The sequence below is a fragment of the Rhodococcus sp. 14-2470-1a genome (genome assembly GCF_002259425.1).
GTDB lineage: Bacteria > Actinomycetota > Actinomycetes > Mycobacteriales > Mycobacteriaceae > Rhodococcoides > Rhodococcoides fascians_E.
In genome coordinates, this window is record NZ_NPFZ01000041.1 from 1 (window position 1) to 44,251 (window position 44,251).

Genomic DNA, 44,251 nt, shown 5'->3' on the forward strand with positions numbered 1-44,251 from the left:
ACCGCCCGCTCACGAGTCTCGGCATCGAACTTCCTTGGTGCACCCATACCTGCATTCTCCTGGTGAGATCACAGTCTCCACCAGTCCCAGGACAGTTCACACCGCGTCGCCTGGGATCTGGATCCGAGTTTCCGCAGGGTCCGCTGAGCTCCCTGTGTTCCCAACCGCGAGTGTCGCGAGGGCGTGCCCGTCTGAAAGATGCTCATCCAGCATTGCTGTCCACGGGTGAACTTCGTCGTCTTCTACAGGTGACGCGGGCCCCAAACTGAGATTGAAGAACTCGTATCGGCGTTCGGACAACACATTCTGGATTCGTCCCAGGACATCATAGAGCTCAAAAGGGTCACTGCCTGCCTTGTCATCCAGAACCCGAAAGTGATCAACGACCCCGTACGGTGTGGGCGCGGCCTCACCCGGCACCAGAGATCCGAAAAGGAGCGCCGAAGTGACATCATGGCCGTGGTCCAACTGACCTGGAACTGCGGCCGACACACCGGGAGGCTCAACCGAAGTTGTCCATTTTGCTAGAAGGGTCCCCGGTGCTAGACCCCCGTCGAAGACTGCGATTCGTAGGTCAGGATCCACAGGATCGTCCGAGGGTAGCTGCGCTGGGGCGAATGTGGAGGGCGTCGACCGTTCGATCGGCGCGATTTCCCTCATCCTGGGAATTGGTCGGGCAGTACGAAGGAACGAAAATCTCGACAGTTCGGCCATGCTCGTGAGATCTGCTTCGATGGGCAAGAAGCACAACCCACCTGCATACAGCCGCTTGTCAAGCGAAGCCTGTACTCCGATTTCCTGTGTATATTCTGCGAACGCCTCGATGATGTAAGCATTGCTAGCCGAATTTCGCGCGTGCAGAACTACTTCGAGAGTTAGGTGGCTGTCCGGTTCGTTGGTCCCCAATCTCAGCACATCTCGCCCGGATGGCGCGCGCACATCTTCGAGCCTACGAATCGAATCATTGACGGTGGGTGAATCGGACGTCAGATCACTGGCCCAGTCCGCGAAGGCACCTCGGTCGCCCGCCACGAATAGCTCAGTTGATGGTGAGGGCGTCGGCGCACCTTTTTTCGTCCAGACCTGTGGCTCGATCGTGGTTGGGCGACTTCCCACCTGCCGTAATCCGTATTGACTGAGCAACAGCCTCGGGTGATATGACTTCGCAACAGACTGAGGATGCAACGTCAAGATGCTGACAGCCTCATTGTTTGGGCATGCAGACGGTGGAAGTTCACCGAGAATATTTACGGCGCTGGCCAATCGCGGTGCGAGCCTTGTGACCGCGTCCTCGAACGAGTACGCAGGATCTGGACCACCACCACCGGGGGGTGGCGGGACCCGTTCCGATAGCCGCTCGCCGAACCCGAGAAGAAACCGTGCGTCTGCCATGTCTATCTCTCCTCTGCTGACGGGCTTTTCGACGAGTGTCTCCGCAACGTGTCACGGCTAACGCCACTCAGATCGTGAATCTGCCGTTGTGAGAACAGGTTTGTCTGCATCAGATCGGTGGCGATCGCTCGTCGTTCTTGCGCTGCTAACCCTCGGAACCTCTCTCGTGTACCGGAAAGCACCGCATCAGTAAGAGGTACGCCATGTACGACCGCGTTTCGACGTGATCGCAGAAGCTCGCGCTCGACGTCACTCAGCGAGCTGCCGACGAACAACCTCGCCAAGCCATCAAGCAGGTCCGTCGGCAACGCCTCATCAGCCAACTTGCCGTCGATCATCGCGCGGATTTCCTTCACGCCAGGCAGCGGGTAATTGACCGTCACTTCGAACCGTCGCCAGATCGCGGGATCTAGCAACTCCGGGTGGTTCGTTGCTGCCAGCAGTAGTGAACCTTTTGGCCAGAGATCGATCTCCTGTAGCAGAACAGTCACGAGTCGTTTGAGTTCACCAATTTCAGATGTGTCATCACGCCTCTTCGCGACCGCATCAAGCTCATCGAGTAGGAGTACGCCCGGACCTGTTTTAGCAAATCCAAGTACCCGGCTCAGGTTTCCACCCGTTCGGCCCAGGAAGCTACTCATTACAGCCGACAGATCAAGCGTAAGGAGCGGCAGGTTGAGCAAGCTAGCGATCCATCGGGCGGACATGGTTTTTCCTACCCCGGGTGGACCGACCAACAAAGCGGTCCGGGTCGGGTAAAGGCCAGCGACGGATAGCGAGTCCAGCTGCAAATGCTCAGCGACGATCTGCTCAAGCTTGTCCGACACATCCCGTTCCAACACCGGAGACTCATCCAGGATGACCGGAAATTCTCTCCTCAGCAAAGGGATTCTTGTGTCCAGATCCACCGGTGTCGCCGCGGTAGACGCCGCTCCGTCTGCACTGCGGGTCGGACTCGTCCTGAGGACATCGATCAGAGCCTGAGCAAGATCGGGATGCGCCTTTCGTGCTCGCTTGGCGACCCTACGAACGAGACCCTGCACCCCCGGCTGGGCACCTGCCATCGCCAGCGTAGCTAGCTGGACCAGTTCGTCGTCAAAGATCGGGGAACCTTCCAGTTCCGACGTGGATACTGCCATTAACGTGCGGTTTCATGTTCGAACGACATGGCCTATTTGTACCACCGATGAGAAAACTAGTCCACGTGGGATATGCTGTTGCTAAGAGTGTCTACCGACGCTCCACCGGAGGTTGCATAAGGCGGCTGCGAGTAGAACGCCGGAACCGCCGCTCTTCACCCCGTTACGCCCAGAGAGAGGCACCAATGAGCAAAGGCGACATCGAGACCTACTACGAGGGCGGGGTATGGAAAAACCGTGTTCACGGCAATAGCAAGGCCTCGAACACAGGTGACCGTAAATCAGATGTCCAGGCGCGGGGACGCGAGATGGCCGTCGACCGCAAAGTGGAGCACGTCATCAAGAAACAGGACGGCACCATCGGAGCGAAGAACACCTACCCCCGATCTCGCGACCAACATCCGCCGAAGGGATGAGCATGAGCAACCGTCAAGATCGCAACCCCGACGAAGCAGTCAGGGGCTCAGGGTACTTCGACAAGTCGACAGACTCTTTGCAAGCACCACCGCCTCGAATAGTCGAACAACCCCAAACGGACGAGCCCGCGGGCACGTCTGCCAGCGGTCAATCCGCGTCGTCACTTCTCGACGACTTTCCGGAATGACGCGTGGTCCCGACAAGCTGGTTTGCGATACTTGGCTTCTTCGCTTTCATCGCACCAGGAGTCCTGTTCGACCTGCTGTATGCGCGAAAACAAGCCGAACGGCGCGAGACTGCCTTTCGTGAGGTAGGACGGATAGCGCTTGTCTCCACCTGGTGTACTGTTTGGGCCATCGCCATAATCCTCGCGCTTGGTGCCGCAGTTCGCGGAATCTTCAAGAGCTCACGTGACTACATTGTCGAGCCGAGAGACTTGATCCTTGGAGACCGAACCTTCATTGCTGATCACCTGGGAGGGTTTGCCACGGCTGGAGTCGTTTTCATCGCGGTGTCTCTCCTCGTTTCACGACTGACGTTCTGGAAACTCCATGGAAAGGACCCCGGCAGGGTCACCCATGTGTCTAACTGGCGGAAGTTGTTCCGAGACGATGCCCCATCCGGTACATATCCTCTGGCAAGAGTTCGAATGCAAAATGGCACGAGTTGGGTGGGACGCATCGTCCACTACTCGCCAGATCTTGAGGTCGCTGACCGTGAACTAGTCCTCGGTCCCCCACTTGCGGTCAAGGCGGCGGCAGGTCCGGCGTGCGATCTGTCGAGCGACTGGGGTCGGGTAGTCCTGTCCGGAGCCCAGATCGAGTCAATTACCGTTCGTTACCTACGTGCAGGTGCCTGTGACCCTGCAGCCGGCACCAATGGTGCGGGTTGAGGGTTTAGTCGCCGTCAGGCGCACCAGAACCGCATCACGAGGTGCTATGGACAAATCAAACTGGTGTCAGGTTTCCTTGACGGTGCGGTAGCTGTCGACACGCCCTGGCGAGATCGCCGACCGACGGTCCGTCACCGTCGAGCAGTAGTTGCCGGGAGTACGCCTAGCGAGTTCGGGCTGTTCGGTCCATCACGACCAGCCCGTTGCGTCGACATCGGCGACTACACGCATGTGCGGACACTACGTTCGTGGGCCGGCTACGACTTGCGGTGTGTAGGCGACCCCGGGGCGGACGTCCATCGGGGGAGTGGTGCCGCCCCGGAGTCGTGGGGCATATCGACGGCACGGAGGAGCTGTTACACCACTGCCGACCCAACGCAGCGCATCGGCCGGCAGGGGTCTCACCGGGTTGCATTGAGTGCCGAGCACCCCGCACGGCGCCGTGTCTCGGATGTAGGTTTGCGGACGGCCTGAGTAGTGCGAACTAAGGCGTGACGATGGTCCTCAGTGGACTATTTGCGCAGCCAAGGGCCGATTCTCGGTCGAACCTATATGGTCGATCCTCGCCGCCGCATTCTTCTGTCGTTGCTCGTCGTCCTGTTCACCGTGTATCTCGCTGCGGTATCGATAGAAGCATGGAACGGCGGTCTCGGCTGGGTTCACGGCGAAATCGGTGCTGCTGTCATTTCGGCGATCGGGACTGCCCCGAGTTCAGTTGACTGTCGGGGTTGAGTGATTCAGGCCGCGTGTGCGGTCCGGTTGATTGTCTCAAACTCGATGGGGGTGAGCTTTCCGAGGCGTCGTTGACGGCGTTTGCGGTGATAGGTCTTCTCGATCCAGGTCACGATCGCCAGCCGTAGTTGCTCGCGGGTCGACCACCGCTGGCGATCGAGGACGTTCTTCTGCACGAGTGCAAAGAACGACTCCATCGCGGCGTTGTCACCGCACGCCCCGACTCGCCCCATAGAACCTCGTAACCCGTTGCACGACAGTGCATGTACGAACCTCCTGGATCGGAACTGGCTACCGCGATCCGAGTGAATAATCGTCCCCACCGAGTCTCTCTGCGCCACAGCATTATCCAATGCGGATACCGCCAACGAGGCCTTCATCCTGGAGTCGATCGAGTAGCCGACGATCCTGTTCGACCACACGTCCTTGATCGCGCAGAGATATAGTTTGCCCTCGTCGGTGCGGTGTTCGGTGATGTCGGTCAGCCACAGCTCGTCCGCGGCCTGTGCGGTGAACTGACGGTCGACGAGGTCATCGTGGACCGGCGGGCCGGCCTTCCTGTTCAGGCCTCGCTTCTTCGAGAACACCGACCAGATGCGTTCTTGTGAGCACAACCGCGCGACCCGGTTCTCGCTGGCGGTGATGCCGCGGTCGGGTAGTTCGTCTGCGATGAAGCGGTGGCCGAATGCGGGGTCGTCGGCGTGGATCTCACGAGCAATGTTGATCAGATGCGCATCATCCCAATCTCGTTGCGTGACTGGCTGTTTCTTCCATTTGTAGAACGCTTGGGTGGAGAATCCGAGAACCCGGCAGGTCACTGTGACGGGGACTCCGTCGCCAGCAAAGTCGAGGACCAGCGGTGGGGGCACCTCCCGCTTGCGGGGGAAGATCATTTTGGGTTGACGTCCCGGGACAAGTAGGCAACCGCGCGACGCATGACCTCGGCTTCTTGCTCGAGCAGCTTGATCCGTTTGCGGGCTTCTCGCAGCTCGGCGGACTCGTCGAGGCCTGTCTTCGTGGCAGTGCCGCGTTCGATTCCGTCGTCGCGGTCGGCAATTTTGAGCCAGCGGTGCAGGCAACCTTCGGAGATTCCGAAGTCCTTCGCGATCTGACGCAGCGGGGCCTCGCCTTTGCGTGCGACGGCGATGACGTCGCGGCGGAACTCCTCGGGAAATGCTTTCGGCATGGTGAACATCCTTCCACCGTGAGGAGCGATCCTCACAGATCAGATGTCAACCAAAGCCGGGGCAGTCCCGTTCTGCGTGGACCGGCGTCGCCCTTGTAATCGCCGCAACGGCCGCGTGCAGCCAAGGAGGCGGCCGGTCCGTACTTGACCAGAGGCCAGCGGCGAGCGCAATGTCCTGGAGCGCCGATCAAGGGACCTACATTCAGTTCGAATCAGGCTGGACTGGGACGAAGCATCTACCGGCCGGGTCCGCGACGGAATGCACTACGAACACGGAGGGATCTCGCGCGTTCCGTGCATCCACGGCCGAGTTCGATCTGTTCGATCAAGGCAGTGCACGACCTGGCGAAGACTTCTCGATCGAACTTCTGATCAATCCGACTTACCTGAGTAATTCGGCGGGAGAGGCAACTGACTACATGTCGTTGAAGTACGTCGACTACGACGGTGTCCATCACGACTTGATCGCCCTCGACCAACTCGACATCGAAGTGGTGGACACCGCAATTGCTGGCGCGGGCTTCACGGCTACGACACGCGAAGTCGAGCCAGCAGCATCGACGACCGTGACCGTCACCGGCTTCATCGAATGTTCATCCGTTATCGAGATAGCCGGCCCGATCTGACCTACAGCCCAGACCGAACCTGTAAGAGCATTGATATCGTGCCGTCAAGGGGCATAGAAGGGCCGTTTCAGTTCGAGGCGGCACGGCGGTTGATGGCGATGTTGTGCTGTGCAGCGACGGCGAGCCGAGGCACTATCACCGCAGCCGCCGCGGCTGCACCGGCTATCAACGCTCCGTATCCCAGCGGGCCGTTCCAGAGCGCCTGCACCACGTTGGCCGCTCCGAGCATTGCGGCTGCTGCGCCGACCGCCCGAAATGACGTGACACGCAGTGTGGGCTTGGTGGAATATTTACCGGTCAGAAGCGGCAGGGGCTGTCCGGCATTCACGTTGCGCACCTTGACCGCAAAAATCACGTTCAGAACGATTGCGGCTGACATGAGTGCGAATCCGAGCCCGGCCATGGATCAAGCATACCGACGGGTTTGGTGTACAGCTGAGATCGACGCCCAGACACCCCAGGTATCGATGCGTCTGCGTTTGTCCGCGCAGTATGTCACGCGCGGAGGAGTACTCCTGGCCGTGCCGATCCGGAGAGCCTGTCATAGGGCCATCGAAGCGCAGCCAACCTGTAGTCAGTTCACACAGCCACTATAAACTAGGCAGAATTTGGGCTTGTATTATTTCACTCTCTGGTAGAGAGTGTAGCTATGGACGAGTTGAGACGCAGCATGCGGACTATTTCCAATAGTGATTCTTCATGGGTTTCGCTGGTCACGCTATCTTTGGCGGTTGCCGCTGTAGCCATTAGCACCGCACGCCAAGGGTCGGCCACTCCACAGTCTCTTGGGACTTCACTTTTCATCGCCGGCACCTTCGTTGCACTTTGGGGTGCGCGGGCCTGCGTCTCCCAACGCCGCGGCGTCCGCGACAGAAATGTTGGATATGGGGTCGCCGCCCTTATTGCGATACTTGCTGCCCCCAGCCTGCTACCCGTAGCCGCTTATCATTTCGGATTTCTGACATTTGTCGGAGCGACGTATATCGTGCTCGGTTGGCGGTCACGGCAACAGGTGACCTGGCTGGCCGGTGTAGCTGTGCTGCTGCTAGGAGCCCTGACGGGGTCTGCGGTGATACGGTCATCCGCGCTCTCGATCCGTGAGTCTGTGCAATCCTCGACGGTGTCGGCGTCCATTCAAGGGGGGCTTGCTGCCGCACTGTTGGCTATTGCAGCATTCACTGCCTTAAACCGAAGAATCCGCCAACATGAAGGTTTGCGCATCCATGGAGGCTAGTGACTTCAGGCTTTTTGACAACGTGGTACATCAGCCAGCGCGGCTGCTCATTCTGGCGCATCTTGCGTCGGGTTCAGAAGTCGATTTCAAATTTTTGAAATCGACACTGAAGCTGACCGACGGCAATCTGGGCAGACATCTGACCACGTTGCATGATGCGGGCATGATTCGCTATCAAAGCGGATACAATGGTAAAAGCACTCGGACGTGGATCTCCATTACAAATCGTGGTCAAACAGCATTCAAACACGAGGCGCAGCTGCTGAAAATGATCATCGCCGCTGCCGAAAACGGCAATTAGGAATCAGTGCAATAGAGAGCGGTCCCGTACTACGTTTCAAAACCTATCGACGGCACGCGCGACGTAATGCACTCGCAGTTAGTACGCCGCGCGTGGCCGACTGAGCCTCACAAGGCTAGAAGATGCAGTCCCGTGCTGTCAACGCACCAAAGTCACGAGTCAGTAGATTGCTTCGCATGCGGTCGCCAGCTGGTGGCCACCCTCCCAGAGGGTAGTACATACACTGCCGGCCGGCCGGGGGATATGGTGATTGAGGGAGACTGACTCCTGGTGCCGGCGATTACCCCAATACCTGTTCTGCTCTTCGATGAAACCGCCATTGTGGTCCAAGATCCGCACCTGGAGTCGCGGATTCTGCACCCCGAAAACGGACCCGAAGCTGCTGACCGTCCCAAAGGAGCGATTCGTGGAATACCACCCACGCGCCGCGGTCAGATACCCACCGTTGATACCTGTTGTACCTTGCGTCTGCATATCACCGTCTGGGACCGTCGGTGCTGGCAACGGAACCGTCGCTGGCGGAAGCGGTGCGGCGGTCGCGATTCCCGCACCCGCGCCGGCAGGAATCGCGATAGCCAACGCAACGATGCCAATAACTCTACGCAACAAAGGAACTCCGATCTACTGGGGCCGCACCCGACGTGCAACCCCTGGATATATTACGACAAACCGGACATATAAGACCGCGCAGTTTGCCATGACCTTGATCACTCGACCGTCGGTTTTCGTGTTTCGCTCCGTGGAGTTTTCAGCCTTCCGTCGAGCACCGACAATTGTTGCGCTACAGCACTTCCAAGCATGTACCTGACTTAATTACTGCTAGCGGCTGCTCGAAGTTGGGGCCGACGCATTTGATGGCGCTGTCAATACAGGCTGACGGTGCGGTAACTATGCAGGGCACCGACCATTCCCACCCGGCCGCTGACAACCCCGTATTCACAGTGCTATGCCCCTCAGGTCTTTGCGAAAAGTGCATTCGCTTGTACGGGCACATGGGGAGTCCTGTCCGATACCGCCTAGGACGTTATCGGTCCGTGCACGCCTAGGGTGCACTCGCTGCTCGACGAGTTCGGCCTGCGGTGGCGCACCTGTGTGCCGTCGTCGGGAGAGGCGTTCGAGCACCATGGCCATGCCTTGGCCGCCCCCGACACACATGGTTTCGAGGCCGAACTGCATGTCGTGTGTGGTCAGGTTGTTAAGCAGGGTCGCGGTAATTCGGGCACCGGTCATTGAACGGGTGACCGAGGGCGATCGCACCGCCGAGACGTTCAGGGTGTCCTCGTCGATGCCAAGCTCACGCGCTGCGCCAATCACCTGCACGGCGAACGCCTCGTTGATTTCGACGAGGCGCGGCACGCTGAACGACTTTCGTTGGTCACTAACGGCAATGTCGGGCTGACCTGCAAGAACACGTTGGTAGTGGTCGAGCAGGAACGGTCCCGGCTGGGCGTCCTGCCACATTTTTGCCACACCTTGAACGTCTGCCCCTGTAGCGCTCTGCACCCATGATGCCACTGTCGCAGGTCCCTAACGCGACGCACGTTGCCCCAGGTGGCCGAGGCGCCGGCGCCGAGGTCGAGGTCGAAGGTAGCTCAGACATGAGATCTGCCGGCAAACTGGTCGCCCCAGCGGACTCAGCGCACGCCGGCGCTTCACCCGATGTTGTAGAGCGATGACTTAGTCGGCATTGCGCGCCATTCGTGGCGTCATTCGGCATTTTGATCATCGGATGGCGTGGTCAGTATCACGATTCCATCCATGAGGACGTCCAGGCTCGCCGGCTACCTCTCTACGATCCACATCGTATGGATATGTCTTCACACTGGGTCAGTGGTCGGTCACGTCGATACCAAGTCCTCCATGTTCAGAACGTATGGCCGTAGGCCCTGACCGACGAACGACGGTCTTAGCTTGTCCGTCGACGACTTGGAAACTGAGCTGGCCTTCCATCGGCAAAGGCGCGAATACCTTCTTTGGCGTCAGGAGACGCAAAGGCTTTACGCGCATACAGGTCCTCGGCGTGAAAGGCAGCATCCAAGGGCATATCGGCGAGATGGTGAACAGACTCCTTGATCACTTCGAGCGCATCTCCGGAGAACGCCGCCAACTGCCGTGCCCACGCTAAGGCAGTATTGAGCACCTCGTCCTGTGGCACCACCGCATTGATGAGACCGAAGTCCATCGCAGTTTGTGCGTCCACCTGTTGAGCCATCAACAGGAGTTCCATGGCTCGGGCATACGAGATCTGCCGGGCGAGGCGGGCCAGCGTTCCGCCCGCGGGCACAACCCCAACGCGAGACTCTGGGAGCCCAAAGCGTGCCTGATCACCAGCGATTCGGAGATCGGTGGAAAGCATGATCTCGAAGCCACCGCCAAGCGCCAAGCCATTGATGGCGCAGATGACCGGCTTGTATAGCCGTGTGTGCTTCTGGTGGGCGCCATCCCAATTTGAAATGCTGAGTTCCCCGCTCGCCAAGGCTGGGATCGACTCCGTCAAGTCGGCCCCCACACAGAACGCACGCCCGGCACCGGTGAGGACCACGGCCGCGATCGCATCATCGTCACGAGCGGCGTCGAACGCGACGCCGAGTTCCCTGTACATCTCGAGCGTTAGGGCGTTCAGCTTGTCTGGCCGATCGATCGTGATGAGTGCCGTTGCCTCAATCTGCTCATATCGGATCGCCATCAGATTGCGCCGCTCCTTCGAAGTTCCGTGATTTCCTCCTCGGAGTAGCCTAGGAGCCTCTGCAGCACGGCATCGGTGTGCTCTCCGACAAGATTGGCGCGCCTTCCGGGATTGGCTGGCGTCTCACTGAGCTTGATCGGCTGGCCAAACATTTCAAGAGTTCCCAAGTCACCATAGTCGGCGGACACCACCATCTCCCGCGCTTTGGTCTGCTCGGCCTCGACGACCTCCGCGATGTTCTTGACTGGGGTCAGGGGCACGTGCTCACCGGCCAAGTCGTCGAGTTCCGCCTTGGTGTAGTCGGCGAACCACTTGAGCAGGCGCGGCCGCACCTTGGTCTCGTAGGTTTCACGCTCGAAACGCTGATTCATCGTCGCGATAGAGGGATCGTTGGCAGCCTCTGCATCGTTGAAGAGCTCGCACGTGATCCGCCAGAACTTGTCGGTATATCCGCCGAAGAAGACGTAGCCGTCCTTGCAGGGATACAAGTCGTACGGCTTGACAAAGGAATGCTCATTGCCGAGTCGTTCCGCGATCTGTCCATCGACCGTGTAGTTGATGACAGCCGCCTCCGTCAACGCCATCACCGAGTCGGTTTGTGCAACGTCGACCAACTGTCCCTGTCCCGTCCGCTCAGCGTGGCGTAGAGCAGCCAGCGTGCCGGCCGATGCGAACAGAGTTGCCGAGAGGTCACCGATGATGGTCCCCACGCGCACCGCGGGACGATCTGGGAACCCGTTCATCGACCACAACCCGCCCGAGGCTTGGGCCGTGTTGTCGTAAGCGGGACGCCGGCTGAGGGGACCTGTCTGTCCGTAGCCCGAAATCGCGGTGTAGACGAGGCGAGGGTTGACCTTCCGGAGGACCTCCCAGCCCACACCGAGTTTGTCCATGGTGCCTGGTCGAAAGTTTTCAACGAGCACGTCAGCCTTTTTCACCAGATCCGACAGGACCCTCTTGCCATCCTCCTTGCTCAGATCGATCGTGAAACCGAGTTTCCCACGGTTGAACTGGCCGTAGAAGGCGCTGAACTTGTCGCCATCATCCTGACCGAGGAACGGGGGGAACCCCCTCGTGTAATCGGGGTCGTGGGGACTTTCCACCTTGATCACCGTTGCGCCCAAATCCGCCAGGATTTGCGAACAGTAGGGGCCGGCCACGACTCGCGTGAGGTCGATGACCACCACGCCAGCGAGTGCTCCGACCATGCCTTCCCCAGGACCTCCAAGCCCAATCACTTCGCCGACTCCTTCCCTGACGCAGTCATTGGGGACGCTTCTACGCGCACCCGCGCTTCCAGCTGAGTTCCGCAATGCGGGCAGAAGTACTGATCGAGGTACACCTGTCCGTCCGCCTCACGTGACTTGATGCGCACCTTCAGGGAGGCGAGGACATCAGCAGCCACGTCAGTGGTGCCGTGACAACGATCAATCCAGTTGCCCTCGCCGAGGGAACCCTCGCACGCGGGACATGACCAGTCGCTCCCCTGCCGCCGCATCGGCGAAAGGAATACGGAGGAATCCGAGGTGACCGGCCGCGTCGGCTGCCCACCAAGCCTTGCTTCGCGGAGGCGACCACGCAACTCTTCGGTTTCCGCTTCGTCCACATGGTTGCGGTCGTCAAGAACGACGCCGTAGACAAGCTCGGCGGTTGCGGCTGTGATGTACGCGTCGCGGACGTCGTCAGCAACAGTCACAGCCGAGCGCAGCAACGGGTCTCCGTAGCCGCCGCCCCCCGCGCACCACTGGACGAATACGTCGCGTGCGGCAATCGTCAGTCCGGTGTCATTGCCGGCGAGCTGCTGTAGTTCGTCTGCTTGGATGAGCTGCTCCGAGGGAGTCTCTCCTTCCTCGAGCAGCGCGGCCGCCGTGGCGTTGCGCCAGATCTGCTGGCCGCTACCGCCACCGGGTAGACCACCGCCGAAGCCATCTGCCGGAACTTGACCACTTGGCGAAAAGACCGTCTGGACAAGAGACTGCGCGCCATGCGGCTTCCAAGCGAACTCCAGACCCAAGCCTCCGCGGGTCCTCCCATGGCCAGCGCTCTGCAGCGATAGGCGCTTCCACAGGTAGAGCACTGGATAGAACATTTCGTTCATCTCGACATCCGGCAACAGATTGTTGACCTGGGGGATCATGCCACCGCAGTCAAGCCCGTCGCCGTCCGGTTGAGCGCCGGTCCCCATGCCGCCACCGTCCATGTTGAACATGACGGTGTAGTCGCCCTCGTCGGTAAGCCCCGCGGAGATGCCGCCGGTCCACGACTCCGCCCAAACTCCCTGGGTACGCTGCTGGAGCTGTTCGTCGGTGCTTTCCCGGCACAGCTCATTGAGTAGCTTCATCACCACTCGACCGACCCGTGCCCCAGTGGTCAGGTGTCCATTGCTGATCGGTGCCGGCGGCACCGGGTCGACGATGCTTCCCTTGCGCGTGCGAACCTCGAACGCTGCCACCACGCCTTCGTTGAACGGCACGTCCCACGCCAGGGTTGGCACGACAACGCTTGCAACGAAGCCCATGGCAGCGCCGTACGAGCAGTTGACGAAGCCACCGGTTTGGTCGCTCGACTCGGTGAAGTCGAACGTGATGTCGGAATCGGCCTTGGTCATCTTGCAATGCACGCGGTAGAGACCGTCCTCGTGCCCATTGTGCTCGACCCACTCCTCTGCTTCCCAGACACCGTCGGGCAGAAGTCGGATGCGCTCACGAACGACTTGCTCGGACAGTCGGAAGCTAAGCTCAGAGTAGTTGCGGAAGGTTTCGAGTCCGAACTCCTCGACGGCCTCGACCAACCTGGCTCCACCGGTGTTGTTGCTCGCCGCGAGGCTGCGAACGTCATTCCAGTAGAGAACGGGCAGGCGCACATTATTCAAGAGGAGTCGCTTCGTCGATTCGACTGGCTTGCCTTGGTCGAAGACCTGGACGCCCGGTGGAATCCGGAGCCCCTCGCTGTAGCAGTCCGTCGCAGCTGGCGCGAACCCGCCTGGCGCCATGCCTCCCACATCAACCAGATGGGCCTGCGACTGGGCCCAGGCGATCAATTCACCTTTGTAGAAGATCGGCGAGATGACCGTGGTATCCGGCGGGTGGCTCGAGCCGGCCGTGTGGGGATCGCTACTGATGAACGCGTCACCGGGATGCAACTCATCGAGGTTGATCGTCTCAATCAGCTTGCGAACGGCAATGCTTCCCGAGCCGATGTGGATTTGGACGTAATCCGAGTAACCAAAGATTCGTCCGTCCGGTGTGAAGAGCGCAGTGTTGAAGTCTCCGGCCTCAGTGATCACCGGCGAACCACTCGAGCGGATCATCGCGATGCTCATTTCCTCAACAATGGAATCCAGTCGCATCCGCACGACCTCGAGCGTAACCGGATCGTAAGTTTCGTTAATGGCGTTCATGACTCTGCTTTCGTTGACAAGATCGACGGCGAATACGCGTCGCCAGACGCAAGGACAATCGAGAGGTGGTCTACATTGACGTGCAGCTTCGACCCCGGCGGAACATAAATTGTTGTGTCCGGCTCCTCGACGATGCAGGGCCCGAGGATCGGCTCTTTCGCGTCATAAATGTGCCGGTACACGTCCACTTCAAGAGACTCCGCCGTCTTGGGGTCGACAATCGTTCGTTGCGTGACCTCGAGCGGCACGTCCTCACCTTTGCGGTGTGTCACCTCCTGGACTTTGCTGGCACCAATGGCACGGACGCGTGCATTGATGAGAAGAATTTCGGCCTCGGCCCAAGCGGTACCGGCACCGTACTCTGACTCGTAGTCCTCAATGAACCTCTGACGCAAAGCCTCCTTGTCGTCTTCAGTGAAAGGCGTGTCGGGTAGGCGCGTGGTCACCTCGAAGATCTGACCGGCGAATTTCATGTCGGCCTCGCGCACCAACTCGCGTTGCCCCTGTGGAATGCCCTCGTTCTCGAACCATTTCTCCGCCTGCCCCTGGAGTTTGTCGAACGCCCGCTCCAGCTCGTCGGCTGAGGCGTCGAAAGTCCACGGACTCGTCTGGACAATTGAATAGATGCTGTCGGCATGCATCAGGCCGTACGCGGAAAATACGGCGGACGTACGGGGGATCACCACGCGCTGGACTCCCGCCTGCTCGGCGATCGCTGCAGCGAACATGCCGCAGGCGCCACCGAACGCGACCATGGTGAAATCGCGCGGATCAAGACCGCGGTTCACCGTGAGCTTGCGCAGCGCGTTGGACATCTGGGCGACGGTCAGACGATAAATCCCTTGCGCAGCACGATCGGTGGCAAGGCCAAGAGGCTTTCCGATGTAGTGCGCGACCGAGCTTCTTGCCCGCTCGGCGTCAAGGTCGATCGTGCCACCAAGGTAGTAGTTGGGATTGATTAGCCCCATGGTCAGGGCCGCATCCGTCACAGTCGGCTGCTCTCCGCCCCGGCCGTAGCAGGCGGGGCCCGGGACCGAGCCAGCGCTGTGCGGACCGACGCGCAGCAGGCCCCGACCATCGACCCAGGCGATCGACCCGCCCCCTGATCCGATGGTCTCGATGTCGACAGCCGTTAAACTGGTGGGCCACTCTCCCACGGTTGCACGCGAGGAGACGCGGAACTCCCCATCGACGATTGCCGCGGCGTCGAGACTCGTTCCCCCCATGTCGGCCGTGAGAATTTTGCTGATTCCCAGCGCTGTGCCCAGCAACCGTGCGCCGGTGACGCCGCCAACGGGGCCCGAGTTGAACATGGCGATGGGTGCCTCGCTGGTTGCCTGGACCGACAAGAAGCCGCCGTGAACCTGCATAATTTGCACCGGACACTTCAGGCCACGGTTCTTCATCTCAGCGGCCAGATTGCTGAAGTGGCTACTCACAAGAGGCTTGACCGCAGCGTCCAGAGCAGTGGTCACCATGCGCTCGTACTCGCGGTAGACCGGAGAAAGTCGAGATGAGATCGAGTACGGGACGTCTGGGTAGTTCCCTTCGAGGAATCTGGCGACTGATTCTTCATGCGCAGGGTTGAGAAAGCTCCACAGGAAGCACACTGCGATTGCTTCAGCGCCGTTCTCAAGAAGTGACTCGACGGCGGCGCGAATATCGCTCTCGGCGACGGGGACGAGTACTTCGCCATTGGCGTCGACACGTTCGGATATCTCTCGAATGGCCTCCCGCGGAAGGATGTCGGCGCGTGGGCCCAAGTCGTGCGGGTCGCGTGCATCACCGCGGGCGGAACGACTGATGCGCAGTAAGTCGCGGAACCCTGCGGTGGTCAGCAGCCCAATCGGAGCGAACTTCAACTCATCGACAGCATTAGTCACGATCGTGTTGCCCAACGCGAACCGGCTGATCTGCTCGAAGAAGCTCTCGCTGTCGAGGTCAAGTTGTCCACGTAGAACCTCGAGGGAATCGAGGATGCCAGTCGTGACATCTTTGGTGGACAACGCCTTCCCTCTGACCTCACGACCGTCTGCGATGGCGACTGCATCGGTGAAGGTCCCCCCGACGTCGATGCCGACGTGAATAGACATGTGATCTCCTTCTGATCTCCGACTGAGTTGTGGTGCAAAGCCCCCGTGGCTAGGGCGCTGTCGCATGTGCCGATGCCGCAGCGATGTGCGAGGTCAGGCGACACGCCCCGTTAGATCGGTCACGACGACTGCGGTGCGGCGCACGGTCGATCCTCGAAATGGAGGTTCCTGCTGCTGCTCCGACCTACAGAGCGTGAGACTTCGTGTCTCACGTGCTCCCCTTCCCCTCTGAGTCAGCTGGGGAGGGGCTCTGGCGGTCCGATCCAATCTTGACCAGTTGCGAGGTAATCGTATCGACGACCAAGAGACGAAGGACACGTAGATGAACCACAGTTTCAGGTACGATATTGTGAGCCTTACACATAGGAGGCCGCGGGGCTCCGAAGGAGGACTGGCCATGGCGACAAGGCCAACATCCGATTCGATCTTCAAGAGTCTGTATGACCTGGAGCAACAGTGCGTTGACCTCTCCCGTCCTCTCGGTGAAGCTCGCCCGCAGATGCTGGCCAGCGTGAGCCAGCTTCGAGAAGTACTGGCTACCTATGAGGCCCGCGAAGCTCAGTTGTCTGCCCTCATCGACGCGGCCAAGGACCTGACCGAGATCCGGGACGCGGACCGGGTGCTCGACGCCGTTACCCAGCGCACCCAGCGTCTGCTGCGGTGCGATCTCGCCTATTTGTCGGCGAGGACCGACCAGTCTGGCGAGCACTTCGCGGTCCGTGCCTTTTCCGGGCATGCGTCGCCGGCATTTATTGATTCCGCGGTCAGGGTCGACGAAGGGGTCGGCGGCCACGTGGTCCGAACGGGCCGACCGGTTCAGGTGGCGGACTACGCGACATCTCCTGACTTCATCCACACGCCGTACCTCGACGACAGGGTCACTCACGAAGGGATCGTGACCTTGCTCGGCGTTCCGGTCGAGGCGAATGGCCGGCTGTTCGGGATCCTCTTCGCGGCGCGCCGAACCACAGCCACATTCTCCGAGGACCAGATCGCGCTTGTCTCCTCGCTAGCCGCCTACGCCGCCATCGCACTCGACAACGCTGACTTGTTCCGCGCGCAACAGTCGGCGGTTGAGAAGGTCGAAAGGGCCAACGCTCTGTTGCAAGCCCAAGCTGCTGCGGTGGAAAAAGGGGCAGACGTTCACTCCCGCCTGACGGAGATCGTCCTGCATGGCGGAAGCGTCCGCCAGATCCTCGAGATCATCGCGGATGCTCTCCAGGGTTCGGTCACCATGGTCGACCCCGAAGGCTGCGAGGTGGTCAGCCACGGTCCTGCCGCGCCGCATCCCCCTTTTGACACTGAATTGATCGAAGCCTTGGCACAAAGCGGGGTTACCCGGCACGCCGTGAGTGCTGGCACCCGCGCTGACCACGACCTCTACGTCACCTCGCCCATCGGAGGAGAGCGCAAGTTCGGCTCCATCGTTCTCGCAGCCGAGCAACCTCTGTCGGACCTCGACATCCGTACCCTGGAGCGCGCAACGCAGGCAGTCACCCTGCACTTGCTGTCGGAAGCAGCCGCCGCAGAAGCCGATATGCGCGGCTCTGGGGAGGTGGTGGGATGGCTGATCAGCCAGCAGAACGCTGACCACGCAGCAACTGAACGCATAGCTCAAAGGCACCGACTGCTCGGCTCAGCCTTCAGTGTCTTGGTAAGCGAGATCTCCGAGGGTCACCGCGATGCGCAGCTGCTCGCCGGACGCAATTTCTGCGCCGCCCACGGTGGGCTGGTCGCGGTGTACAACGGAAACCTCGTCGCTGTGGTTTCAGAGGCACCGGAGCAGGTGCGTGCTGGCATGTGGACTGCCCTGTTGAAGGCTACGCCGGACACAAACACGACCGCTTCCGTGTGCGGGGCCACCACGTTGTTCGAGCTCCCAGGAAAGTACAAGGAGGCGGCCGCGTGCCTGAAACTCATGCAGGCTCTCGGCCGCTCTGGAACATGTGCCGACACCGCGGAGTTCGGTCTCTACTCACTTCTTCTTTCGCCGAATGGCGCATCTGCCCTAAATGCTGTGGTTGCCCCGGCTATCGGGCCCCTGCTTGAGCATGATCGACGGCACGGGACCAGTCTCGAGGCTACGCTCCTCACCTACCTCGACGCATCGTGCAACGCCGTCAGAACTTCTTCGGAGCTAGGGGTACACGTCAACACGATGACGCAGCGTCTGGCAAGAATCGACCGAATTCTCGGGAGCACCTGGCGCGCCAATCCTCGCCAACTGGACGTTCACAACGCCCTCAGGCTCCGTAGTCTGCAGGCCGACCTGCTTCCGCATCCCTAGGAGTGGCTGCATCTAGCAGGCGACGTGGGAGGTCGATGTGGCGTGCCCGGACGAACTCGCCCAGCCCCTTCGCCTGCGTGTCGAGCAGAATGTTCGTAGCGGTCCCTTCGCCCAGCCACCCGACGACGGTCACGCCGACCGCGCGCAGATTCGGCAGGTACCAGAGTCGGAGAGTTGTTTCGGGCGGAGCCACCAACAAGTCGGCGACGTGTTCCGGAGTCCACCAGGCGCACAGGAAAGCTGTAGGCGGCTTCCGTGCGCGCCCAGACGCCCAACGTGGCGTTCCCGCCCTTGTCTCCGGAGCGGCTGCCAGCAATGCTCCCCAGCGGGGCGCGCACCATATCCTCTTCACCGACCGGCTCGGTCGTCCGATGCGGCTCTGCTACTGTGATGTCGCGAATCACCTGTGTCCGGCCCGGCTCAACCTGCCAAGTTCTTCCGCCGAGGGTGACGCGTTCACAGATCCAATCGGCAGGCAGCAGAGTGGGCCAGAAGAGCTGGCACTGCTCAGGCCTGGCAGGGGTGAGGTCAGAGCCATCCCCGGTAGCCTCCCAGGACCAATTCCACAACCACGCGGGAAAAGCGTCCGACCAGCGACTTGTCCTTATCGGCGACGGCAATCCGCAACAGGGTGGTCGCCTCATCGAGGGAGCCCGGGTTGTCGATCTGCCGGCCAATGGTGTTGACCACGACGTCGTCAAAGGTGTCACGCCCACGAGGGAACTCGGCCCACAGCTGTTTCAGGGCGTAGTCAATTTTGCGGCCGCAATCCATGCCCGTGACGAGCATCGTCATCACATTGCCCCAGCCGTAATCAGCCACGACTCCGGCCTTGAGGGCGCGCGGGATCTGCTCGCCCGCAACTCCGCTAACGCGGACGCGGTCCACACCCGCCTGTTCCACCACAAGTTGGTCAAGGCGCACGAAGGTTCACCTCCAAGATGGCTTGGAGCGCGTCGAGGTCGCGTTCCGAAGTCAGATGGCTATCTACGTCCTCGAAACCGCACTGGATGCGGAGATGACCGAGCACCTCGGTTACGAGAGACACGACGCTGCCGGCCGCGGCAGCGGCAATTCTCGAAACGGTACCCGTTCGAAGACGGTGCTCACCGAGATCGGGCCGGTGCAGATCGACGTGCCGCGCGACATCGACTCCTCGTTCGCGCCGCAGATTGTCAAGAAACGTCAACGCCGTTTGACGGGCATCGACGCGATCGTATTGTCGCTCACCGCAAAGGGATTGACGACCGGTGAATTGTCCGCCGACTTCCAGGACATGTACGGTGCGACGGTCTCGAAGGGCACGATCTCCCGCATCACCGACAAAGTCGTCGGGGAGATGACCGAGTGGCAGAACCGGCCACTGGAACGGGTGTACCCGGTGATGTTCATCGACGCGGTGCACGTCAAGGTCCGTGATGGGCAGGTCACGCGATCAGGCCGATGTATGTGACAATCGGTGTCACCGTCAACGGTGAGCGCGACATCTTGGGGATCTGGGCCGGCGACGGCGGTGAGGGCGCGAAGTTCTTCGCTTTCGGTGCTCACCGAGATCAAGAACCGAGGCGTTGCCGATGTCTGCATCGTGGTGTGCGACGGACTGAAGGGATTGCCGGATGCGATCAACACGGCCTGGGAGCTGGCGGTGGTGCAGACCTCCATTATTCATCTGATACGCAACACCTTTCGCTTCGCGGCCCGGCAGTACTGGGACAAGATGGCGCGTGATCTGCGGCCGGTCTACACCGCTCCGTCGGAAGCTGCGGCGAAGGACAGTTCACCGAGTTCACGAAGAAATGGGGTGAGCAGTATCCGGCGATCATCAGGATGTGGGACAAGTGCATGTCCCACCCTCGGCTACTGTGCCAGAATTCGGGGCGATCGGTTGGTCGCGCGAGGGGTAGTTCATGCATTCGATACGCGGTGGTTGTTCTGCCGGGGGGATGGGCGAGAGAGAGGCAGTCGATCGTCGGCGCGGCGATCGGTGGTCAACGTATCGGTCCGGTCGCCATCGCCGCGGCCTATGGGGGCGGATGATGGCCGCTCTGTCGGATTGGTATCGGCAGCCCCATGATTTCGAGTGGGTCCTGACCCACCGCTCCACCCGTCCGTTGCACTCGGTCGTTCGTGCGGTGTTCGCAGCCGGAACGCTGTTGTTCGCGCTGTGCTCGGTGGTGATGCTGTTCAGTAGTCACGGCCCGTCCGGAACGATCTCGACCACGTGGGTGTGGGTGTTGCTGGTCGTGCAGATCATGGTGGCGGTGCGGTGGTGTATCGGTCCGATGCCTGGGCGGCGGGGATTCATTGCTTTTGCGCTTTTCGGGGATGTTGGTCTGGCGTCGATGTTGGTGCTCTACGATCCGGTCGGGGCGTTGATCGGGTCTGTTTTGTTTGCTGTCACCGGCGCTTTTTGCACGTATTTTCTCAGCCCGCGTTGGCTGGTGGCGCACGTGTCGTTTTCCACTGCGGTGATCATCGGTTTCGCGGTCTACGCGCACCGGGGCGCAGTCGAAGACCCGGCGACTATTGTCGCTGGGGTTCTGGTGGTCCTGGCCGGGGTCAACGGGGTGCCGTTGTTTGCGCATGTGGCGTGGACGGCGATCTCGCGCGATGCCCGCCGTGCGGCGTTGGATTCATTGACCGGGCTGTACAACCGCCGCGGGATGGACAGCGCTCTGACCGATCTGTGGGAGCACGCGCAGCAGCGGCGGTGGGATGTTGCGGCGGTGGTGATCGACATCGACAAGTTCAAGCGGGTCAACGACCAGTATGGGCACGCGGCCGGTGACCGGGTGATCGTCTCGGTCGCCGACGGTCTCACCGAATACGTACTGGCCACACTTCCTGTCGAGACGGACCGTCGGGGTAGGCGCCGCACCGACACCGCGGCTGCGTCCGTGACGAGCGTGCTCGCGCGGACCGGTGGTGAGGAGTTCCTCGCGGTGCTCGCCGCACCACCGGGGGACATTCAGGATCGCATAGACGGGTTGGGTCCGGCTCTCGGTGCTGACGATGCTCGTCCGGTACCGGTCACCGTCAGTATCGGCGCAGCGATACTGACACCCGAATCGGCGTTACGAGAGATGGGCCTGCCTGCGCTCGAACGTCTCATCCGCAGCGCGGACACCATGATGTATCGCGCCAAGAAGCAAGGGGGAGACCGCGTCTTGTGTACAGCCCTGTAAACCCTTCTGCGCGGGCTGTTTCACGCCGTGCGTTATGGGAGCTGCGGTACGCTTACGCACCCGATTCTCGGTCGCAGCATTGCGTCCTGGCGCTACAGATCGTCGATTGGTGTTTCGGTTCGATCCCTCACGTGGCAGGTGGTACCTACCGTGTCGTAGTGATCCCCGCGTCTGCTCGCGCCGTGTCGGATCAGGGCGTATCACCGACTGCGCTGCAGAGCCTGGCCAACGCGGTACCTCCGCAACCGGTAGAATGAGCGTACGCCGCGGCTTTTGAGCCCATCGTCCTGCCGGTGCTTGCTGAGCACCAGCAACTCGTGAGCACCGGTGGCGAGATGATGCATCGAGCGAAGTCACGCGACCGAGACCAAACTCAACTAATTGCGCCGTGTGACATCATTGCCGAAAACTGTTGGTGCTGGCTCATAACGAGCTGGCATTCGAGAGTCGGTCGGTTCGCGCCAGTCAGGTGAGCACGACTGGACCGGTTGCCGAGTGTGGTTACAGTCTGGGGATGCGTGCGCCTTCCGGACCGGGGTGGAACAGGTGCACGTGGGCATCGGCGAGGCGCACACGCACTACGTCGCCCTTTGCCGGGGGGTTGCGCCAATCGACCCGTGCCACCAGCGGTATCGACTGTGTGTCGAACATGATGCGGCCGAAAACGTATGCTTCTGCGCCCAGCTCTTCGACGACATCGATTTCAAGTTCTACACCGGAGTCCGTGAGGTCGACGTGTTCGGGACGGATGCCGACTGTCACCTCCGAGCGTCCGATTTCAGCGCGGGTTTCACGCGGGATCGCGATTGTCTGGTCACCGAATCGGATCCCGTTCTCGTCCAGGGGCAGCAAGAACTGATTCATCGACGGGGATCCCATAAAGCCTGCGACGAAGGCGTTGACCGGGTTCCGATAGAGCTCGCGGGGCGGGGCGCATTGCTGCAAAATCCCCGCTTTCAGTACGGCAACACGGTCACCCATGGTCATCGCTTCGACTTGATCGTGTGTGACGTAGACCGTCGTTGTTCCCAGCCGTCGTTGCAATTGCGTTATCTGACTGCGTGTTTGGACCCTCAATTTGGCGTCCAGATTCGAGAGCGGTTCATCCATGAGAAACACCCGGGGCGACCGAACGAGTGCCCGCCCCATTGCCACCCGCTGCCGTTGGCCGCCGGACAGTGCGCTCGGTCTGCGGTCGAGATAGTCGTGGAGGTCGAGCAGTTTCGCGGCTTCTTCGACGCGTTGTCGAATTTCAGGCTTGGGTACCTTGGCGAGGCCGAGTGCGAAACCCATGTTCGCTGCGACCGTCATGTGTGGATAGAGCGCATAGTTCTGGAATACCATTGCGATGTCGCGTTCGCGTGGACCAGCGTGTGTGATGTCCTGGCCGTCGATGAGTATCCGGCCGCTGTCGACCTCCTCGAGTCCGGCGAGCATGCGTAGGGATGTCGACTTTCCGCAGCCTGACGGCCCGACCAAGACGAGCAGTTCCCCATCCTCGACCTCGAGATCGAGTGTGTCTACCGCTGGCCGGTCCGACCGTGCGTACAGTCTCGTGGCTTTGTCGAAAGTGATTGTTGCCATCGCGTTCGATCCTTAATCGTTCTTGTCGGTGTGGCGAAAGAAGTTCGATACGTGCACTATTCGTCCCTGGGACCGGTTCGCAGCCATGCGGTGACGTCGGGTGCGATCGTGGCCGAGGGTGTTCCCGTGCTGGAGATCAGATGCTCACCGTCAGGTGCGCTTATGTCGGTGGTACCGAAGTTGGTGATCGATACCCATCCTCCGGGGCGACGAAAAGCGATGACGTCAGGTCCGAGGTCGAGCCAGTGCAGTTCTTCGGTGTTCTGGAGCGACGAACGCAGCCGAAGTGCCTGACGGTAGAACCGTAACGTCGATTCTGATGTACGTTCCTGTACTTCGACTGCATAGTCGGCGAACCATGACGGTTGCGGCAAATGGGCGGCCCCGGTGCCGAAACCGAATGATGCGCCGGAGGACGTCCACGGCAGCGGAACACGGCATCCATCTCGACCGACGTCGGTTCCGTTCGACCGGTGGAAGGTCGGGTCCTGTCGTGCAGTAAGCGGCATTTCAGCGACCTCGGGCAGCCCGAGTTCTTCACCTTGGTAGATGTATGCACTTCCGGGCAACGCAAGGACGAGCAGGGTAACGGCACGAGCTCGACGAATACCGAGTGACCTATCCTCGGGTGGGGTGGTTCCGCCGGTGAGCAGCCAGTCTCGCCCGCGGCTGCGGTCGTCTTCGAGGCCGTATCGTGTTGCATGTCGAACCACGTCGTGGTTCGACAACACCCAGGTGCTTGATGCACCCGATTGCCGCGCCAGTTCGAGGTTGTCGGCGATGATGGTCGCGAACTGGTTGCGATCCCAGACGGCTTCGAGCAAGTCGAAATTGAACGCCTGTCCAAGGCTTTCGCTTCTGGCGTAGTGCACGCGCCGATGCGGGGGGACCCACGCTTCCGCGACGGCAGCCAAGGGCGGGTCGTACGTGTCGAACAGAGCTCGCCATTCGGCGTAGATCTCGTGAACGTCGTCTCGGTCGACAGTCGGATGGAGGCCGTCGGGGTACGCGCCAGGTGTGTTCAATTGCTGGTGATCCGGCAAGACCTCGGGAAGATCCTTCGAGAGGTAGTGTGCGACATCGATACGAAAGCCATCGACGCCGCGGTCTCCCCAGAATCGCAGGGTCTCGAGGAAATCCGCTCGTACGGCGGGGTTGCTCCAATTCCAGTCGGGTTGTTCTCGCGCAAAGGTGTGGAGGTACCACTGGCCAGGTTTCCCATCGGGTTCGTTCACTCTCGTCCATGCTGGACCGCCGAACATCGACTGCCAATCGGAGGGAGGTAACGATCCATCGCCGAGTCCGTCACGGAAGATGTACATGTCGCGTTCGGCCGACCCGCGACCTCCCGCGATTGCTTGCCTGAAGCGAATGTGCCGGTCGGAACTATGATTCGGGACGATGTCGACGACAATTTTCATTCCTGCGGTGTGTACGGCGGTCACCAACTCGTCGAAGTCGGACAGTGTCCCTATCGCCGGATCCACATCACGGTAATCATCGACGTCGTAGCCGCCGTCCGCCAGAGCAGATGGGTAGAAGGGACTGAGCCAGATCGCATCTACCCCGAGAGCGCGTAGATAGGGTATACGCGAGGTAATGCCGACCAGGTCACCTGTTCCATCGCCGTTGGAGTCGGCGAAACTGCGGGGGTAGATTTGGTAGACGACAGCTTGCCTCCACCAATCTTTACCCATTGAATCCAGGTTCCGAGCAGGTTCGCTCGCCAACGAATTGATCGATTGTTCAGCGGCCACATTCATGATCTACCTCTTAAGTGTGAGTTCTATTACTTGATCGCGCCGCGCATGACACCGGAAAGCACCCAACGTTGCGCGAAGATGTACACGATCAAGGTGGGTGCCATGGCCATCAGATACGAGGCGAACGCCAGGTTGTATTCGGTGTTGAATTCGCCTTGGAACAGGCTTTGGACCACTGGCAAGGTTTGCAGTGACGGGTCTGCAATGATCATCTGCGGCAGCAGAAAATCGTTCCATGACCCAAGGAACGCAAAAATTCCGACGGTGGCATTCATGGGGCCCAGCAGCGGAAAGACGACCTTCCAGAAAGTCTGCCACGTGGAGGCTCCATCCATGCGTGCGGACTCCTCGAGTTCTACAGGAAGGGACCTAAGGAAGGCAATGTACAGCAACGAGTTGAACGCTATTCCGCCGACGATATGCATAACGGCAACCCCTGCTGGGTTATCCAAGCCGAGTACGGCAGTCTGCTTGATGAGCGGCAAAATGAGCACAGGAAATGGAATGAAGAGCCCTGCGAGCAAATAAATGTAGGAAAACTTGAACAGCGGATGTTGCCAGTTTCGAGTGATCGCGTACGCAACGAGTGAGCTTGCAAGGATTGTTCCGACCACACTGACCACGGTCACAGTGGCGGTCACCATGAGTGACTTTCCGAAGTCAACCATAACCCAGGCCCGCGAAAAATTGTCGAGAGCAATCGTCGTCGGCCATTTTAGTCCTGACCCTACTCCCACCTGGTCCGGGGTTTTCAGGGCCATGACAATGGTGAAGTAAAGCGGAATCAGGATGGTGGCTGATGCTCCCACCATCAGAATCGTTGCAGGCCAATTGACACTGCCCGCCAAGAAAGACCGAGGCTTCCTGGATTTGAACCAGCGTTGCGGTGCAGGTGGGCGGTTCTGCCTAACAGGGGTGGTGCGGGCAGTAATCACAATGTCATCCCCCTACGTTGGAGAAAGCGCAATTGCAGCAGTGATATCACGACGGTAATCGCGAAGAAGACGATGGAGTTTGCCATCTGGTAGGCGTAGTCACCGCCGTTGAAGCCGCTGAATATCCTCATTGCAACTGTTGTGGTAGCGGTACCCGGCCCGCCGTCGGTCAATGCGAGAATAATTTCGTATGCCCCCAGGAATCCTTTGAACCCTAGGATGACGTTGATCACCACGTAGCCGATGACGAGAGGAAACGTGATACTTAGGAATCGTCGCCACATGCCGGCTCCATCAAGATACGCAGCTTCGTACACTTCACCCGGGATGGATTGCAGACCCGCGAGGTAGATGATCGTCGCTCCAGGGATGGCCTGCCATGCGGTGACGAAGAGGACTGCGACCCAGGCCCACTGTTCGTTGGCGAGAATGCTCGAGGCGAGCGGAGTGAGGCCGACCGACTCTGCAAGCGTGGGCAGGGAGGTGGAAAACAAGTAGTTGAACACATAGGCGATGACAATGGCCGAGAGGACCATGGGTATGAAGAAGACGGTCCTCAGTCCACTGCGCCATTTTATCTTTGCGTTCAAGCCGAGAGCTATCAAGATGGCTGAGACGTTGACAACGATCACGGCAGTTACCGCGAGGAAGAACGTGAACGCATAAGACTCGACTATGGCGGGATCGTCGAGCATTGCGGTGTAGTTGCCGACGCCGATGAATTCCCAATCGCCGTACCCTGCGTAATTCGTAACACTGAAGAACGCGCCCATCAAGGCTGGAGCCACGAGAAAGAAGGTGAACAGTGCCACTGCTGGAACTACCATCACCAAGTAGGCCGGATCCAGCTTTCGACGCCGGGAACGAGGCCTCGGCGTTGGTGGGAGTTGTCCAGTGCCCGTGATGCCCTGGTCGGATCCTGTATGGGATGGGTCGACTTCGGGGGTCGACTGAGATGATGTCCATTTCGATGTCATGATTGTGTGCTCACTTTTCGGCCCCGCGTTCGGCGTTACGGACGGCTACCCGGCGCCAGTCCTCGTCGAGAGTGCGTAGGAGGTCAGTACCGCTTCCGCCGAATGCGTACGACTGGATATAATTGTTGATGGGTACGGCCGGCGAGGGGTAACCGGATGCGCCCTGGTAATACGCGTCGGCGTCGATATAAGGCTGTAGGTACGCAATCCGTTCGTCGGGCTGATCCGACGCATCACGCAACGGCGAAAACGCCGCATTCTGGGCGTTGTAGGTGGTGATGACGTCTGGTTGGAACAGGAATTCGACGAACCGGCGCGCCTGCTCGGGGTGTGATGTCTGCCGCGGAATCGACACTGCTACGTCGATATTGATGCGTACCTTCCTGTCGGCAGGGTTTTCGGTGACCGGGAGCGGGAAGGAGCCGACGCGCAGTTCGGGGTTCAGCTCGGCGAGTTCGCCGAGCGCCCAGGGGCCTTGCAGATACATTGCCGCCTCACCGTTGGCGAACGCAGCGTTTGCCTCGGAGTAACCGCGCGACGGCGCGTTCGGTTGGGTGTTGGACAGGATGAAGTCCATCTTCGTGACTGCGTCACCGAACGTGTTCTCGAATGTGCGCGGGCTGTCAGGGCCGAAGTCTGCTCCTGCGTCGTACAGATCGTCGAAAAAGCCTGCCACGTCGACCGCGCCGCCGGTTGTGTAGTCGAACAGACCTTGTCCTAGGGTCCAGCCATCCTTGTACGAGCCGTAGACAGGAACCACACCCGCATTCTGGAAGGTGGTGCACGCTTGCACGAACTCCGACCAGGTTGTCGGAATGCTCACTCCGTGGCGTTCGAAGATGTCTCGGTTGAACAGGACGCCCGCCGCGGTGATGGAGAAGGGGAGTGCAGGGACCGTAGAGGTTCCAGTGCGGTCCCAATTCTCCACGAGCGACTGGACGCGCTCGTCGATCGAGTCCGCTGCCGCGAGGGTGGACAGGTCGGAGAAGACATCCTTACCTGCTAGCTGACCGGAGGTGTATCCCCACCCTCGGGTCGTGACGTCGGGAGGAGAACCACGGACGAGCGAGGGGACGAAGGTAGTCTCCGTGTTGTTCTGCACTACGAGAATGTCGGGATTGGCGGCCTCGAAGTCATCGATCAACCGATCGAAGTAATCGATGACAGATGGTTCGGTCTTGTTCTGCATGAAGGTCAGAACGACGACATCGTCGTCGGGCAACACCGAACATCCGGTCGCAGCCACGAGGAGTACCGCGGACGCGGCTGCGACGTGCGACAACACACGAAGCCGCCCCGTCGACGCTCCAGCGGAGCTGGATGTACGTAGATCCACGCTGCACTTCATCACGGGCACCTCGTCCGACTCAGGTTAAATATGGATCGTTTATTTATGATCTGTACCATTAATGGCAGAGAGTGTGATCTATGTCAAGGAGCGGCGAATGATTCTTTCTGGACACCTCGGCGACGGCGCCGCCAGTTCGACCCAATTACTGCGTCGTTCCAACTCCGAAATTTTGTTGGATCTGTTCTGGAGCGCCCCGGACCGGATCTTCACGGCCACCGAACTGATGGAACGAACCACTCTGACGCGGGTGACCGTGTTGGACGTCTGCGCGGACCTGATCGAACTCGAGTGGATCTGTGAAGTTGCCACGGCGGGCTCGAAGAAGAACAAGGGGCGCCCGGCCCGACGTTTCACGCTGAGCGAGACGGCAGCGTTCGCGGTGGGGGTGGACATCGGCTATCACACAGCCACAGTCGTCGTCGCCGACCTTCGCGGCACAGTGCGCGGTCGGAGCACGCACAGATTCATCGACCCCGACGACACCTCAACGCGCAGCAGCCACTTGTACGCCCTCATCGACCGCGCCCTGTCGGACGCGCACGTTTCTCGACAATCGGTCGGTGCCATCTGCTTCGGTGTTGCCGCCCCAGTCGACCGGACCGGGCACGCACCGAGCGGAAACACATTCTGGGATACCGTCGATATCGATCCGGCCGTATTGTTACACCCCAGTGACCAGTGGGCAGTCATCGTAGAGAACGACGCCAATCTCGCCGCACTCGGTGAACAGGGCCGGGGGCAAATCGATCCCCGCAGTAGCTTCGTCACCTTGCTCGCCGGAGAGCGACTGGGTGCAGGGATCGTCCACGACGGCGTCCTGTTGCGTGGAAATCGGGGAGGCGCGGGTGAACTCGCGTACCTACGTTTCGTGAACGGCGTCGGTGACACGGACGGCATCGGGCTCCTGGCCCGGGAGTGGGCCCGTTCGGAACTAGCGGACCGAGGACCTCACTCCCTACACACCAGTCTCGAGGCGACAGCGGAAGGTCCGGTAGCCGAGGACGTGTTTGCTGCATGCGCGGGCGGGGACCCACTGGCCTCCGACATCGTAGATCGTCTCGGAAAGCGCCTTGCGCTAGTAATTTCAACCCTCGTGGGTACTACCGACCCCCACACAGTGATTATCGCCGGCGCTGTCGCCGAGTCCTGTGACCCTGTCATCGAGGCGGTAAATCGCCACGTGCGGACCTACATGGCGGCCCCGCCGCGGATCGTTGCATCGAAACTGGGAAGCGATGCTGTTTTGATCGGCGCGGTTCACGCAGCCCTCGCTAGCGTGCGCTCCTCCGCCTTGAGCGGCTGAGCGACCGTAGAAAGAAGGCGCAGCGCGACCCAGCAACGAGCGCTTGAACCAATCCGCTATCCGCACTTGCAGCTCTCCAGGCCTCAAACACTCCATTCGGATAGGCGACTGTTTCGGGACAGCGACGGGTCGACGCAGGTAGCGCCCCGAGGGGTACCTGATTTCGGGCTGAAAGAGCGAGTTCTGTTCGGTAGCGGTGCAGAAGGGCCACGCCGAGACAGTCGCAAACCTGCAGGGTTACGGAATCATTGCGAACGCGCTGAATCCCGGACGGATCTGGGACACCGGACTTGCGCGGCCCATGGACTCCCCACCGGAGTCGTTCGACCCGGCAGGAACGAGTGGGGTCTCGACCAAGACTGCCGAGCAAGGGGCGGCCACCTCGGTACTACTCGCCGGTTCGCCGCTGGTGGCCGGGGTGACCGGACGCTATTTCGAGGATTGTCAGGAGGCTGTTCCCTTCGTGCCCGGGGTCCGTCGAGGTGTCGCCGACCATGCTCTCGATCCGGCCGCAGCGGATCGTCTGTGGGAACGGTCGGCTGCCTTGCTCGCCGCTGCCGGACACCCGGTCCCCTGAGCGCGCGCCCATCTCAGAGCCAGGCCTGGCGTGCACCTGTGTACGCGGCATGCTCGCCGCGTCATTTCGTAATCGAGTGATACCCGCTGAGTATGCTTCGGTACCTGATCGTGCATTGCTCTTGCGGTTCACCGGCGGTGCACTGGGAACATGACAACCGATATTCCCCCGGCAACGTCGACAGCGCCCCTGAGCCCTGATGCGCATCGTCTGGTCGAGGAGGTCATCGCCCGCTATGTGCGGGCCGCTGATCACCGCGCCCCCTGACATGATGGCGGCGACGTTCTGGGACGATGCGACCACAGAGATCTTCTGCACCGGGAACGGCACCCACGAACTCCTCGCAGCGATCACCGGTGCCGACGCCATCGGCGCAGCAGTCGCCACCGGAATGAAGCCGCATCCACCGCTGGGGTGGAGCCATCACACCACCCTCAACCCCATTGTCACCGTCGACGGTGACACCGCAATGGCTGAGCGACCCCATCCCGGTCACCGTCAGCGTCGGTGCAGCCATCGTGTCCGACCCGTCGGAGCTGTGGGGCGACGGGGGTTCGGTGATCACCAAGGCAACTCGCGCGGCCGACTCAATGATGTACCGGGCCAAGTACGACGGTGGGAACCGGACTGCGACAACGCAGCTGTGACGTAGGGCAGCAGTGAGGCCCGAACTTTGCTGAATTCGGGCCTCACGATCGAGCTGCCGAAGGACCTAGCCTCCGGTCACCGGTGCATTCCACACGCAAGGGATATCGCTTTCCGGGGTAGCCACCGGATCGAGAGCATTCTTGATGATCCCAATGGTTCTCGGTGACACCGACATCGACAGATGGTCGGAGAGGTCGACACCGCATCCGTCCTGAAGCAGGATGTTCTTCACCGTCGCGTCAGGACCCGCCTCGAGGAACGTCGTCTTGTAGGGAGTGACGACCTCGTCGTACTTGGTGGCCACGGCCGTGTAGTAGCAGTGTCATGAGCTCCTCGACGTCGGTCCACCGGCCGTCGCCCCGTGCAGGTCCGTTGTGATGTTCCTCGTCCACCGCCCGCTCCCAGGCGATGTGTTGAGATCACAAAAATGCTCGACAAAAATGTGCTTGCACGCCATGCCCCACGTCACTTTGCCTCACTACGCTGGATGACCTGGCAAGGAGCCACGTGCCCTGCGAAAGGAGACCCTGCATGAGCATGAGCATGAACGAAAGCACGGCAACGGTGGTCCTTGACGGCCTGCACTTCGGGGAGTCACCGCTGCTCGGCCCGGACGGGCGGCTCTACCTCTCGGACTTCTACGCCCACCAGGTGCTGGCCATTGACACCAGCAGCTGGATGTCCGAGCCCTTCGCCACGGTGCCGGGCCAACCCTCGGGACTGGGCTGGCTGGACGACGGTAGCTTGCTCGTGGTCTCGATGCGCGATCGCAAACTGCTCCGTCGTGAGCCGGGCGGCACACTGTACGAGCACGCCGACCTGTCCAAGATCGCAGTGGGGGCGGCCAATGACATGTATGTCGACGCCACCGGCCGGGCGTGGATCGGAGACTTCGGTTGCGACCTCTACGGGCTCCTCGCACGCGAGCCCGACGCGGATCCACTGTTCGGGCCCGGCGCCAATCCTCCCACCGCCCACCTCACCACCGTCGCCCCAACGGGTGCGGTCGCCGTGGCGGCAGAGCGGATGCGCTTTCCCAACGGGATGGTGCAGCTGTCCGACGGGACGATCGTCGTCGCGGAGACCGTCGGCAAGTGCCTGACCGCTTTCAACCCCGGGCCCGAGGGCGAACTGCGCAACCGCCGCATCTGGGCGGACCTCTCCGAGGCCGGGCCAGACGGAGGGCCGATTCTGCCCGACGGGATCTGCGTCGATGCCGAGGACGCGATCTGGGTGTCGGACCCCACCAACCTCCGCGCCGCCCATGTCACCTCCAGCGGCATCGTCGACCAGGCCGTGCACACGGAGCGTCCCTGCTTCGCCGTGGCGCTGGTGCAGCACACCCTCGTGTGCTGCACAGCTCAGACATCAAACCCCAATATCGCGGGGACCGCTCGGACCGGACGGCTTGAGACCGCTGCGGTGAACGTCCCCTCCCAACAAGGCTGATTTCCCACGCACAACCTTTCGGAGCCGAAATGACGAACAGCCGCCCGCCAGGATTCAAGGACTTCACCGTCGAGCAGCGCCGGGCCATGACCGGCGAAACTCGCCGCTCACTGCTGCGGACATCGAAGTCCTCAGCGCTCGACAATCGTTGCAGCGCAACCCTTTCGGGGTCGGGTCCGCACCGGCCGCCGGAGGAGATGCGGCGCTGGTGCACACGTTCACCTCTGGCACCATTGGAACCCCAAAGGGTGTGGTGCATCCCGTGCGCTACATCGCCGGGTGTGTCGGCTACCTCGGGGTTGAGACCAGCAGTTCCTTCTGGTGGCGCCGACACCGGATGGGCCTACGATCTCTACACCGCGATCATCGCCCCACTGGCTGCGGGTGTCCCGACAATACTGCTGCAGGGCGGTTTTTCACCGGCCACCACATGATCGACACCCGCGGATCTGGCCGTCACCGATTCGCCGCAGCCCCTACGGTCTACCGCGGCTTACGAGCCGCTGGGACAATTCCACGGTCGAGGATGGGCGTCGTCTGCGAGAGGTCAGCCGATATCGAGTCCGCTGCCGCGGACTCTTAGATTAGTTGGTCAAAGGCCCGTGGGCAACGAGGGACTGGACCGTCACGAGGGGATATCCGCACATCTCAGCAGCTCTTGCGAGCGCAAGTACTCGAGCCAACGAGACCCGACCAGCAGAAGCCGACGGGGCGAGTGGGCGGTTGGTCTGGCGAACGTCGACCCCGCCGATGTCTGACTCTATCGGTCTCAGAGCTCAAGTGCGTCAACTTGATTTCAGAGTTCAACGGCCAGTACCAGCCCCAATAGTGACACCGACATTCGTTGCCGATATTTACTGTGCCCGTGAGCGAATGCCACGCCGAGCAACGGCGCGGAGATCTCTCCGCTCCAAACTGCTGTTGTCGGGGCGCTGCCGGCGAGCCGCTCACTACGTCGGTGCCTCCACTCGTCGACGCCAGCTCGATCTTGTCGCACTTCTTGGGACGGCACACTAATGCTGCCTACTGTAGCAGTGCGCCCAGAGACGACATAGTCGAGGATGCCATCCTCCATTGCAGCACAATCGATTCCGTAACGAATGGCGCAGTACGACCCGGTTCATCACGATAGCCCCAAACTATCGAGCAGCCCGGAGTTGGTCCAGCTTGAGGGCGGCGTGAATCTCGAACGCCCGTGGTTGCTCTCGCCAGTCGGGTCCGAGCAGGCGGGTGATGCGCTCAGCGCGTTGGGCCACTGTGTTGGGGTGGATGCCGAGATGCTTCGCCGCGGCGGTGAGGCCCCGGCCGTGATCGAGGATCGAGAGGGCCGTGGTAACTAGGTCGGTGCCGTGGCGGGCGTCGGCGTCGACCAGCGAACCCACGTGCACCCGGACGAACGCGTCGAGGTCACCGCTCTTGGGGTCGGTGAACAACAGGGAGAACACCCCGAATTGCTCGACTCTCAGCGTTTGGGCGGAGTAGCCGAGGGCTTCGGCCAGGCGCAGCGTTTGGAGGGTAGCAGTGTATTCGCGGCGAATCGTGGCGAGATCGGTGATCGATCTGCCCACCACCAGGTTGCAGTGGTACCGGCTGCAGATGTCGCGGGCGAGGGTCAGTATCCGATCGTCGTCGGAGGGCGCGAGAACGACCGCAACATCTTCCAGCATGGCGGCGAGTCCGCCGTGGAGCATCGTGTACTCGGCGATGCGACGCTCGGCGGAGTCGTCTCGTGCATCGAACAGAAGGATTCGCAACCCGTCGGTGCCGATGCCGGAGCGGGACACCTGTCGTCTCAATGTGTCGGACGGCGACGACGACAACAACCGCCGGACCACTTCGGTGGCTGATCGGCGCTCCGCATCCGCCAAGGCCTGTGTCGACAACTGACACAGCGCAACCGCCTGCGAGGTCCATTCCAGAAGCTTGGCCGCAGTATCGTCCTCCAGCGCGCGAGGACCTGCGACGAGGTGTCCCAACAGACGGCGGTAGACCACCACGTCGATCACTGCCCAGCGTCGGCCCTTCGTGGACACCGAGCGGACGGCAGGCCGGTCCATCTCGTCTCGCGGTCGCGTGATCTGGGTGGGGTCGGGCAACCCGGTGAGGGTGCCGGCGACGAAGACGGCGGGCTCACGCGAACGATCGAGGTAGGCGGTGTCGATCCTCGCTTCGACGCGGACAGCGTCCAACACCTCTGCGATGCCCGCTCCGTCGAGCACGATAGAACTGAGCCTGGCCTGGAGTCGGGACTGCCGCTCCTGCTCACCGCGTTTGGCTTCGCTGTGCGCGATCGCTGCGGACAGTTCACCGAGCGCGTTCTCTTTGCTTTCGTCGAGTTCGGCGTTCTGCAGTGCCACAGCGGCGTGCTGGGCCAGCGCGTTCAACAGGAAGACCTCGTCCTCGGAGAACGCGGCCGACTGGCGTCGAGCCGCGAACAGCAGTCCGGTGGTTCGACCCGACACCACCAGCGGTGTGGCGAGCAGTGTGGAGATGCCTTGCCGGGACAACAGTTCGGTGTAGGCCGGACGCTTCGTGATCCGCCGGGTGGTGTCGTAGTCGGTGACCTGGAACGATTCGCCGGTCAACAGCACGGTGCCCCCTACGCCGAAGCCGGGTTCGACGACAATGCCAAGGAACTCGGGGTCGAGGTCCCCACTCCAGGTACGGATGGCGTACGAACCGCTACCGTCGTCGACGGGGGTGTTCAGGTAGACGTAGTCGCAGTCGAGAATCCGGCGCGCTCGGGACGCGATCTCCCGTAAGACCACATCGACACTGTGCATCGCCACCAGGTCGCCGGTCGCCTCGTGTACGTCCCGCATCCGAGACGCTCGTCGCCGTTCCGTCCTCAATGCGCTCCTGACGGCATGGGCTCGCTCGTGCAGGTCCGCGGCCGCGCTCGGGTGCAGCCCGGCCTCCACCTGGCGTAAGCGTGCGCTGAAGTCGGACTCAGAATCCTGCTCGACGAGACTGCGAAGCAGCCGGACGACAGAGTCGGACTTTATGAGTCCCTCGGAGCGGTTATGTGCTGATTCCACAAAGCTCAGAGTATTCCTATGCTCGGAGCACATTGTTGGGGGATTGCCCCGGCCATACAGTCACTTCCTAGTGCGTTGGATCACATCCTATTCATTGGATCCGGCGCTCTTTCCGAGCCCACCAACATCGCAAAGGCGTGAAAAACATGGCGAACAGCCGGATTCCCGGACTGAAGGATCTGACATTGGACGAGCGGCGAGCGATTGTGGTCGCCAATTCCGCCCTCGAACCGGCCGACTTCGCCGCGTGGGACCCCTCGACCGCCCTGACGCTGGATCAGGCGGACCACATGATCGAGAACGTCCTGGGAGTTCTTCCGATCCCGGTCGGGTTCGCGGCTAATTTCACGATCAACGGCCGCGACATCCTCGTCCCGATGGCCACTGAGGAGCCTTCGGTGGTCGCCGCTGCGTCCAATGCGGCCCGCATCGCCAGGGAAACGGGTGGGTTCGTCACCAGCTCGACGGACCCGATCATGCGTGCGCAGATCCAGGTCGTGGACGTATCCGATCCGGAGGCTGCCCGTCTGCGTCTGCTCGAGGCACGGGATGAACTTATCGCGACCGCGAACGAGCAGGACCCCATGCTGGTCGAACTCGGGGGCGGCGTCCGGGATATCGCAGTTCAGCTGGTCGAGGCCCGGACCCAGGTCTATGTCGTCCTGCACCTGATCGTCGACGTCCGCGACGCCATGGGAGCCAACGCGGTCAACACGATGGCCGAAGCACTGGCCGATCGCGTGGCCGAGATCGCTCATGGTCGGGCGCTTCTACGCATCCTCAGTAACAAGGCCGACCTGCGACTGGCTCGGGCACGGGCGGTGTTCTCCGCCGAGCAACTCGGTGGGGAGCGCATCGTCGAGGACATCGTTCATGCCGCCGCACTGGCGGAGGTAGATCCCTATCGGGCGGCCACTCACAACAAGGGCGCGACCAACGGCATCATCGCCGTCGTCCTGGCGACAGGCAACGACACCCGCGCAGTCGAGGCAGGCATCCATTCCCACGCCGTGCGCGATGGACGCTATTCCTCGTTGACGCGGTTCGAGAAGGACGCACAGGGCGACCTTGTCGCGTCGCTGGAAATTCCGATGGCCGTCGGCTTGGTGGGAGGCGCCACCAAGGTCCACCCCGGGGCGCGAGCAGCAGTGCGGATGCTCGGGGTGACCACCGCCTCGGAGCTCGCCGAGATCATCGTGGCGGTGGGCTTGGCGCAGAACGTCGCGGGCCTGCGCGTGCTCGCCACCGAGGGTGTGCAGCGCGGGCACATGACTTTGCACGCCCGCAACGTGGCCGTGTCCGCAGGCGCAGTCACCCCGGAGGAGATCACGGCTGTGGCCGCGCGCATGGTGTCGGAGAAAGCCGTTCGCGCCGAGCGGGCAATCGCACTCCTCGAGGGGCTGCGTCGCGATGAGCGGTGACCCGACACCAAGAGCCACCTCCGACGCCGAGCCGGAACTGATCAGTGTCTGGAACGAAACCGTGAAGACTAGGAATCTGTTCAAGGCCTTGCTGATCAGCGTTCCCCTCACTCTGATCGGACTGTTGGTGGCCGAGAAGGCGCTCACGGGGGCGATGGAGGACGACGAGATCGCCAGAACCTACTCGCTGCTGATCGGTCTGGCGATCGTCGTGGTCACCGCCGTCGTCAACGCGAAACTCTTCCGTCCCCAACGCATTGTGACCACCGAGGCACCTGGTGAGAGCACCACCTTCGAGGAAGCGCTTCGGGATCTTGAGGTAGAGCCGGGCGGACTGGGGAACACGTCCGCCGTTCCGCTCGAGGTCCGGCAGGAGATGCAGGACCTCGGCCTGTACGAGGCGTTCGTCGAGGCCGAGGAGCGCTCGGCCCGAAAAGGGGGTGACAACTGATGCTGTATCAAATCGTTCAGGAGCTTCCCACCGGGCTGCTCTGGGCCCTCATCGGTTCCGTCGTGTTCGGCGCTCTCGGGTTGGTCTCCGGCACAGACGAAACGGCGACCATCACCCCGATCACACTGCTCGTGGTGCTCCTCGGCGTCCCGCCGGTGGGGATCTTCGCCTTCTTCATCGCCGCGGTCGTGTCCAAACACCTGACGCACGCAATCCCCACGACGATGCTCGGAATACCGGGCGACACGATGGCGATACCGCTCCTCGAAGAGGCGAACTTCCTCCGCAGGCTGGGAGTACCGCACATAGCCCTCCGCAAGGCGATCAGCGGAGGCATCATCGCTGCACTGATCGCGGTGCCGGTCTCGGTGGGTATCGCCGGCCTCTTGAGTCCGTTCGCCGACGCTGTCACGGCCGCGGCACCTTGGATCTTCCTCGCTGCCACCGTACTGATCGCATTCTTCTCGCAAGCGCGGATCGCGGGCGTACTCGTGGTCGTCCCGTTCGTCATGCTCATACTCGGGCTACGCGCGATCGGTGCCGACTTCGGCGGTCAGACCCTCACAGTGAGCTTCTTCCTCGGTATCGCAGCAGGCCCACTCATCCTGGACTTGTTGTTGGTCTCGTCGCCGGCCGGGCGGAGGGAAGCGCGGAGAGACGAGGTAGAGACCCGACATATGTCGGTGTCGAACTCGACATCCTCGAGGTATTTCCCCAATCCGCTGACCATTCTCGACAAACGTCAAGTCGGCTTGACCGCCGCGACGTCCGCGGTCTCGGCGAGCACGTTCGTGTTCAGCCCAGTCGCCATGACCGTCATCATGGGCGAGGCGATCCGACGGTTCCCCAACAACGCCTACCACCGTCTGACAACCAGGATGGCGGTCAAGAACGGCACCACCGAATCCACCTATCTCGGTGAGACGTTGATCCCGCTGGTGGCGTTCGGGCTACCGCTAAGCCCGATGTCGGTCGGCCCGGCCGCGCCGCTGTTCAACGCCCCACCCCGGTTCACCGTGGACACCGAGACCGGTGAGGTGAACAATCTGCACACGTTCATGTCTTCGTGGGAGTTCTTGGTCTTCGGACTTCTCGGGGTGATCGTCGCGGCGATAGCGGTCTACCCGTTGGCGATGAAATTCGCCGCGCCGGCGGCGTCGTTCGTCATGCGCAACGTCAGTCACGAATCCGTGGTCGCTGCCTTCGCTGCACTGATCCTCATGGTGGCGGTGTGGGAGGGCGGCATCTACGGAGTCCTTGTCGTGATCACAGTCGGACTGGTCGGCGGCCTGCTCTCCCGCGCCTTCAAACTCCACGCAGGCGTGCAGTTCATGGCGTTCTACGTAGCCCTGCTTACCGTTCCGGCGATCCTCGCCCTGTTTTAGAAAGGTAATCCGACCATGACGGTGCGTATCGCAAACTGCAGTGGATTTCTCGGTGACCGCAAGCACGGCCCGTCCGAGATGATTTCCGGCGGCTCTATTGACTATCTCACCGGCGACTGGCTGGCCGAGCTCACCATGAGCATCCTGGCCAAGCAACGTGACCGTGACCCCGCCGCCGGCTTCCCCACGTCCTTCGTCGACCAGATCGCCGAGGTCCTCGCAGCCTGCCGCGACAAGGGAGTGACGATCGTGGCCAACGCCGGCGGTGTGAACCCACACGGATGTGCGGCCGCGGTCGCCGAGGCCGCCCGCGCGAAGGGCGTCGAGGTGACGATCGCCGTGGTGGACGGCGACGACATCACGGACCGGTTCGAACAGCTGCAGGGCGCTGGATGGCGAGCCGAACACCTCGATACCGGTCGCCCGTTCTCCGACACGGGTGTGACCCCGACAGTGGTCAACGTCTATTTGGGCGCGTGGGGAATCGTCGACGCGCTGCGGTCAGGGGCAGATGTGGTGATCACCGGGCGGGTGTCCGATGCCTCACCGATCGTCGCCGCAGCCGCACACCACCACGGCTGGGGTCCAGCGGATCTCGACCAGATCGCTGGCGCAGTGGTAGCTGGTCATCTCATCGAGTGCAGCGCACAGGTATCGGGTGGGAACTTCTCGTTCTTCACCGAGATCGACCACCCCGAGCACCCGGGCTTTCCACTCGCCGAGGTCGAGGCCGACGGTTCCTGTGTGATCACCAAACACGCCGGAACCGGTGGGGCCATCACCACCGAGACCGTCATCGCCCAACTGCTGTACGAAATCAGCGGACCCGATTACGCGAACCCCGATGTACTGGCCCGCTTCGACCGGCTCACCGTGGAGCAGCTGGGCCCGGACCGCGTACGTGTCGCCGGCGCATTCGGTGAAGTCGTTCCCGAACAGCTCAAAGCGGGAGTGGTGTCGGACTACGGGTGGTCGGCCGAGATGTCGGTGCTCATCACCGGCATGCAGCGCCAAGCCAAGGCGGATCACTGTCTGCGCCAGCTGTGGGCGGAGTTCCCCGACGGCCAGGAATCGTTCGACGACGTGGTGATCAACCTCATCGGGGCGGAAACGGACAACCCGCACGATCTGGATCAAGGAACCAGCATTCTGCGTGTCGCCGTCGCGGCCGCGGACCGCGACCTAGTCGAGCGCTTCCCGCGGGTACTGGTGGAGATCCTGCTCGGCGGCTTCCCCGGTATGGCGCTCGCCTCTCCGCCGAGCCGTGCCCGCCGCCGACAACTGTTCTGGCCCACTCTCATCGCCGCCGACCTGGTGCAGGAGCGCCTGAGCGTAGGCGGCTCGACGCGCACTATCAACAGAGCGGTCGTCCCCACACAAACGACCGTGACGCCGCTGCCGCAGGTGGGAGGGGCCGCCCTCCCGATCGAGTCAACCGTCTCCGTCCCACTCGGCAGCATCGCCGGAAGCAGGTCGGGCGACAAAGGCGGTAACGCAACACTCGGGGTATGGACCCTCTCCACCGAGGCCTTCGAATTCTTGAGGGCCTGGTGGACGCCAGAGAACGTGGCAGGCTTGCTGCCGGATCACCCCCGTTCGGAGCTTCGACTGTGGACCATCCCGACCGTACGGGCTGTGGGTGTCACCATCGTCGGGTGGTTGGGCGACGGGACAGCGAGCAACCTCGACCTGGACACACAGGCCAAAGGACTCGGAGAGTTCGTGCGCTCGCGGCACCTCTCCGTTCCGGCATCGGTGATGGACACGGTCCGGACTCGGCCGGGAGAGAAGACCTGACACATCCCTCACGCGATCCCATGCGTCGAACTCCCTATCGAGCAGGCGAACCCTCATCACAGCAAGAATGCCGGTAGGCGGAGGCGCTGACGCATCAACGAAAGTCGTTGCAGCAGTTGAGGTCACAGCGCAACGACGTCGGCCGGAGTCGCTACCTCGCGTAGCGACATGACCAGGCGAGCATGACCGTTGCTGCGGTCTGGCTGGCGCGCCTCTTGGATAAAACGGTGCGGTGACTAGGTCGGGGTGTTGGTGCAGGGTGAGCCCGCGATTTTGCGCGAACAGCGACACGAGCTGCCCCTGCTTCACGCCGCGCGCGGTCAACGCGGTAGCCACCCGGTCACTCAGCTCATTCATCTCGGCGTACGTAAGTACTCGAGAGTCAGTGATCAACGCGACTTTTGCGCCGTAACGAGTTGCGGCAGTGGGAAATATCGAGACGGGACTGAGAGACGGGGGTGGCTATTTCAAGCTACGCGTTCAGATGACTTGCGGCACCCATGAATGGGCGGGGTGCGTATCGCAGCCGTCATCTGAACGTCGCAAGAACCGCTTCGCCGGTGTGACACTGTCAACCTTTGAGGCCGCTATCGAAGTCTTCGGGGATTCTGTGGTCAGCGATGGCAACTTCAGCAGGCATCTCACGACCTCGCAACTAGGGCAGAAGTGCTGCGTCCCTGGGTTTCTGGAGGGGTGGGCATACGCACGATCGGCGCTGGAACTCCACGATGCCCCGCGTGCACTCGCAGTAAACGGTGTGGGTATGAATATTGGATTTTTCGACCCAGGCGAACTCGTCTCATTATGCGACCGATTGGTCGTCATGCGTCGAGGCGTAACGACAGCGCACCTGGTCGGCACCAATTGACGGAGTACACCTTAACGGCGCACATGACAGGCGCGATCAAAGAAGATTCTGCGAGTGGGCAGCCGTGATCTGGACCTAACGAATAAGCACGTTGTCGACGCGGATTGAAGTATGAACCTCCCCGAGGCATCCTCCGCGCAACGTAAGAACAGCCGACGAGTTCTGCTCTTGACAGTGATGCGTATCAGAATTAATTTCTCACCAAGCCCGCCCGTCTAGTCTGTCGGGACGAGAGAATGGCCACCTGCAGCGCACCGAGTGGAGCGTTGCGAAAGGAAAAGTCTATGAATGTCGTTTCGGTCGTGCAGAACAGCCGAATGAGTGTTTGGCAGTACGTCGTGGTTGGGGTGTGTTTCCTGGGCAATCTCATCGACGGATTCGAGTTGGCGGTAATGGGGTTTGCCCTACCGCAGCTTCCCGGAGACTTCGCCACCACAGCCCAGAAAGGTTGGCTGGCAGGCTCGGCCCTCATCGGCATGGGACTTGGGGCGCTTTTCTTGGCTCCTCAAGCTGACCGCTACGGACGGCGAAGTATTCTCATTCTCGCATCCGCTCTCAGTACGGCAGGAATGATTGCAACCGCACTCTCCCCGAACGTTTGGGCGATGTTTGGGGTCCGGATTTTGACTGGAATCGGGGTCGGTGCGGTCGGAACACTGACAATTCTGGTAGCGCAGGAGTATTCATCACTGAAACAACGAAACATGAGTACGGCGATGACCACGATTGGATACGCGGTTGGAGCATTCACTGCCGGATCCGTAGGCCTGATCCTTCTCGAAGCATTTGGTGGTGCCTGGCAAGGGCTCTTCCTCGCTGGTTCGGTTCTGGGGACAGTCGGTCTGATAGCCATGATTCTCTTGCTCCCCGAGTCACTTGCCTACCTTGTCATGCAGGACAATCACCGGTCGAGGGCAGAGATCTTGAAGATCGCCCACAGAATGCATCTGCACGACGTCGACCCCGGAGCGCGATCGGCGGAAAGTACCACCGACGTCGGTGGAGGCGAATCCAAAGAAGGACCGTTCGGAAAGCAGTACCGCACAACCACTGTCATGCTTACGTTCGGCTACACGATGGTCGTTGCTGCATACTATTTCGTCGCGAACTGGACACCCCAACTCGTCAAAGACGCTACCGGCGATGTCGCCACAGGCGCGATGGTCGGTACCATCGTGACCTTCGGAGGAATACTGGGTGCGGTTGTCTTCGGATTTCTCGGTATGCGAATCTTTGCCACAAAAATTGCGTGGATCATGCTGGCGATTGCAGTAGTGTCTCAGGTCGTATTCGCTCTGACCCTCGACGGTCCTTTCGCACTCATTGCGGCGGCCCTCCTGGGAATGGGTGGCTTCGCAGCGATGTCCTCGTACATGGCCGCGACACCACCGCTGTATCCAACCCTCATGCGCGGCAAAGCCCTTGGTTCTGTCGTCGGCATCAGCCGAATCGGTTCGATTTTGACCCCGATCGCAGCAGGGTACCTCGTCGCGTATCTTACAGGTGTCGGGCTCTATCTCGCATCGTCCATTTTGTTTGCGATGAGCGCTATCACTGCCTTCTGCCTGTGGTTGAGGACGCGTTCTCACTTCGAAAGGGAGGGAGAACGACGCTTCAGCACGTCACCGACATCCCTGCCGCATTCTGACCCGAATTCAGTCCGCCTGGGCAATCGGCTGAGATTCACTCCGAAGTAGCTCAACGCCCCTCTTCACGAGCACGTTCACGTCATTGCAGGCATCGCCGGCCGGCGGCGACGTACTCCACATCGTGGTCGACGGGCGGCTAGAGAAGTTTCGATACGCCCTGGACGGTGATACTGCGTGGGTGTCGAACACCGCAGGCACGTGGGCGATACGGTCGGTCGCCGAAGCCAGCGTCCGCGGCGATGTCGCGCATTCGGGGGATGCCGAAATCCTCAGTCCGATGCCAGGTTCGGTGATTGCAGTGCTGGTATCGGACGGCGGCTCGGTCACCGTAGGAAGGGGCGTTGTGGTGGTGGAAGCGATGAAGATGGAACACACTCTTACAACCCCGATCGACGGGACGGCCGAGATAGCGGTGTCCGTCGGCGACCAGGTTCGCGTCGATCAGCTATTGGCGCGAGTTGTCCCCGAATCGGGCGACGTCGTCGAGGTCGAACGATGAACGACACAAAGGTGCAACTCGCGCACCGCAGCGAACAGGAACACGGGGGAGAAGTGACCGAGATACGCATTCGCCAACAAGGACTGTGGTTCGAGGATGTTTCACTCGGGAAGATCTACGAGCATCGTCCCGGCCGCACGATCACCGAAGCCGACAACACGTTGTTCACCACGCAGACGATGAATACCCAGGCTCTCCATCTCGACGCCGAATTCAGTAGAACCACCGTTTTCGGCGAGCGCCCTGTCAATTCCATGCTGACGGTGTCGACTCTCGTGGGTCTGTCGGTTGCACAGTTGACCCAGGGGACAATCGTGGCCAACCTGGGGTTTACCGAGGTGTCGTTCCCCAAACCGATGTTCCATGGCGACACGTTGTATGCCGAGACCAGGATTACTGACAAACGTGCGTCGAAAAGTCGGCCGGGCGAGGGCATCGTAACCTTCGAACACACCGGCAGGAACCAGCACGGCGACGTAGTAGCGGTCGCCGTATGGAAGACGTTGATCCGGTTCCGACCCGAAGAGGGGTCCGCATGACGTGGGTGCCTCCGGGGCCAGCGTGGTTGTTTTGCCCGGCAGATAGACCCGAACGGTACGCCAAGGCTGCGGAGCGGGCCGACGTCGTCATCCTCGACCTCGAAGACGCCGTCTCCGCATCCGACAAACCGGCGGCGCGTCGCGCCCTGATTGCGACACCGCTGGATCCAGCGAAAACCGTCGTACGTATCAATGCACACCGTACATCCGAGTGGTCGGCGGATCTCGAAGCACTCGAACACACTCAGTACAACGTGATCATGCTGCCCAAATGCGAAAGCGCAGTTCAGGTCGCTGCCCTTGCTCCTCGCGACGTCATCGCCTTGATCGAATCTCCACTCGGAGCGATGAACGCGTTCTCCACGTTCGGAACCCAGAACGTCGTCGGCGCGGTGTGGGTGGGGGGGGGGGGGGCGAGGCCCCCATCTCCCTCCTGGGGGGCGACGC

Annotated in this window: 33 protein-coding genes and 3 pseudogenes; 19 read left to right on the forward strand and 17 right to left on the reverse strand. The window is 61.2% G+C overall.

Annotated elements, in window-relative coordinates; all coding sequences use genetic code 11:
• Positions 1-1,394: 1,394 nt before the first annotated feature.
• On the reverse strand, positions 1,395-2,531 hold the full coding sequence (locus CH292_RS25545) for an ATP-binding protein (RefSeq protein WP_094656027.1): 1,137 nt from the start codon (positions 2,529-2,531) through the stop codon (positions 1,395-1,397).
• A gap of 185 nt (positions 2,532-2,716) precedes the next feature.
• Between CH292_RS25545 and CH292_RS25550 the strand changes: the two genes are divergently transcribed.
• Both CH292_RS25550 and CH292_RS29675 read left to right on the forward strand, forming a co-directional pair.
• The gene (locus CH292_RS25550; RefSeq protein ID WP_094656028.1) at positions 2,717-2,947 is read left to right on the forward strand and encodes a DUF2188 domain-containing protein; all 231 of its coding nucleotides are present in this window, start codon (positions 2,717-2,719) and stop codon (positions 2,945-2,947) included.
• A 191-nt stretch (positions 2,948-3,138) separates the two neighbouring features.
• A complete protein-coding gene (locus tag CH292_RS29675) occupies positions 3,139-3,840 on the forward strand; it encodes a DUF6338 family protein (RefSeq protein WP_373454701.1) in 702 nt (233 codons plus the stop codon).
• A 737-nt stretch (positions 3,841-4,577) separates the two neighbouring features.
• On the opposite strand, the pseudogene CH292_RS25560 reads toward CH292_RS29675, so the two are convergent.
• Positions 4,578-5,758 (reverse strand): annotated as a pseudogene (locus CH292_RS25560) (IS3 family transposase).
• A gap of 419 nt (positions 5,759-6,177) precedes the next feature.
• On the opposite strand from CH292_RS25560, the gene CH292_RS28695 reads away from it, so the two are divergent.
• Positions 6,178-6,384: a hypothetical protein gene (locus CH292_RS28695; protein ID WP_143545798.1), complete on the forward strand. Its 207-nt coding sequence runs from the start codon at positions 6,178-6,180 to the stop codon at positions 6,382-6,384.
• Between the two features lie 67 nt (positions 6,385-6,451).
• Here CH292_RS28695 and CH292_RS25570 read toward each other — a convergent pair whose 3' ends face one another.
• Entirely contained in the window at positions 6,452-6,763 is a 312-nt protein-coding gene (locus CH292_RS25570; RefSeq protein WP_179278086.1) for a hypothetical protein, read from the reverse strand.
• An 844-nt stretch (positions 6,764-7,607) separates the two neighbouring features.
• On the opposite strand from CH292_RS25570, the gene CH292_RS25575 reads away from it, so the two are divergent.
• A complete protein-coding gene (locus tag CH292_RS25575; RefSeq protein WP_094656057.1) occupies positions 7,608-7,919 on the forward strand; it encodes a transcriptional regulator in 312 nt (103 codons plus the stop codon).
• Between the two features lie 936 nt (positions 7,920-8,855).
• Here CH292_RS25575 and CH292_RS25585 read toward each other — a convergent pair.
• From CH292_RS25585 to CH292_RS25605, 5 genes are all read right to left on the reverse strand, one after another.
• A complete protein-coding gene (locus tag CH292_RS25585; RefSeq protein ID WP_094656033.1) occupies positions 8,856-9,380 on the reverse strand; it encodes a hypothetical protein in 525 nt (174 codons plus the stop codon).
• 445 nt (positions 9,381-9,825) lie between these two features.
• Positions 9,826-10,605, reverse strand: a complete 780-nt coding sequence (locus CH292_RS25590) for an enoyl-CoA hydratase/isomerase family protein (RefSeq protein WP_094656034.1) — start codon at positions 10,603-10,605, stop codon at positions 9,826-9,828.
• Complete coding sequence (locus CH292_RS25595) at positions 10,605-11,813, reverse strand: CaiB/BaiF CoA-transferase family protein (protein WP_094656035.1); 1,209 nt, start codon at positions 11,811-11,813, stop codon at positions 10,605-10,607. The genes CH292_RS25590 and CH292_RS25595 overlap by 1 nt, the downstream gene beginning before the upstream one ends.
• A 26-nt stretch (positions 11,814-11,839) precedes the next feature.
• The gene (locus tag CH292_RS25600; protein ID WP_094656036.1) at positions 11,840-14,005 is read right to left on the reverse strand and encodes a hydantoinase B/oxoprolinase family protein; all 2,166 of its coding nucleotides are present in this window, start codon (positions 14,003-14,005) and stop codon (positions 11,840-11,842) included.
• Positions 14,002-16,098, reverse strand: a complete 2,097-nt coding sequence (locus tag CH292_RS25605) for a hydantoinase/oxoprolinase family protein (protein ID WP_094656037.1) — start codon at positions 16,096-16,098, stop codon at positions 14,002-14,004. The genes CH292_RS25600 and CH292_RS25605 overlap by 4 nt, the downstream gene beginning before the upstream one ends.
• 397 nt (positions 16,099-16,495) lie before the next feature.
• On the opposite strand from CH292_RS25605, the gene CH292_RS25610 reads away from it, so the two are divergent.
• Positions 16,496-18,385, forward strand: coding sequence for a GAF domain-containing protein (locus CH292_RS25610; protein WP_179278087.1), 1,890 nt, complete (start codon positions 16,496-16,498; stop codon positions 18,383-18,385).
• 528 nt (positions 18,386-18,913) lie between these two features.
• Here CH292_RS25610 and CH292_RS25615 read toward each other — a convergent pair.
• Entirely contained in the window at positions 18,914-19,309 is a 396-nt protein-coding gene (locus CH292_RS25615) for an acyclic terpene utilization AtuA family protein (RefSeq protein ID WP_094656039.1), read from the reverse strand.
• 94 nt (positions 19,310-19,403) lie between these two features.
• Here CH292_RS25615 and CH292_RS29475 point away from each other — a divergent pair.
• Together CH292_RS29475 and CH292_RS25630 are read left to right on the forward strand one after the other, a co-directional pair.
• Positions 19,404-20,459 (forward strand): annotated as a pseudogene (locus tag CH292_RS29475) (transposase).
• Positions 20,422-21,570: a GGDEF domain-containing protein gene (locus tag CH292_RS25630; protein ID WP_256978574.1), complete on the forward strand. Its 1,149-nt coding sequence runs from the start codon at positions 20,422-20,424 to the stop codon at positions 21,568-21,570. Before CH292_RS29475 ends, CH292_RS25630 begins: the two are co-directional and overlap by 38 nt.
• A gap of 501 nt (positions 21,571-22,071) precedes the next feature.
• Here CH292_RS25630 and CH292_RS25635 read toward each other — a convergent pair.
• The 5 genes from CH292_RS25635 to CH292_RS25655 all read right to left on the reverse strand — a co-directional run bounded on the left by CH292_RS25635 (position 22,072) and on the right by CH292_RS25655 (position 28,165).
• Entirely contained in the window at positions 22,072-23,154 is a 1,083-nt protein-coding gene (locus CH292_RS25635; protein ID WP_094656042.1) for an ABC transporter ATP-binding protein, read from the reverse strand.
• A 56-nt stretch (positions 23,155-23,210) separates the two neighbouring features.
• Positions 23,211-24,851, reverse strand: a complete 1,641-nt coding sequence (locus CH292_RS25640) for a glycoside hydrolase family 13 protein (RefSeq protein ID WP_218830201.1) — start codon at positions 24,849-24,851, stop codon at positions 23,211-23,213.
• 92 nt (positions 24,852-24,943) lie between these two features.
• A complete protein-coding gene (locus tag CH292_RS25645; protein WP_218830202.1) occupies positions 24,944-25,726 on the reverse strand; it encodes a carbohydrate ABC transporter permease in 783 nt (260 codons plus the stop codon).
• A 122-nt stretch (positions 25,727-25,848) separates the two neighbouring features.
• Positions 25,849-26,664, reverse strand: coding sequence for a carbohydrate ABC transporter permease (locus tag CH292_RS25650; RefSeq protein WP_218830203.1), 816 nt, complete (start codon positions 26,662-26,664; stop codon positions 25,849-25,851).
• Between the two features lie 175 nt (positions 26,665-26,839).
• Entirely contained in the window at positions 26,840-28,165 is a 1,326-nt protein-coding gene (locus tag CH292_RS25655) for an ABC transporter substrate-binding protein (RefSeq protein ID WP_179278089.1), read from the reverse strand.
• Between the two features lie 109 nt (positions 28,166-28,274).
• Here CH292_RS25655 and CH292_RS25660 point away from each other — a divergent pair, with 109 nt between their 5' ends.
• From CH292_RS25660 to CH292_RS29045, 3 genes are all read left to right on the forward strand, one after another.
• A complete protein-coding gene (locus CH292_RS25660; protein ID WP_179278090.1) occupies positions 28,275-29,483 on the forward strand; it encodes an ROK family protein in 1,209 nt (402 codons plus the stop codon).
• Positions 29,484-29,679: 196 nt separating this feature from the next.
• Positions 29,680-30,060, forward strand: a complete 381-nt coding sequence (locus CH292_RS25665; protein WP_218830204.1) for a hypothetical protein — start codon at positions 29,680-29,682, stop codon at positions 30,058-30,060.
• Between the two features lie 235 nt (positions 30,061-30,295).
• Positions 30,296-30,712 carry a nuclear transport factor 2 family protein gene (locus CH292_RS29045; RefSeq protein WP_179278091.1) on the forward strand — a complete coding sequence of 139 codons (417 nt, stop codon included), beginning with the start codon at positions 30,296-30,298 and terminating at the stop codon, positions 30,710-30,712.
• Positions 30,713-30,772: 60 nt separating this feature from the next.
• Here CH292_RS29045 and CH292_RS25675 read toward each other — a convergent pair whose 3' ends face one another.
• A complete protein-coding gene (locus CH292_RS25675; RefSeq protein WP_256978575.1) occupies positions 30,773-31,012 on the reverse strand; it encodes a hypothetical protein in 240 nt (79 codons plus the stop codon).
• Positions 31,013-31,239: 227 nt separating this feature from the next.
• Here CH292_RS25675 and CH292_RS25680 point away from each other — a divergent pair, with 227 nt between their 5' ends.
• Positions 31,240-32,157, forward strand: coding sequence for an SMP-30/gluconolactonase/LRE family protein (locus CH292_RS25680; RefSeq protein WP_094656048.1), 918 nt, complete (start codon positions 31,240-31,242; stop codon positions 32,155-32,157).
• Positions 32,158-33,296: 1,139 nt separating this feature from the next.
• On the opposite strand, the gene CH292_RS25685 is transcribed toward CH292_RS25680, so the two are convergent.
• A complete protein-coding gene (locus tag CH292_RS25685; RefSeq protein WP_179278092.1) occupies positions 33,297-34,979 on the reverse strand; it encodes a GAF domain-containing protein in 1,683 nt (560 codons plus the stop codon).
• A gap of 314 nt (positions 34,980-35,293) precedes the next feature.
• On the opposite strand from CH292_RS25685, the gene CH292_RS25690 reads away from it, so the two are divergent.
• Genes CH292_RS25690 through CH292_RS25705 form a run of 4 tightly spaced genes read left to right on the forward strand, consistent with a single transcriptional unit; the run spans position 35,294 to position 40,249 of the window.
• Positions 35,294-36,616 carry a hydroxymethylglutaryl-CoA reductase, degradative gene (locus CH292_RS25690; protein ID WP_256978577.1) on the forward strand — a complete coding sequence of 441 codons (1,323 nt, stop codon included), beginning with the start codon at positions 35,294-35,296 and terminating at the stop codon, positions 36,614-36,616.
• Positions 36,606-37,067 carry a hypothetical protein gene (locus CH292_RS25695; protein WP_094656051.1) on the forward strand — a complete coding sequence of 154 codons (462 nt, stop codon included), beginning with the start codon at positions 36,606-36,608 and terminating at the stop codon, positions 37,065-37,067. The genes CH292_RS25690 and CH292_RS25695 overlap by 11 nt, the downstream gene beginning before the upstream one ends.
• Positions 37,067-38,452 (forward strand): tripartite tricarboxylate transporter permease, encoded by a 1,386-nt coding sequence (locus CH292_RS25700; RefSeq protein WP_094656052.1) that lies wholly within the window; start codon positions 37,067-37,069, stop codon positions 38,450-38,452. The genes CH292_RS25695 and CH292_RS25700 overlap by 1 nt, the downstream gene beginning before the upstream one ends.
• A gap of 15 nt (positions 38,453-38,467) precedes the next feature.
• Positions 38,468-40,249 (forward strand): acyclic terpene utilization AtuA family protein, encoded by a 1,782-nt coding sequence (locus tag CH292_RS25705; RefSeq protein ID WP_094656053.1) that lies wholly within the window; start codon positions 38,468-38,470, stop codon positions 40,247-40,249.
• 279 nt (positions 40,250-40,528) lie between these two features.
• Here the strand turns inward: CH292_RS25705 and CH292_RS29680 are convergent.
• Positions 40,529-40,684: pseudogene (locus tag CH292_RS29680) on the reverse strand (AMP-binding protein); the annotation flags it as partial.
• A 717-nt stretch (positions 40,685-41,401) separates the two neighbouring features.
• Between CH292_RS29680 and CH292_RS25710 the strand changes: the two are divergent.
• The 4 genes from CH292_RS25710 to CH292_RS25725 form a co-directional block, all read left to right on the forward strand.
• The gene (locus tag CH292_RS25710; RefSeq protein ID WP_179278093.1) at positions 41,402-42,814 is read left to right on the forward strand and encodes an MFS transporter; all 1,413 of its coding nucleotides are present in this window, start codon (positions 41,402-41,404) and stop codon (positions 42,812-42,814) included.
• A gap of 34 nt (positions 42,815-42,848) precedes the next feature.
• Complete coding sequence (locus CH292_RS25715; RefSeq protein WP_094656055.1) at positions 42,849-43,265, forward strand: biotin/lipoyl-containing protein; 417 nt, start codon at positions 42,849-42,851, stop codon at positions 43,263-43,265.
• Positions 43,262-43,804, forward strand: coding sequence for a MaoC family dehydratase (locus tag CH292_RS25720; RefSeq protein ID WP_094656056.1), 543 nt, complete (start codon positions 43,262-43,264; stop codon positions 43,802-43,804). The genes CH292_RS25715 and CH292_RS25720 overlap by 4 nt, the downstream gene beginning before the upstream one ends.
• A partial coding sequence (locus CH292_RS25725; RefSeq protein ID WP_256978576.1) for an aldolase/citrate lyase family protein occupies positions 43,801-44,251 on the forward strand: 451 nt, incomplete at its 3' end. The genes CH292_RS25720 and CH292_RS25725, both read left to right, overlap by 4 nt.

What these genes read in the sequence shown, in the direction of transcription:
- CH292_RS28695 (WP_143545798.1), top strand. Translation starts at nt 6,178, where the DNA reads ATGTCGTTGAAGTACGTCGACTACGACGGTGTCCATCACGACTTGATC.
- CH292_RS25630 (WP_256978574.1), top strand. Translation starts at nt 20,422, where the DNA reads ATGGCCGCTCTGTCGGATTGGTATCGGCAGCCCCATGATTTCGAGTGG.
- CH292_RS25640 (WP_218830201.1), bottom strand. Translation starts at nt 24,851, where the DNA reads ATGGGTAAAGATTGGTGGAGGCAAGCTGTCGTCTACCAAATCTACCCC.
- CH292_RS25720 (WP_094656056.1), top strand. Translation starts at nt 43,262, where the DNA reads ATGAACGACACAAAGGTGCAACTCGCGCACCGCAGCGAACAGGAACAC.
- CH292_RS25700 (WP_094656052.1), top strand. Translation starts at nt 37,067, where the DNA reads ATGCTGTATCAAATCGTTCAGGAGCTTCCCACCGGGCTGCTCTGGGCC.
- CH292_RS25585 (WP_094656033.1), bottom strand. Translation starts at nt 9,380, where the DNA reads ATGTGGCAGGACGCCCAGCCGGGACCGTTCCTGCTCGACCACTACCAA.
- CH292_RS25605 (WP_094656037.1), bottom strand. Translation starts at nt 16,098, where the DNA reads ATGTCTATTCACGTCGGCATCGACGTCGGGGGGACCTTCACCGATGCA.
- CH292_RS25550 (WP_094656028.1), top strand. Translation starts at nt 2,717, where the DNA reads ATGAGCAAAGGCGACATCGAGACCTACTACGAGGGCGGGGTATGGAAA.
- CH292_RS25575 (WP_094656057.1), top strand. Translation starts at nt 7,608, where the DNA reads ATGGAGGCTAGTGACTTCAGGCTTTTTGACAACGTGGTACATCAGCCA.
- CH292_RS25695 (WP_094656051.1), top strand. Translation starts at nt 36,606, where the DNA reads ATGAGCGGTGACCCGACACCAAGAGCCACCTCCGACGCCGAGCCGGAA.
- CH292_RS25570 (WP_179278086.1), bottom strand. Translation starts at nt 6,763, where the DNA reads ATGTCAGCCGCAATCGTTCTGAACGTGATTTTTGCGGTCAAGGTGCGC.
- CH292_RS25660 (WP_179278090.1), top strand. Translation starts at nt 28,275, where the DNA reads ATGATTCTTTCTGGACACCTCGGCGACGGCGCCGCCAGTTCGACCCAA.
- CH292_RS25635 (WP_094656042.1), bottom strand. Translation starts at nt 23,154, where the DNA reads ATGGCAACAATCACTTTCGACAAAGCCACGAGACTGTACGCACGGTCG.
- CH292_RS25610 (WP_179278087.1), top strand. Translation starts at nt 16,496, where the DNA reads ATGGCGACAAGGCCAACATCCGATTCGATCTTCAAGAGTCTGTATGAC.
- CH292_RS25590 (WP_094656034.1), bottom strand. Translation starts at nt 10,605, where the DNA reads ATGGCGATCCGATATGAGCAGATTGAGGCAACGGCACTCATCACGATC.
- CH292_RS25710 (WP_179278093.1), top strand. Translation starts at nt 41,402, where the DNA reads ATGAATGTCGTTTCGGTCGTGCAGAACAGCCGAATGAGTGTTTGGCAG.
- CH292_RS25705 (WP_094656053.1), top strand. Translation starts at nt 38,468, where the DNA reads ATGACGGTGCGTATCGCAAACTGCAGTGGATTTCTCGGTGACCGCAAG.
- CH292_RS29045 (WP_179278091.1), top strand. Translation starts at nt 30,296, where the DNA reads ATGTGCGGGCCGCTGATCACCGCGCCCCCTGACATGATGGCGGCGACG.
- CH292_RS25680 (WP_094656048.1), top strand. Translation starts at nt 31,240, where the DNA reads ATGAGCATGAGCATGAACGAAAGCACGGCAACGGTGGTCCTTGACGGC.
- CH292_RS25685 (WP_179278092.1), bottom strand. Translation starts at nt 34,979, where the DNA reads ATGCGGGACGTACACGAGGCGACCGGCGACCTGGTGGCGATGCACAGT.
- CH292_RS25595 (WP_094656035.1), bottom strand. Translation starts at nt 11,813, where the DNA reads ATGGTCGGAGCACTCGCTGGCGTGGTGGTCATCGACCTCACGCGAGTC.
- CH292_RS25600 (WP_094656036.1), bottom strand. Translation starts at nt 14,005, where the DNA reads ATGAACGCCATTAACGAAACTTACGATCCGGTTACGCTCGAGGTCGTG.
- CH292_RS25545 (WP_094656027.1), bottom strand. Translation starts at nt 2,531, where the DNA reads ATGGCAGTATCCACGTCGGAACTGGAAGGTTCCCCGATCTTTGACGAC.